Annotated in this window: 51 protein-coding genes (1 of these 51 running past the window's edge); 9 read left to right on the forward strand and 42 right to left on the reverse strand. The window is 44.0% G+C overall.

Annotated elements, in window-relative coordinates:
* The 7 genes from FS736_RS24455 to FS736_RS19285 form a co-directional block, all read right to left on the reverse strand.
* Nucleotides 1–1,785: CsxC family protein (locus FS736_RS24455; RefSeq protein ID WP_186326854.1), on the reverse strand; the 1,785-nt coding region annotated here is incomplete at its 3' end.
* Nucleotides 1,786–2,229: 444 nt separating this feature from the next.
* Nucleotides 2,230–3,675, reverse strand: coding sequence for an anti-sigma factor (locus FS736_RS19260; protein WP_144480342.1), 1,446 nt, complete (start codon nt 3,673–3,675; stop codon nt 2,230–2,232).
* Nucleotides 3,641–4,198: an RNA polymerase sigma factor gene (locus tag FS736_RS19265; protein ID WP_144480344.1), complete on the reverse strand. Its 558-nt coding sequence runs from the start codon at nt 4,196–4,198 to the stop codon at nt 3,641–3,643. Before FS736_RS19265 ends, FS736_RS19260 begins: the two co-directional genes overlap by 35 nt.
* Before the next feature lie 298 nt (nt 4,199–4,496).
* Entirely contained in the window at nt 4,497–5,258 is a 762-nt protein-coding gene (locus tag FS736_RS19270) for a Nif3-like dinuclear metal center hexameric protein (RefSeq protein ID WP_144480346.1), read from the reverse strand.
* Between the two features lie 156 nt (nt 5,259–5,414).
* Nucleotides 5,415–6,074, reverse strand: a complete 660-nt coding sequence (locus tag FS736_RS19275; RefSeq protein ID WP_144480348.1) for a DUF429 domain-containing protein — start codon at nt 6,072–6,074, stop codon at nt 5,415–5,417.
* Nucleotides 6,075–6,104: 30 nt separating this feature from the next.
* Nucleotides 6,105–6,722 carry an HAD family hydrolase gene (locus tag FS736_RS19280; RefSeq protein ID WP_144480350.1) on the reverse strand — a complete coding sequence of 206 codons (618 nt, stop codon included), beginning with the start codon at nt 6,720–6,722 and terminating at the stop codon, nt 6,105–6,107.
* Nucleotides 6,723–7,179: 457 nt separating this feature from the next.
* On the reverse strand, nt 7,180–8,286 hold the full coding sequence (locus FS736_RS19285) for a glycerophosphodiester phosphodiesterase (protein WP_144480352.1): 1,107 nt from the start codon (nt 8,284–8,286) through the stop codon (nt 7,180–7,182).
* Between the two features lie 394 nt (nt 8,287–8,680).
* On the opposite strand from FS736_RS19285, the gene FS736_RS19290 reads away from it, so the two are divergent.
* The gene (locus FS736_RS19290; RefSeq protein ID WP_144480355.1) at nt 8,681–9,628 is read left to right on the forward strand and encodes a metallophosphoesterase; all 948 of its coding nucleotides are present in this window, start codon (nt 8,681–8,683) and stop codon (nt 9,626–9,628) included.
* Between the two features lie 442 nt (nt 9,629–10,070).
* Here FS736_RS19290 and FS736_RS19295 read toward each other — a convergent pair whose 3' ends face one another.
* The 4 genes from FS736_RS19295 to FS736_RS19315 form a co-directional block, all read right to left on the reverse strand.
* Entirely contained in the window at nt 10,071–10,544 is a 474-nt protein-coding gene (locus FS736_RS19295) for a DUF1203 domain-containing protein (RefSeq protein WP_144480357.1), read from the reverse strand.
* Nucleotides 10,545–10,589: 45 nt separating this feature from the next.
* Nucleotides 10,590–11,141, reverse strand: a complete 552-nt coding sequence (locus tag FS736_RS19300) for a bifunctional transcriptional activator/DNA repair enzyme AdaA (protein WP_260983663.1) — start codon at nt 11,139–11,141, stop codon at nt 10,590–10,592.
* A 355-nt stretch (nt 11,142–11,496) separates the two neighbouring features.
* Nucleotides 11,497–12,411 (reverse strand): EamA family transporter, encoded by a 915-nt coding sequence (locus tag FS736_RS19305; protein ID WP_144480361.1) that lies wholly within the window; start codon nt 12,409–12,411, stop codon nt 11,497–11,499.
* A gap of 658 nt (nt 12,412–13,069) precedes the next feature.
* Nucleotides 13,070–13,738 (reverse strand): Type 1 glutamine amidotransferase-like domain-containing protein, encoded by a 669-nt coding sequence (locus FS736_RS19315; RefSeq protein WP_144480363.1) that lies wholly within the window; start codon nt 13,736–13,738, stop codon nt 13,070–13,072.
* A 329-nt stretch (nt 13,739–14,067) separates the two neighbouring features.
* On the opposite strand from FS736_RS19315, the gene FS736_RS19320 reads away from it, so the two are divergent.
* On the forward strand, nt 14,068–15,810 hold the full coding sequence (locus FS736_RS19320) for an ABC transporter ATP-binding protein (protein WP_144480365.1): 1,743 nt from the start codon (nt 14,068–14,070) through the stop codon (nt 15,808–15,810).
* Nucleotides 15,811–15,937: 127 nt separating this feature from the next.
* Here the strand turns inward: FS736_RS19320 and rlmD are convergent, their stop codons facing one another.
* Nucleotides 15,938–17,317: a 23S rRNA (uracil(1939)-C(5))-methyltransferase RlmD gene (rlmD, locus tag FS736_RS19325; RefSeq protein WP_144480491.1), complete on the reverse strand. Its 1,380-nt coding sequence runs from the start codon at nt 17,315–17,317 to the stop codon at nt 15,938–15,940.
* Between the two features lie 228 nt (nt 17,318–17,545).
* Nucleotides 17,546–17,872 (reverse strand): spore coat protein, encoded by a 327-nt coding sequence (locus tag FS736_RS19330; RefSeq protein WP_144480367.1) that lies wholly within the window; start codon nt 17,870–17,872, stop codon nt 17,546–17,548.
* A 241-nt stretch (nt 17,873–18,113) separates the two neighbouring features.
* Between FS736_RS19330 and FS736_RS19335 the strand changes: the two genes are divergently transcribed.
* On the forward strand, nt 18,114–18,494 hold the full coding sequence (locus tag FS736_RS19335; RefSeq protein ID WP_144480371.1) for a hypothetical protein: 381 nt from the start codon (nt 18,114–18,116) through the stop codon (nt 18,492–18,494).
* 42 nt (nt 18,495–18,536) lie between these two features.
* Here the strand turns inward: FS736_RS19335 and FS736_RS19340 are convergent, their stop codons facing one another.
* Nucleotides 18,537–18,872, reverse strand: coding sequence for a DUF3221 domain-containing protein (locus FS736_RS19340; RefSeq protein WP_144480372.1), 336 nt, complete (start codon nt 18,870–18,872; stop codon nt 18,537–18,539).
* 123 nt (nt 18,873–18,995) lie between these two features.
* Here FS736_RS19340 and FS736_RS19345 point away from each other — a divergent pair, with 123 nt between their 5' ends.
* Nucleotides 18,996–19,271 carry a hypothetical protein gene (locus tag FS736_RS19345; protein ID WP_144480374.1) on the forward strand — a complete coding sequence of 92 codons (276 nt, stop codon included), beginning with the start codon at nt 18,996–18,998 and terminating at the stop codon, nt 19,269–19,271.
* 12 nt (nt 19,272–19,283) lie between these two features.
* Here FS736_RS19345 and FS736_RS19350 read toward each other — a convergent pair whose 3' ends face one another.
* From FS736_RS19350 to FS736_RS19390, 9 genes are all read right to left on the reverse strand, one after another.
* Complete coding sequence (locus FS736_RS19350) at nt 19,284–19,736, reverse strand: BsuPI-related putative proteinase inhibitor (protein WP_144480376.1); 453 nt, start codon at nt 19,734–19,736, stop codon at nt 19,284–19,286.
* A gap of 323 nt (nt 19,737–20,059) precedes the next feature.
* Entirely contained in the window at nt 20,060–20,950 is an 891-nt protein-coding gene (locus FS736_RS19355) for an ABC transporter permease subunit (RefSeq protein WP_283904543.1), read from the reverse strand.
* Entirely contained in the window at nt 20,943–21,896 is a 954-nt protein-coding gene (locus tag FS736_RS19360; RefSeq protein ID WP_144480380.1) for an ABC transporter permease subunit, read from the reverse strand. Before FS736_RS19360 ends, FS736_RS19355 begins: the two co-directional genes overlap by 8 nt.
* A gap of 47 nt (nt 21,897–21,943) precedes the next feature.
* Nucleotides 21,944–22,366: a hypothetical protein gene (locus FS736_RS19365; protein ID WP_144480382.1), complete on the reverse strand. Its 423-nt coding sequence runs from the start codon at nt 22,364–22,366 to the stop codon at nt 21,944–21,946.
* Between the two features lie 538 nt (nt 22,367–22,904).
* Nucleotides 22,905–25,037 carry a DNA helicase RecQ gene (gene recQ / locus FS736_RS19370; protein WP_144480384.1) on the reverse strand — a complete coding sequence of 711 codons (2,133 nt, stop codon included), beginning with the start codon at nt 25,035–25,037 and terminating at the stop codon, nt 22,905–22,907.
* A 116-nt stretch (nt 25,038–25,153) separates the two neighbouring features.
* The gene (locus FS736_RS19375) at nt 25,154–26,212 is read right to left on the reverse strand and encodes an ATP-binding protein (RefSeq protein ID WP_144480386.1); all 1,059 of its coding nucleotides are present in this window, start codon (nt 26,210–26,212) and stop codon (nt 25,154–25,156) included.
* 120 nt (nt 26,213–26,332) lie between these two features.
* Nucleotides 26,333–27,808, reverse strand: a complete 1,476-nt coding sequence (locus FS736_RS19380) for a nicotinate phosphoribosyltransferase (protein WP_144480388.1) — start codon at nt 27,806–27,808, stop codon at nt 26,333–26,335.
* Between the two features lie 122 nt (nt 27,809–27,930).
* Nucleotides 27,931–28,482: a cysteine hydrolase family protein gene (locus FS736_RS19385; RefSeq protein WP_144480390.1), complete on the reverse strand. Its 552-nt coding sequence runs from the start codon at nt 28,480–28,482 to the stop codon at nt 27,931–27,933.
* A 363-nt stretch (nt 28,483–28,845) separates the two neighbouring features.
* The gene (locus FS736_RS19390) at nt 28,846–29,787 is read right to left on the reverse strand and encodes a diacylglycerol kinase (RefSeq protein WP_144480392.1); all 942 of its coding nucleotides are present in this window, start codon (nt 29,785–29,787) and stop codon (nt 28,846–28,848) included.
* Between the two features lie 279 nt (nt 29,788–30,066).
* Between FS736_RS19390 and plsY the strand changes: the two genes are divergently transcribed.
* From plsY to FS736_RS19405, 3 genes are all read left to right on the forward strand, one after another.
* Nucleotides 30,067–30,681, forward strand: coding sequence for a glycerol-3-phosphate 1-O-acyltransferase PlsY (gene plsY / locus FS736_RS19395; protein ID WP_144480395.1), 615 nt, complete (start codon nt 30,067–30,069; stop codon nt 30,679–30,681).
* A 190-nt stretch (nt 30,682–30,871) separates the two neighbouring features.
* A complete protein-coding gene (gene putP / locus FS736_RS19400) occupies nt 30,872–32,347 on the forward strand; it encodes a sodium/proline symporter PutP (RefSeq protein WP_144480493.1) in 1,476 nt (491 codons plus the stop codon).
* Between the two features lie 116 nt (nt 32,348–32,463).
* Nucleotides 32,464–33,204, forward strand: coding sequence for a hypothetical protein (locus tag FS736_RS19405; RefSeq protein ID WP_144480397.1), 741 nt, complete (start codon nt 32,464–32,466; stop codon nt 33,202–33,204).
* A gap of 37 nt (nt 33,205–33,241) precedes the next feature.
* Here FS736_RS19405 and FS736_RS19410 read toward each other — a convergent pair whose 3' ends face one another.
* The 4 genes from FS736_RS19410 to gatC all read right to left on the reverse strand — a co-directional run bounded on the left by FS736_RS19410 (nt 33,242) and on the right by gatC (nt 37,473).
* The gene (locus FS736_RS19410; RefSeq protein WP_144480399.1) at nt 33,242–33,784 is read right to left on the reverse strand and encodes an SMI1/KNR4 family protein; all 543 of its coding nucleotides are present in this window, start codon (nt 33,782–33,784) and stop codon (nt 33,242–33,244) included.
* A gap of 488 nt (nt 33,785–34,272) precedes the next feature.
* Nucleotides 34,273–35,700, reverse strand: coding sequence for an Asp-tRNA(Asn)/Glu-tRNA(Gln) amidotransferase subunit GatB (gene gatB / locus FS736_RS19415; RefSeq protein WP_144480495.1), 1,428 nt, complete (start codon nt 35,698–35,700; stop codon nt 34,273–34,275).
* A 13-nt stretch (nt 35,701–35,713) separates the two neighbouring features.
* The gene (gene gatA, locus FS736_RS19420; protein WP_144480401.1) at nt 35,714–37,171 is read right to left on the reverse strand and encodes an Asp-tRNA(Asn)/Glu-tRNA(Gln) amidotransferase subunit GatA; all 1,458 of its coding nucleotides are present in this window, start codon (nt 37,169–37,171) and stop codon (nt 35,714–35,716) included.
* Between the two features lie 11 nt (nt 37,172–37,182).
* Nucleotides 37,183–37,473 carry an Asp-tRNA(Asn)/Glu-tRNA(Gln) amidotransferase subunit GatC gene (gatC, locus tag FS736_RS19425; RefSeq protein ID WP_144480403.1) on the reverse strand — a complete coding sequence of 97 codons (291 nt, stop codon included), beginning with the start codon at nt 37,471–37,473 and terminating at the stop codon, nt 37,183–37,185.
* A 214-nt stretch (nt 37,474–37,687) separates the two neighbouring features.
* On the opposite strand from gatC, the gene FS736_RS19430 reads away from it, so the two are divergent.
* Entirely contained in the window at nt 37,688–38,386 is a 699-nt protein-coding gene (locus FS736_RS19430) for a hypothetical protein (protein WP_144480405.1), read from the forward strand.
* A 154-nt stretch (nt 38,387–38,540) separates the two neighbouring features.
* Here FS736_RS19430 and FS736_RS19435 read toward each other — a convergent pair whose 3' ends face one another.
* The 6 genes from FS736_RS19435 to pruA all read right to left on the reverse strand — a co-directional run bounded on the left by FS736_RS19435 (nt 38,541) and on the right by pruA (nt 46,591).
* Nucleotides 38,541–39,143 carry a TetR family transcriptional regulator gene (locus FS736_RS19435; protein WP_251544508.1) on the reverse strand — a complete coding sequence of 201 codons (603 nt, stop codon included), beginning with the start codon at nt 39,141–39,143 and terminating at the stop codon, nt 38,541–38,543.
* Complete coding sequence (locus FS736_RS19440) at nt 39,124–40,386, reverse strand: MFS transporter (protein ID WP_144480409.1); 1,263 nt, start codon at nt 40,384–40,386, stop codon at nt 39,124–39,126. Before FS736_RS19440 ends, FS736_RS19435 begins: the two co-directional genes overlap by 20 nt.
* Nucleotides 40,387–40,532: 146 nt before the next feature.
* Nucleotides 40,533–40,985 carry a YueI family protein gene (locus FS736_RS19445; RefSeq protein WP_313959738.1) on the reverse strand — a complete coding sequence of 151 codons (453 nt, stop codon included), beginning with the start codon at nt 40,983–40,985 and terminating at the stop codon, nt 40,533–40,535.
* An 813-nt stretch (nt 40,986–41,798) separates the two neighbouring features.
* Nucleotides 41,799–43,079 (reverse strand): isocitrate lyase, encoded by a 1,281-nt coding sequence (gene aceA, locus FS736_RS19450; protein WP_144480410.1) that lies wholly within the window; start codon nt 43,077–43,079, stop codon nt 41,799–41,801.
* Between the two features lie 46 nt (nt 43,080–43,125).
* The gene (gene aceB, locus FS736_RS19455; protein WP_144480412.1) at nt 43,126–44,721 is read right to left on the reverse strand and encodes a malate synthase A; all 1,596 of its coding nucleotides are present in this window, start codon (nt 44,719–44,721) and stop codon (nt 43,126–43,128) included.
* Nucleotides 44,722–45,043: 322 nt separating this feature from the next.
* Nucleotides 45,044–46,591 carry an L-glutamate gamma-semialdehyde dehydrogenase gene (gene pruA, locus FS736_RS19460; RefSeq protein WP_144480414.1) on the reverse strand — a complete coding sequence of 516 codons (1,548 nt, stop codon included), beginning with the start codon at nt 46,589–46,591 and terminating at the stop codon, nt 45,044–45,046.
* Between the two features lie 356 nt (nt 46,592–46,947).
* Here pruA and FS736_RS19465 point away from each other — a divergent pair, with 356 nt between their 5' ends.
* Nucleotides 46,948–47,406 (forward strand): DinB family protein, encoded by a 459-nt coding sequence (locus FS736_RS19465; RefSeq protein ID WP_144480416.1) that lies wholly within the window; start codon nt 46,948–46,950, stop codon nt 47,404–47,406.
* Between the two features lie 30 nt (nt 47,407–47,436).
* On the opposite strand, the gene FS736_RS19470 is transcribed toward FS736_RS19465, so the two are convergent.
* From FS736_RS19470 to FS736_RS19510, 9 genes are all read right to left on the reverse strand, one after another.
* Nucleotides 47,437–47,622, reverse strand: coding sequence for a hypothetical protein (locus FS736_RS19470; protein WP_144480418.1), 186 nt, complete (start codon nt 47,620–47,622; stop codon nt 47,437–47,439).
* Nucleotides 47,623–47,916, reverse strand: coding sequence for a hypothetical protein (locus FS736_RS19475; RefSeq protein ID WP_144480420.1), 294 nt, complete (start codon nt 47,914–47,916; stop codon nt 47,623–47,625). It lies immediately after the preceding gene.
* A 180-nt stretch (nt 47,917–48,096) separates the two neighbouring features.
* Nucleotides 48,097–49,314: a CamS family sex pheromone protein gene (locus tag FS736_RS19480; RefSeq protein ID WP_144480423.1), complete on the reverse strand. Its 1,218-nt coding sequence runs from the start codon at nt 49,312–49,314 to the stop codon at nt 48,097–48,099.
* Nucleotides 49,315–49,328: 14 nt separating this feature from the next.
* Entirely contained in the window at nt 49,329–51,335 is a 2,007-nt protein-coding gene (ligA, locus tag FS736_RS19485; RefSeq protein ID WP_144480425.1) for an NAD-dependent DNA ligase LigA, read from the reverse strand.
* Between the two features lie 168 nt (nt 51,336–51,503).
* Nucleotides 51,504–53,756, reverse strand: coding sequence for a DNA helicase PcrA (gene pcrA / locus FS736_RS19490; protein WP_144480427.1), 2,253 nt, complete (start codon nt 53,754–53,756; stop codon nt 51,504–51,506).
* A 65-nt stretch (nt 53,757–53,821) separates the two neighbouring features.
* Nucleotides 53,822–54,508: a heptaprenylglyceryl phosphate synthase gene (gene pcrB / locus FS736_RS19495; RefSeq protein WP_144480429.1), complete on the reverse strand. Its 687-nt coding sequence runs from the start codon at nt 54,506–54,508 to the stop codon at nt 53,822–53,824.
* 198 nt (nt 54,509–54,706) lie between these two features.
* Complete coding sequence (locus FS736_RS19500; protein WP_144480431.1) at nt 54,707–56,134, reverse strand: sodium:solute symporter family protein; 1,428 nt, start codon at nt 56,132–56,134, stop codon at nt 54,707–54,709.
* A 402-nt stretch (nt 56,135–56,536) separates the two neighbouring features.
* Nucleotides 56,537–56,851 (reverse strand): YerC/YecD family TrpR-related protein, encoded by a 315-nt coding sequence (locus FS736_RS19505; protein WP_144480433.1) that lies wholly within the window; start codon nt 56,849–56,851, stop codon nt 56,537–56,539.
* Nucleotides 56,852–56,880: 29 nt separating this feature from the next.
* A protein-coding gene (locus FS736_RS19510; RefSeq protein ID WP_144480435.1) for a DUF3048 domain-containing protein crosses the window boundary here: on the reverse strand, nt 56,881–57,671 show its 3' portion. The gene runs 250 nt beyond the window's last position; 791 of the gene's 1,041 nt are visible here — the last part of the coding sequence; its start codon lies beyond the right edge, outside the window — the gene reads right to left on this strand; its stop codon occupies nt 56,881–56,883.

The raw sequence follows: 57,671 nt of genomic DNA on the forward strand, positions 1-57,671 counted from the left end.
GTCCGGTCCCGTTGGCCCTGTTGGTCCTGTTGGTCCTGTTGGTCCGGTCGGTCCAGTTGGCCCCGTTGGTCCTGTTGGTCCAGTCGGCCCTGTTGGCCCTGTTGGTCCAGTTGGTCCTGTTGGTCCCGTCGGTCCTGTCGGTCCCGTCGGTCCAGTTGGCCCTGTTGGTCCTGTTGGTCCTGTCGGCCCGGTTGGCCCTGTTGGTCCTGTTGGTCCGGTCGGTCCAGTTGGCCCCGTTGGTCCTGTTGGTCCGGTCGGCCCGGTTGGTCCCGTCGGCCCGGTTGGTCCCGTCGGCCCTGTTGGCCCTGTTGGCCCTGTCGGCCCGGTTGGCCCTGTTGGTCCCGTTGGCCCCGTTGGTCCCGTCGGTCCTGTTGGTCCTGTTGGTCCCGTTGGTCCTGTTGGTCCTGTTGGTCCTGTTGGTCCTGTTGGTCCCGTTGGTCCTGTTGGTCCCGTCGGCCCTGTTGGTCCGGTCGGTCCAGTCGGCCCCGTTGGTCCTGTTAGTCCGGTCGGCCCGGTTGGTCCCGTCGGCCCGGTTGGTCCTGTTGGTCCCGTCGGCCCGGTTGGTCCTGTTGGTCCCGTCGGCCCGGTTGGTCCTGTTGGTCCCGTTGGCCCCGTTGGCCCCGTTGGTCCCGTTGGTCCTGTTGGTCCTGTTGGTCCTGTTGGTCCCGTTGGTCCCGTTGGTCCCGTTGGTCCCGTCGGTCCTGTTGGTCCAGTCGGTCCGGTCGGTCCGGTCGGTCCTGTTGGTCCTGTTGGTCCCGTTGGTCCCGTTGGTCCCGTCGGCCCGGTTGGTCCCGTCGGTCCTGTTGGCCCTGTTGGTCCCGTCGGTCCGGTTGGTCCTGTTGCACCTGTTTCTCCAGTCGGTCCTGTTGGTCCTGTTGGTCCCGTTGGCCCGGTTGGCCCAGTTGGTCCTGTTGGCCCGGTTGGCCCAGTCGGTCCCGTTGGCCCCGTTGGTCCTGTTGGTCCCGTTGGTCCTGTTGGTCCCGTCGGTCCGGTTGCTCCGGTTGCACCTGTTTCTCCAGTCGGTCCTGTTGGTCCTGTTGGTCCCGTTGGCCCGGTTGGCCCCGTCGCACCTCCGCCAATTGGGACTTGTTGTTTCTGAAGCAGTTTGATTGTAAACCTGACGATCATCTTTTCAACGATGTTCCTAAAGGTTCCTTCGAATATTGCTCCCTCTTGTAACGTTACCCTGTCTGTAGCTTCATCCCATTCTATAATACGGCTGGACACCAAGTCACAGTATGGAAGTTCATTATAGTGCTGAGTACTATCTTGGTGAAATTGTGAAAGGTCGCTCGTTAGCAGTTCATCTTTTTCAGGAAACCCTTCCAGTAATGGTTTCTTAATCAAAAAATCAAATTCACTGCGCTGGTTGAATTGGACGTTTACTGGACGAGTAATGAACTCCCTAATTGGAGTTGAACACTCAAAAGGAACTTTCACGGTAAGTGATCGGATATTTGAATCAATAGACTTCCGCTTCCATCCCGTTGGTGCTGCAGCGTATCTAATATTTTTTTCCACATATCCTTTTATGAATAGCTGATTCGTTGGCACCAGAAGACGACATTGAACAAGGACTACTCGTTTTTTGATATCCTTGATTTCCAAGACATCCTCCGGAAAGGTAATATCAGCTGTAACCGAGGTACTAACTTCAATCTCAGCTAAGACTACAGGTACCTTGCTTATCCTGGCATCAAAATTTACGTCTGGTTCTACGTTTCTGTTTGAGCAGCTGTTGATATTTGCTGAAAAATCCTTCTTGTGATTCTCTTTATCTCCCAATAATCTCACTCCTTTATTTTTTATTGAGAACACAATATATTATGGGAATTTATTCATAGGGGATTGGACTATTTATGCAAAAACAGGAAGCGTTGGGGAAATTCCACTTATGCCTTAGTTGGAATCTTTAAGGGAGGAAAAGTTTTATAAACAATCTTCAAATAAATTTATTTAGAAATATCGTTATTTCACATAACATGAAAAAACGTAAAAAATAACCCGTTCCTTTTTTCCTTGGGATATAAATGATATCTTTATTCACATTACAGTTTTATAAATTTTTTAAAAAGTAAAAAAGGCAACTCCCACACTGGGTCAGTTGCCTTTTTTGTATAATGTTTTGCTACATATTTCACCTGTGCTGATATAATATGACAATACATGGAATGCAAATGAAGTTTACATGCTCTAGAATGGCCATTCTTGTTTGTATGGTGTCGGCTGCTATTGACGAAGATCAATCCACCAACGATCTTTCGCATTCATATTTTCAGTACTGCCAACTCCACTATAATGGAAAGCATCAAGGAAGATTGAATCCAGTTTATCCTTATCAACAAAATACCCTAAATTTATCTTCTTCGTTTGGCCTGGTTGGATAATGCCAATATTGTAAAAGCTTTTTCCTCTTCCGTGAGGTTCCAAATAATCAACTTCGCCCGTCATAATACTTTCTTCGTTAATTCCAGTTTTTCCATCATAGTTCCATGCATTGTTTTCAGATCGAAGTATTCGTAAAGACGGGTGCATGTAGATTTCTTCGGTTGCCTGTTTACCGGTATTTTTCACTGTTGTGGTCAAGTAAACAAATTTAGGGTTAACTAATTTTGACTCTATTATTTCGTCAATTGAATCTTTACCATCTCCAACTTTATAAACATCCCGCTTGTAAGGCAAGAATGTCTTAGTTTCATCAATAGCCTTATTCTTACTCAGAACTTGTAGTCCTACCTCATTAAAGTTACCTTGTTTTAAATCCTTAATTGAATCAAAGACTTCAACTTTTTCTATAACATATTCAATCCTGTCTTTCTTGCTTGTGGAACCAGTAACTATCTGTTCTATTGTTACCGGAACCTTTTGTCCTACACGAAACAGTTGCTTGCTGTCCTTTTTCAAAGGAATTACCCTAGGTTCGGTTGAATCCTCCAATTTGTTTAAATGCGAACTATCATAATCTGCTATATATGATGCCAATTCTTTTGAAGTTGTCTCAAGAGAAATATTCTCAATGACCTTCACCATCTGTTCTTCGCTTACATCTTTTCCTATATAACTTTCTAACATGATTCCCTCTTTCTTAAATAAGAGAAATACCTGCCTGTTAAAGGCTAAATTGTCGTTTCCAGTGTCCTTATTAACAATCACAATTTTCCTGCCATTGATCTCTTTTTCTTCGTAGTTGTTTGAGTACAAAGTTTGAAAATCTGACTTTTCTCCCAACCTCCAAAGGATGAATGAAAACCCACCTTTGGCATAGTTATCTTTAAAAGAGTATTTCATTGCAGTCTCATCGATTGCCTCCATATTTTCCGGCAAATAATTGAGTTTTAATTTGTACCAATTGTTATTCTTTGAGGCATTATTTGTTACTGATAAATTTACTTCATAATTTTGTTTTTGCACAATCATATCATAGACTTTAACTGCCCCAAATGCGGTAGTTGGAATGCCAATCAATAAGCAGGCTACGGTGATTAAAATACGATTCCTTTTGCGCCTGGCCTGCGGCTGTTCACCTTTCATCTTGATTTCCTGCATAAACAACCTTTTCCTGCGCAGGTATGTATGTGAAAATTCATGATGTTCTTCCAGTTGTTTTTCAAAATCGTCCATAGCAATTTTTTCAGCTACTTCATCCATTCTTTTTAAGTTTTTTGAATTCATCACTCTGTCTACCTCCTAAAATAGTCAGTATACTTTTTCGAGCCCGTTCAAATTGCTTGCGGACATTCGCTTCAGTGATTCCTATTAACTCGGAAATTTCATGATAACTCAGGTCATAGAAGACTTTGTATTTAAAAACAAGTTTGTAAGGATTCTTTAAAGTTGTTAACAACGTATCAATTTGGGCTTCAGAGATTACACCCTGTTCCCAATCTTTAATATTCTCATTTGCTGCTTCTGTCGTCTCTTTTTGATATTCATCCAAGATTATTCCAAGCCGTTTGTTTTTCCTATAGCTATCAATTGCCTTGTTTTTTGCAATTCTCAATATATAACGTTTAAGCTCTAGCTTGTTCAAACAGTGGACTTTATCTATATGCTGATAGAGAGTAATGAACGTTTCTTGAACGGTGTCTTCCGCCTGCTGAATATTATTCAAAACCGAATATGCCAAATAATAAATTTTCTGTTCATAGAGGTCGTATAACTCTTCCATCTTTTCATAATCCTTGTTGGGATCATTCATGTTACTGCTCCCTCCTTTCACTCTTTATAACGAATGCACCTAAGCTTTTGTGACACTCTATAATAAGAAAAGAAAAAAACGGTTCTTCCCTCCAACCCAGGGGCAGAAGTATCAGATCAAATAGCGGAATTTCTTGCTGCTGAAAGAGCCTTATCCCACCAAAGGATAAGGCTCTTCTATTATTCCAGACTATTTTCGCCACCGCTTACAATGAAGGTAGATGGTATATGTGCACGTATATACGATGACAAAATCACTTTAGGCTCCCTTTGGATATAGGTCGGGGATGGCTTTTGTTTTATTCTATATTCGCTTCATAATGCTCTTCATTAAGTCTAACTGCTTCAAGCCCTTTTACGTTTTCAATCAATTTCATGGCCAGGCTTTCAATTCCAAAAAGTTCTGTAAAAGTATGACTTCCAATGACAAGATTGATCCCTTTAAACTGAGCATATTGAATCGTATACAAATTACACTCACCTGTAATGTAGACATCGCACTTATCTTCAACTGCTTCCTTAAGGCAGGCAGTTGGCGCTCCGTTACCACAGACTAAGCCCACTCGCTTTACCTTATTGTCATTAAAGCGCCAGTATTTAACTGGCTCTTCAAGCAGATTCTCCATATTTTTCACTAAATCATTTAATTCGATTTCTTCTGCGTACTCTGCGACTCTGCCAAAGAATAACCCTTCCCATTCGTGGGTTCTTTTTACAATTTCTAAATTTAATTTTTCTAATAAACTATCATTTGTTCCAAAGTTACTGTCATCAAGCGGCAAGTGATTATAGTAGTGACTGATACCATATTCCGCTAGTTTTTCGATGCATGCCACTTTTAATCCATATATTTCATCCCAGGCATCGTGGTGTGTCACCATCATATCAACACCATGAAGTCTTGCTTCCTCTATGGTTTCAAGGGTGAGGTTCACACAGTAGCCTACCTTTTCAACTTTTTTATCTGCATGATATGTAAGCCCGGATTCCATTGAATAAATTTCATTATTTGTTATATTGAACAGGGCATTAATTCTTTCAGCAACATTTGCAGCATCCATTTACTTTTCCTCCTCAATTCCATCATATTTTTTCTTCATTTTTTATTAATACCTTGGTTGTAATCTAAGATGGATAAGTTGAAGCAACTGATGAATAAGGAATACCAACTAACAAACCTGGCGTATTTCCAATACATACAGCCAACTACGCTGAATTTAACAGCAATAGTCATAAGGATGCAGCGGAGGAGAAGCCCGGTAAATCCATTTTGGATTATGGGCAGGATCCTTCCAATGCCATGCACCTAACGCAGCTGCACATGCATCGATGGAATGGCTTTCTCTTTCGATTTCAATAGGTAATTGAGCAAGTCCCTGCTCCATAAGCCAATTTCGGATATAACTTCTAGCTGATTGTTCTTGTTTGTAAGCCAACACAAATTCAATATTTTGTTTGGACAGTCTTGATCCAATTACGGCCCCTGGATGGACTTCTACTAAAGAAATGGGATTCGCAGTATTTAAATTCTCTATTTCTCTACTAAGCTTTATTCCTCTTAAAGTTAAATACACCATTCTATTAAAGGTTGGCGGCATGATGGACCCTGATCTCATCCCTAAATTCACAATAAACTTTCTTAGTTCCCGGTCACTTTTTCTATCTCCGCCACCGTCTTCATAGGATAATGGTGCATCAATTCCGATTGTTACCTCATCTAATTGACTTTGCTCAAAAATCTCGTTCAATATGTCCTGATCACTCATATTATTTGCCCACTTAACCAATTGCAGGTGGTTTCCCTTTTGGTTAAAAATAGTGAGGACTGTATCCTTATGATTTCTTGGACCTGATAAGTCAATTCCGATTACTCTCATACAAAACCCTCACTTTCGTCATTACAACTGCTAGCATAATCTTAAAAGTTCTTCAAAGCTTTTAACTTTCATATCATATTCACTTACTTGGCCAAATCCGTATTCAGCATATATAAAGGGAATGTTAGCAAATCTGGCTGCATCTAAATCACCTTGAGTGTCGCCCACATAAACTGGATTTGATAAGTTGTTTCTCTCAATAATTAATTTAATATTTTCACCTTTTGACAAACCAGTTCTGCCTGGGTTTTCAAAGTCCAAAAAATACTGATCAAGCCTATGATACTTATAAAACGCTTCTATGTAACCATCCTGGCAGTTACTGACGATGAATAGTTTGTATTTTCGAGAAAGCTCTTTTAAGACATTCTCTACATTGTCAAAAAGAACCCCTCCGCTTTTTTCTATGACAGAATGTTCTACTTCGCAACAATCTTTTATTATTTCTTGACGCTCATTATCATTAAGGGTAGGGAAGAACTTCCTGGTTATTTCATTCATCTGTAAACCCATCGTACCTTCAAAGTCTTTCCGGGTTAATTCACTATTTAAGTGATTACTTTTTCTTATAACGCTGTTCCAGGCACTAAGGACCGTATCTATTGGATCCCAAATAGTTCCATCCAGATCAAAAATAATGCTATCCAATTCAGATCACTCCCATTTATGTTAACCCTCTCCTTCAAGGGCTTCCAAAGACTCATACCAATATATCACACCAAAAGATGGAAATAAAACATACTGCTAAAAGAGCCTTATCCTCCAAGGGATAAGACTCTCTAATTTCGAAACAGCTTCACAGTAAGTTGATTGTATATGCCAATACAAAAGGTGCTTGGTGAGTTTACACCTTCATCAAAATAGCACCCTTGCCTTCAGCTAATGGTTTGTATATCCTAACTCCCATAGCGGACTCTTACCGCCAAGTTAATGAACCTGCCTGGCATACAAAAAACGACGGGAGCATTTCCCGTCGTGAGTAACAAGAGATTAAAAGTAAAAGATAAATAGATTCAAAACTTTCTAGCTAGGAGCTCAAATCGCCTTGAATTAAGATATTCAGCACAGGCGCTTTTAAGTAATGGGTTTAGCTAAGATTTTATTTTTACTCAAAGTCCTTGGGAGCCAAGTAGTTCTTAGGCAGTTCCATGCTATGCTGCTCCATGACCTTACGAAGCATGTCCGGGTAGTCGGTGATGATCCCGTCAACGCCGTCATTGATAAGCTTATTCATCGTCGGCTCGTCGTCTACTGTCCACGGTATAACCTTCATACCGTAATTATGCGCTTCCTGCACCATACTCTTAGTTACATAGGGTTCATAGTTCTCATCTGTGACTTTGCCATTCTGCGGAAAACCGTGTACAGGGGAGATGGCATCTGCACCGAATGAGTGGGCAGCGGCAACAAGGTCGCCACTAAAGTCGTCAATATCAATTCCACCCAACCAAGGAGAGGCACCAGGCTGTCCAGGCTGGAGGAACTGCGGACCGTTAGTCAAAGCGACGATAGGCAGGCGAGGCTCAACCTCACGCATTCGCATAAGTGCGCCCCAGTCAAAGCTTTGAATTGACACCCGGTTAATCATCCCTGCCTCGCGAACCTCCCGGGCAACAATCTGTACGAATTCTTCACGTGGAGCAGTCTCCTCAGGTGCCCCGGCCTCCACTTTCGTCTCGATGTTCATCCACACTTTGTTTGCGTGGTAGAACTTGACAAGATCAAACACCTCGCTAAGCAGAGGCATCTTTGCTCCAGGACTCAGCTCCTGCCCCGGGAATTGCTGCAGTTTAAGAGAGCCACAGTCCAATGTACGCACCTGGTCAAGGGTAAGGTCCTTTATGTATTTTCCTACGTAAGGATATTCAGGATCTCCTTCGATGGCCGGTCCTGTGTCCTGGCACTTGGCACCTGATATCTTACGGTCGTGCGTGACAACAGCTTGATGATCCTCGGTGATCTGCACGTCGAGCTCAAGGGTACTCACACCGACTTCAAGTGCTTTGGAAAACGAGGCAATCGTTGACTCAACAGTTAGTCCAATTCCTCCGCGGTGGGCCTGCAGGTCGAACTCCTTTGGACCAAAGCTCTTTGAGTTATGTGACCAAGTCGGGTTCTCAGCCGCCGAAACAGACTGTGTTGATACCTGGCTGGCACCTGTACTCACCATCAGAGCAGCCAATGTTGCTAATATGAACTTTTTTTTCTTCATTCTCTCAACTCCCTTAATCTTGTAAAATAAATAACTATTATAAGTTTAGATAGGAGTTGTAAAATTTCATCTAGTATTATGATAATAAACCGTAAATAAAAACCAGTAAAATCCTCATAGGTATTTGGTCAATCAAAGAGGAACATAAAATCTCCCAGCACTGATTACTTCGACTTCTTGCACTTTCGAGAATCCTATAAAGCTATCTGTCATTTTACTCAGCAAAAAAGTAAAGATATAAAAGTACGGTTTTTTTTTAAGATTTTCACTGGATTTCTTTAATAAATCAAAATTTGGTAAAGAGATTGTTAATATAGCTTTTTCAAAATTTAAATAGTCTATTATTAGAAAGAATCACACATACTTCTTGCAGGAAAAGGAAAGGGGAATTTTTATGTTAAATGGACAAACAACAAAGAAGAAACTAGGAATAAACCTAAAAGGCCTGGTAACCGCTTCTGCACTTGCGATTTCCCTTGCTGCAGTCAGCCCCACAACTTCAGCGTTCGCAAAAACGGAAGAAAAGCCAAAATTTACATTTGGTATTGTACCGGATATTCAGTACTGTGACTGTACCGATAACAGAACCCGCTTTTACCGCAATTCGATCGACAAGTTAATGGAGGCTTCACAAACATTTAATAAGCAAGATGTAGATTTCACTGTACAAACAGGTGATTTGATTGACCGCAATATATCCAGCTTTTCAACCATTCTTCCATACTTCAACACAATTGAGGGTCCGAAATATCATCTTCTTGGCAATCATGACTTTCCTGTAACAACAGATCAAGTCGTTGATATCCTCGGCATGCCGAATCAATATTATGATTTCAAATACAAGAACTGGCGATTTATCGCACTAGACACCAATGACCTTAGCCTTTACGCAAATTCAGCAGGATCTGAGAAATATCAGCAGGCTGAAAAAATGTATACCGAATTAAAAGAAAAGAATGCCATCAACGCTCAAACCTGGAACGGCGGGGTAAGCGAAGAACAGCTAAAATGGCTTCACGATGTGCTTGAAAAGGCTGCGAAATCACATGAAAAAGTCGTTGTCTTCTCCCATATGCCTGTTTACCCTGAAAATGAGCATAATGTGTGGAATTCCGAAGCAGTAATGGCAGAACTCGAGGCAGCCGGCAATGTTGTTGCATTCTTTAATGGACATAACCATGCGGGAAATTATGAATATAAAAATGGAATTCATTATTTAAACCTTAAGGGAATGGTAGAAACCGCTGATACAAATGCATATTCCATATTAAAGGTTTATAAAGACCGTCTGGAAGTAGATGGTTTTGGACGTGAAACTGATCGCACTCTAACAATCCGATAAGACAGTAAACCTTTTTATGATTCAACCTTCCCGATTCTTTTTACTTGAGTGGGCATTAACAGTTCTTTCCTTTCCATAAAACACTGCGCTAAAGAAATAGAGATGGTCTTACGTCTCATTCGGGAAGCGAAATATCATTCCAATTAGTAAAGTATCGCTTCTTAAAGAGCCCTATCCGCCAAATGGATAGGGCTCTCTTATTTATGCTAATACAATTTCTACCACAGCTTCACAGTGCACTAAGAGTATATGACAACACAGGATGCTGGTAAGTTACTATCTCGTTTTGTCAAAATCCCCCCTCAACTCCAGGTCATCTCCACTCCCACCTGTCGTCTTTTTGCACCTCCTACATTGCCTTCTAAGCTCTTATTTACCTGTTCTCATATGGCAAGGTATAATAATGCTTATAGGATAATAGATATTTGCATTTCCAACTTTATTACACCCTATTAACAAGGCAGTTATAGCAGCCTGGTTTAGCATTAAGAATGTGAATATATTCTACTTCTTTATTATCAAAAATCCCATCTATATTTTCTCTCAAATTTACCCCTTCTATAACCCTTGCTTCTACAATCATTGAGTCAGTATTGTAGCCGCGTACGGAAAGATACCTATGGTGTAACATATCCGGAATTTCATTTACATCCAGCTTAGCGGTAGTTGCACCTTTTCGTATAAATATAGGCCCACTTGCTTTATAAGGCGAATTAACAGAATGATATTGGTAATTCAGTAAGATTACCTCTTCTCCTACCTCTGCATCCTTCAAACTTACCCTGCAGGGATATCCGGGCTTTTTTTTTGCGATCATTTTGACTGCCCCGATCCTTTTTAATGCTTCATCATTCAACAAAAATAGGTTATTAAATTCCTTCTCTGGTAACGCAATAATTTGAAAATTATTTCTCATATTATCCCTCCCTAGTTTTATGAAGCACTTCTTGAAATAACTATGTTACAGGCTCTTCATTCTGTATTCTTTTGGGGTCAACCCAGTTCTTTCTTTAAAACTTTTATAAAAGTTAGACATGCTTTTAACTCCTACTTTAAGCGCAACTTCAGTAATTTCTATGTCAGCATGTGTCAAAAGTCTGGTTGCTTCTTCCATTCTTAACTCAATAATATATTCAGATATGGTCATACCATAATAATGTTTAAATAATCTAGCTAGATGATTATTGCTTACACCAAGCTTTTCGGCTATTTTTTTACGATTAAGAGGCTCGTTATAGCTGCTAATAATTATTTCTTTTGCCCTTTCTATTAATTCTTTATTAGGTTCATACGTTGTTCCATTAAGATCAGGCCTGCACATTTTGCATGGCCTAAATCCATCTTTCAGTGCATCCTCTATATAATCAAAGAAAATAATGTTCTTTTTCAAAGGTGTCTTGGCCCTACAGGATGGTCTGCAAAAGATTCCAGTTGTTATGACTGCATAATAAAACAATCCATCATATAAATGATTACAGGCACTAACTGCTTTCCATTTTTCTTCGCTTGTAATAGACCCTCACCTCTCTATCTCACTTCTATTGTAATTATATATCTACATGTTCAAAAATTTCTTCCTGTTTTTCACCAACATATTCTCTCTCGAGCATGGCTGTTCTTAATTCGAATTTTATTGAAATGCCATCGCAAATATCCTAGTTTCTTCCTCATAGCAAGATTCTACAAAACAAAATCCCCCAAACCAACAGTCTGAGGGAACATAAAACATACTTTAATTTTTTAATTTAAAGGCTTAAAACCTTTGATACCAAACTATTTTAACTCTATTTGCGCAACACACTCTACAATCATTGATTGAATGGCAACACTTTAAGTTTTTAAAACCCCTTTATAGGAATATGTGATGTCTACATTTCATGGGCTAGTATTTCTTTATTAAAAGATTTACACTTCCCTTTGTCACTCTTAATATTTCCACTTACAATCCCAATTAAAATGAGTAATACTCCCACCCACTGAGTCCAGCTTATATGCTCCAGCAAAACGAATGAAGACAATGTAACGGCTACCGGAAGTTCAGAAGCTACTAATATGGTGCCAAGTCCTGGTCCAATATGCGGCATTCCAATTGAAAATAAAAGTGGCGGAAGAGCTACTCCAAACAAACCAAGCAGCAGCCCATATGGTGCCAAGTTCGATAACACAGAAACGTCGAATAGAAATGTTGGCGGATACAATGCAAAAACAACTATTAATGCACCAGTTGAAAGAAGAGCACTTTTTTGCACTGGCGGAATATCCTTCTCGACTGAACCACTCAAAAAAACCGAAGCAGTAAATGAAACAGCAGCAAGCAATCCCCAAATTCCCCCTTGCCATGAGGGAACACTTCCCTCTTGTAAAACAATATTTGCTGCTAAAACTGAACCAATTAAGAGAATGGTTATAGAAACAAGCTTTTCTTTGGAAGGCCTTTTCTTATTAAATATCCAATCAAAAACTGTACCAATCCAGACAAACTGAAATAAAAAAACGATGGCTAATGCAGCATCAAGTCTTTGAAGAGACTGGTAATAAAATAAAGATGTTAAGCCAAATGGAATTCCGGATAATAGCAATTTAGATGTTTGAGTAAAAGTAAATTTTATCTTTTTAGTAAATAGGAAAATGATCCAAATCAATACTGCTCCAAAAAAATATTGTCCACCTGTAACCTCAGGTGTTGAAAGGTTAGCTGAGTATGCAAATTTGACAAATGTTGATAATACTCCATAACAACTTCCTCCTATAAAAACAATTAATGCATAATGCCAATGTTTCAAAATCGTCCCCTCCTTTTTTACAAATAAAAAGCCACACAACTCCCAAAAAGGCAATTGTGTGGCGAAAATAGAGTTTCTCTAGAAAAATCCACAAACTAAAAAAAGTTTTATTATTCAATTCAGTAAAAGTATATAATCAGCCAAGTAAAATTGTCAACAAGTATAATGATGGTAGGATTCTCCGTAACATTTCATAAAAAAACACACACTCGGCAGCCCAGTTCAGAATACTTTCTAGTCAGCGAAGCACCTAGCCCGCTGCCTGCACCTGAAATAACGACAATAATAACTTCCAATAAAGACGGCGATATTCATATCCATTAAAGCCTCGTTAATCCTTTACAGGACATGTAAAGGCAACTCCAGTAAGGGTTAGTTGCCTTCTTTTAAAATGAGTTGTGCCACACACTCCACATGCGTTGAGTGTATGTGGCAACAGTTGAGGTGCCTGGTGAGTTTTTTAATATTTTACGAATATGATCTCCGAATACATCACTGCTAGGTTGTCACCATTCAAGTCGATCAAGTATCAACAAAAACCGAAGTCTTCTATTCTCCGCAACTGTACTTGCACGGAATCTCGATGAATACCTCATTATTGAACTGTAGTACTCGGTGAATTTGGGGGTGCATCCCAGATGCTAGCAGCGTAGTAAGATTATGGCGTAAAAAGTATCCAATTCCCTTCAGTGACAACTTCGACCTCTCCGTCAATCACTTTGATGGCGGTTTGATCATCAATTGCATATGCCGGCCCCTGCATCCCAGCGGCCCATCTCTCTGCAGCAGCCATCGTGTTATACGGCAGCATCTCGTGATCCAGATGCGGGAACATTGCAAAATCGACCATACTCAGCGTTTCATCGCCACCGCTCGGCGAAGTCCAGCTAACGAAGAAGTCCCCAATTCTAGGTGCCATCACCATGCTACCGGCGCTCATCCCCACATAGACTGCGTTGAGTGACGGCAAGAGGTCCGCCAATCCGGACTGCTTCATCCAGTAACCCAGGTAGAGGGCGTCGCCTCCCGCGACCAGCAGGACGTCCGTCTCCTGTAACAACGGCACCCAGCGGTCTTCACTAATACTTGGTAGTGCTGTGAGTTCCAGAATGCCGACAGATTTCCAGCCCAGGTCGACCATAGGATTATCTTCTTTCCCGCTGATGAACTCCCAAGCTTTGACGCCGGGGCCAACCCAGGGGTGTCCGTACATCGCGGTGGGGATGCACAGGGCGTTAGAGTCGGCGATCGGCTTGTCCAGCATGTCAACCAACGCTTCATGTATACTTTTGTTATTAATGCCTGCAGATGTAAGCAAAAATTTCACAATTCAACTCCTCCTCTTTGGGTGTGTCTGACCTTTATTTGTTCTGACTTCTAAAATGTGGCTGCAGACTCTATTAAAACAGTTTTGCCTGGTCAAGAGCCAATCTGAGATTAGGTGACATAGGGACATTTCATCAATAATTTCAAGAATATTCTGTACTTATTTCAAATAATTAGATTATAATTTTCTTATCAACCATTAAGGAGGAATTTCAATGAGAAACATCATGAACAAAACCGTACAAACATATAAGGGGGAAACACTTCTTTAATTGTTACGGTGTACTCCCTTATATGTGTTTATTTAAATAACACATAAAGGGGTAACTCATGGATTCTTCAGTCAAAAAATTTTTCTCTTATTATAAACCTTATCAAAAATTGTTTTTGTCCGTATTGGCATGTGCCTTTATCGTCTCCGCCTTGTCTTTGTTGTTTCCACTTCTCGTAAGGTATATTACAAAGGACGTCCTTGAAGGGAACCTATCAATCGCATTAAATAAAGTGTTTTGGATTGGCGGGCTGATGCTTGTTCTAACCGCAATCCAAAATCTTGCGAATTACTTTGTTGACTTTAAAGGACATGAATTAGGCGCTCGCATGGAAAGCGACCTGCGCAGCGAACTGTTTGAGCACATGCAAAAACTCTCTTTCAGTTTTTACGATAAAGAAAAAATCGGCAAGCTCATGTCGAGGATTACGAACGACCTGTTGATGCTTTCAGAGCTATACCATCATGCACCTGAAGATTATCTAAAATACCTGGTTCGTTTAGTCGGGGCGTTTGTCATCTTGTTCTTCATTAATGCCCCCTTGACGATTATTGTATTTTGCTTTTTGCCGTTCTTGGGTTTTTTTATTTTTCAGCTCAACAAGATTGAAAACAGGATATTAAGAAGAAACAAAGAAAGGATTGCCGACGTAAACGCTCAGGTGGAGGATAGTCTGGCTGGCATCCGCGTTGTAAAATCGTTCACCAATGAAAAGGTGGAAATTAAGAAGTTTACTCGTGAAAATAACCTCTTCCTTGAAAGCAGGATAGCCTTCTATAAAGCAGAAGCGATTTTTTACAATGGGGTACAAACATTTATCCAGCTGATTACGATTGCAGTTATTATTTTCGGCAGTGCCAGTATTGTAAAAAACACACTTGATTTAGCAGATTTACTTACTTTTTTGTTGTATATAAATTTTATGCTGGAACCGATTCAAAAAATGGTTCATATGAGCACACAACTCCAGGAAGGCATCACCGGCTTTCAGCGCTTTATGGAAATTATGAATCTAAAGCCCGCGATCGAAAGCAAACCGAATGCCGTGAGCCTCCAGAAAGTCCTTGGTGAAATTGAATTCAGGCATGTTCAATTCCGTTATGAAGACCATTTGGATCATGTTTTGGAAAATATGTCGCTTAAAATAAAACCGGGAGAATATGTTGCCTTGGTCGGCCCTTCGGGTGCAGGAAAAACGACTTTCTGCTCTCTTATCCCCCGCTTTTATGATGTCACTGACGGCAAGGTAATGCTGGACGGAATTGATATCCGTGAAATCGATCTTTATTCATTAAGAAAAAACATCGGTATCGTTCAACAGGATATGTACCTGTTTGCAGGAACGGTAATGGAAAATATCCGATACGGGAATCCCAATGCAAGTGATGAGGAAATTATCTTTGCGGCCCAGTCCGCTAATGCACATGACTTTATCATGAAGCTGCCGAACGGTTACCAATCTGAAATTGGTCAGCGGGGGGTCAGGCTTTCGGGCGGACAAAAGCAGCGGCTTAGCATTGCCCGCGTGTTCCTTAAGAATCCCCCAATCCTTATCTTGGATGAAGCAACGAGTGCACTAGATAACGAAAGCGAAAGCATCATTAAGGACTCACTGGAATTGCTCGCAAAAGGGCGAACAACCCTCGTTATTGCTCATCGCCTTTCAACAATTCGGAACGCACAGCGGATTATCGTTTTGACTGAGGAGGGTATTGTCGAAGAAGGAACACATGATGTGCTGCTTGAAAAGCATGGAGCATATTCAAACCTCTACTCCAAACAGTTTGAATCGATATGGTAATTTTCTTGTTAACTCGGCTCTATAAAAAACGGCCGAGTTTTTTCCAGCTTATAAAGCCTAAGATCTAAAAACGAAAATTTCTTAGTCGGAATTCCATTCAACAAACAAAAAGACAACGCCCAGAGGGTTAGTTGCCTTCTTTCAAAATTATTTTCGCAACAGCTTCACAGTGCGTCGTCTGTGGAAACATATCAACTGGCTGGACTTCAACCGTCATGTACCCGCCATCTTCGAGGATTCGCAAGTCTCTCGCGAGGGTGGCTGGGTTACATGACACATAAACTACTTTCTTCGGTTTCATGTCGATGATGGTCTGCAGCAGTGCTTCATCGCAGCCTTTGCGTGGCGGGTCAACTACTAATACATCTGCAGAGTTGCCTTCTTCGTACCATGCCGGGATGACTTTTTCGGCTTCTCCGACTGCGAATTCAGCGTTTGTGATGCCGTTCAGCTGGGCATTGCGTTTTGCGTCTTCGATGGCTTCGGGAACGATTTCCACGCCGAATACTTTTTTTGCTTTTTGCGCTAAAAATAACGAAATTGTGCCAATGCCGCAGTAGGCGTCGATGACAGATTCTTCCCCTGTCAACTCGGCGTATTCGAGCGCTTTGTCGTAAAGCACCTTTGTCTGCTCAGGGTTCACCTGATAGAATGATCGCGCTGAGATCGCGAATTTTATGTCACCGATATAGTCGTAGATAACTTCACTGCCCCATAATAAGTTCGTTTGATCTCCCATAATTACATTCGTTTTCTTCGAGTTGATGTTATGGACGATTGATTTTACCTTAGGCAGCTTTGCGATAATCTTTTCAATTAGCTGGTTTTTATGCGGGATTTCATTGGTCCTCGTCACAATAACGACCATCAGCTCCCCAGTTTGGCGTCCATAACGCGCCATGATGTGGCGAAGCACCCCTTTATGATTTTCTTCATTATATGGCTGGATTCCCAAATCGCTGGCGATTTCTTTTACTGCCTGGACAGCTTCGTTAATTTCATGGAGATGCAGCAGGCTTTCATTCGTATCGACAATTTCATGGCTGCGCGGCTTGAAGAAGCCTGCGATCAGCTTGCCATCTTTCTCGCCAACCGGAACCTGTGCTTTATTCCGATAATGCCACGGGTTGTCCATTCCAAGAATCGGATGCACTACAACATTCTCAAGCTTGCCGATCCGCGTCAGTACCTGTTTCACCTGGTTTTCCTTATACTTCAGCTGGCCTTCATAGCTGATATGCTGCAGCTGGCAGCCTCCATATTTATGGGCATCCTCTGCCGGACACTCAACACGGAAGGTGCTTATTTCAAGAATCTCCATCAGGCGTCCAAAACCGTAGCCCTTGTTCACCTTGGTCACTTTAATTGTTGCCTTTTCGCCAGGGAGTCCGCCCTGGACGAAAATAGGGTAGCCATCAATTTTGGCCACACCCGCACCGTCATGCGTTAAATCCTCAAATTCTACATCTATATAATCATTCTTTTTAACAGGGATTGTTTTGCTCATCATTTCAAGTCCTTTGCTGTGAATTAGCTAAGTCAGATTTTATCATATTGAAGGAGTGATTGCGAAACGCCGGCCCACAACTTTCATACTTTGCATTCAGACCAAGACCCATTCGTCACTCATTGATATCAAATTTAACACCTAAGTAAAAAAGCACAACGAATGGGAATAGATTCGCTGTGCTTTTCTTCAGGGTTTACACCTAATCTCTATTGGAAAGTTTTTAAATCAATATCGACCATGCCAATGGCCGCCAAACCACGGCTGATCCCCATGCCATGGTCCTCCAGGGTAACCGGGACCTCCTCCATGCCAAGGTCCTCCATGCCAATGGTGGTGGTGTCCAAATCCGCCGTGCCACGGCATTCCATGGTATGGACCCCATCCTCCATATTGGCCATATCCCGGATAGCCGAATCCGCCACCATAGCCTGGTCCTCCTTGGTAACCGTATCCTCCAGGCTGCATTAACCCAGTTAACGATCCCAGTCCACCACCAGCTCCGAAGGTTCTCACCTCTGGTACAAAATGGGCATTCATTGTATCTGTATACATGCAAGCACTCCTCTCAGTGGGTCTTAAATATGTTCCCTTTACACCTTATGTAGATTTAGGCAAATCACATAGTGCAATCGCCTAAATTTGTTGGAATTGGGCACTATGTTGTAATTATGAATTTGCTTTCTTCCTGCTCCTTACTGAACACGCATTACCTTTTAGGCACTTCCCTATATAGCCGATTTCCTTCATATGAATATAATTGAGTATCCGCACGATGGACTGGAGGAAATGCAAAATGGATTACTTTTATAAAGAGAAGAGCGATTTGAGCAAAGAGGAGTTGATTGCCCAAATTGAAAAGCAGATTTCTATCTCCCTCTGCATTCAGGCAGCAGCCCAAATTACAGAAGCGGTTTTATTATCCAGGTTATATGCCCTGAAAGCCGACAGAGATGGAGAAAGCGAAATTGTTGCTGGTGTATGGATCCAATCAATCGGCCAGACAATCGAAGCTTTAGCTGTCAGCAAAGAACTGTCTACCTTCAATCAGGATGAACTGAGAGAATTGCAGAAAATCATCATCTCTTCGGACTTTATACAATCCATCGGTGCAGCAATAGAAGGAGCGGGCGGAATCAAAGTCCTGACAAAAACAACTGAATCTTTCATCCCATAAAAAAAGAAAGCCAACTTTTTGATCAGCTTTCGATTTCACATCTTATTTATGTTCTTTTTTCTTTGCAATGGCTTGCTCTGGATAGCTTTCCCTGATATTGCCTTTAATCCAGAACTCAATATGGTCGCCTTTTTGTAACCTATCCGCTGCCTCATATTCCAGCCAGATTAACTCCAATCCTCCTTGGTCGATTAATGAGTCACCGGGAACATCTTTGATTTCATTATATCTTTCCTGATTTATGTTTTTTACGACTAGAATTGCCTCATCGCTTACCTCTAAAATAAAACCCTCGCCAGATATCAGCTCATTCGAGCAGGCTGCAAGGCTTAAAGCCAGCAGAAACAGCATTAGAATCCCCTTTTTTATTGTTCTCATTTCGATTCTCCCTTTTTATCTGAAGGCCGCAGTTTGGGCATTTCTAAAACGGTTCGATTAGGTACAAGCCCCGTCTTTATCTCTTTTTACGAATAGAATATGGAAAAAGCAAAGGATGATACTATGGATAATTTAAAGCTTAAAATAAAAGAACTAGAGTTAAAAATAGAGGAACTGGAAGCCTTGATCGATCATATTCAAGACTCCTCACAACCACAATTGAATCATGATGATGTTCGGGCCCTGGTAAACCAGATCCTGGCTGATAAAGAAGTCGTAGCCGCTGCAGACCTTGAAAAAAGACTGAGCCAAAACCAGATCCAATTGATCAAATGGATTGTTGGAACTGGAATTAGCATCATCTCCATCACATTCGCCATGATTCAATTTTTAATGTAACTTGGAGATTCATCACTCAACAGAAAATTCCTTTGTCACCCTGAACTTTTTTCTTTCCTTCGGCGTCATCCAGACAGAAAGGATATAGTCACCTTTATCCAGGGATAGCTCATGAAGGTCGATTTCATAGCTCAACGTCTCCCCCTGCTTTACTTTTTCTTCTCCTAAAGCCTGTAAGAAGTTGGCGACACTTGAGAATAGGAAGATTTCCTTTCCATCCTTTGTCTCGACCGAATAATCGTAACGTTGGGAACTCGTAAATTCCAGGGTCACTTCCTGTTCCGTCTGATTTTTCACTTCATATTGAAAAACCAGCGGACTATCCTCTTTTATACTTGCAGCCATTTCTCCTGCCACGATTCCGGCACCTCCTTTTTCTTCATTATTGTTATTCGATACCTGGTTTCCTGTACCACAGCCGGTCACCAGCAAACCCATCAGCAATATTATCCATAACTTTCTCATTGTCCGATCCTCCTGTTGATGAAACTCTTTATTTATTTGTCAGGAGAACGGTTAAAAAGGTTACACTTTTTGATTAACTTAATGAATCCTTTTTAAACAAGGCTCTTTTCTCAAACTTTGTTGTTTTTGGCAACAAAATTGGATTGAATGATATATATTTCTGCACAAAATTAAAGCCAATTAAGAGAAAAGAGCCTGCACACTTAATTCCGAACTATAAAATGACTTATTATCACGTTAAAATCGGCTTGAAGATTTTAACAACAATCATTACGAAAACAGACTTAAACAAAAAGAGAAGTGCATTTGCACCTCTCCCTCGTTTAACCTCTCTTATATTTTTTGTCAAAATACTTCTGGAGCCCGCTGCTGGTCATGGAGAATGCAAAAATGGTAATCCCAATGGCGACGGTTCCGGTAATCGGCAGCCATGGATGTGACCAGATATGGTTGGTAATGTTCACGAAGTAGGTTGGCCAGACATTGGACGTGTTCACCGCCTGATAGGCACCATCGAGCTGGGAAACGAATTTGACACTAAGAAAAATTCCGACGATGCCCAGCTGGCCGATGAGAAACAATGTTCTTCCAAGGTCAGAGAAAAACTGGACGATAAAAAAAGGTCTTAACGGCGGCCAGTAGTATTTTTTCAGCATCGTCAACGGTGAAGAGCCCGAGACGATCCCCGCTTCGACATAAGGTTTCTTCGAGATATCCACCATGCCCTGATAAAAAATATCAGCAACCCGCCCTACTTCAATTACCGCGAGAACGAGCAAGATCCAAAGATATCGATTACCTGAAAACACAATGAACGGAGTGCCGAGAATAAGAATCACAAAGAAAATCGGCGGCATGAAGGAGAATAACCGATTCCAAAGAATCAGGACCCTCCGGAAAAACCTCGAATAAAAACTCGCCATCGCCAGCGGAACCGCGATGATATAACGAATCAAGACAATCGCCAGGATCGTTAACAGCGTTTCTTTCGTACCCAGCAGCACCCTGCTCAATAAATCCACGCCATTCGCATCCGAGCCGATTGGATGATCCTCAGATGGCGCGAACGGAGGAAGCTCAAACCCTCCTCCTTCCTTCTGCCTCATCACTGTTTCCTTTAACGAGGTATCCACGAACGGAAGATATGGAGCGATAAATGAAATGACCACTAGAAAAGACAAAATGAATAAGCCAAAAAGTAATGATCTATTCATGGTCCACCTCTTGCGAAACCGGAGTGACCAGACTTTTAAAGAGCTGGGTGACCAGATTCGAGACCAAAATGATGGAGGCAAAAAAGACTGTGTAACCTGCGGCCGAGATCCCGTCCACCATGATTTCCATCCCGACCTTGAAGCCTGTGCCCCTCAGGACAGCATTAAACAGGCCATCCGCCGCCCCTTGAAAATTCATCAATTTTTCTACAATAAATAGATTCGATAATACATAGAGTGTAATTGTATTCGCATGCGCCAGAATCCTTGGAAACGAATTTTTCAGAATATGTATGAACAATATTTTCACGTCGGATGTCCCTTTGGATCTCGCAGTCCGGATATAATCATTCCCCGACTGCTCCTGTAGGCTCACATTCGTGATATTCGCAAGGTAGAATACAGGATAAATGAGCAAAAATAGAATGCCAACAATATAGGTTTCCAGCTTTTCACTTCCATATAACGTTACATGGAAAAACAGACCTTTTTCATATAAAAACATCAATCCAATCTGGATGATGATGATGAAAAAGAGATCCGGCATGGAGATGAACAGCCAAGTCGTCCCATTCCCAAGGAAGTTCAGCTTCTTTTTTTGCATCCGGAAATCAAAAATCCCTTTTAGGATGCCAAAAATATAAGCAAAAATCAAAGTCGGAACAATCAAAAGCAGGCTTTTCCAGGCCTTGCCCGCAATCCGGTGGCCATACGATTCGCCAGGGACAAACTCTCCAAGGTCAGGGTTTTCTTTTATATACGTAAAGAAACCTTTGATATTAGCAATGTGCTTGTCCAATTCATACTGATAGCTTGCGGATTCAAACTGTCCGCCCTGACCAGTCTGGTATTCCGTCGTAACCGGCATAAACAAAATCCCGATGAACAAAAATACACAGACAATCCACAATACAAACTGCTCGATTGCCTTTTTAAAATAAACCATGAAGCCTCCTGATGGACTTTATTTTTATATATTCCACTATCTTTCTCTCAATCTCCCAAATCCTCATAGTGATCGCCTTCTTCCGGCAGCTCCACATCGGGAACCCCAATATCCACCTGCTTGATTTCATCCTTATTGACAAAATAAGAGTAAATCCAGCCTGGCTCATTGGCGAACCTGACTTGCATCTGATATGGACTATAGCTCCTGCTGGTCGGATAACTGATCTCGAACTTTTCCCCCGGATACCTTTTGTTTAGATATTCAGACAGCTGCTCCGTCTTGATCTCACGATGATAGTCAATCCATAATGGACGGACTCCAAAAAAGGCCAGCTCTAGCACTATTACAATCAAGACAATCTTGATTACAGTTTTTCTCCTGTTCCGCGGCAAAAAATAACCTACACCTAAAATCAGCAAAAGCAGACCCAATGCCAACAAAATCTCAATAACCGTAATCGGATGCATTCTCACACCAGCCCTATATTAGTCATCAGTTATATTTTACCATTTTTAATTTTTCTGAAAAGTGTTATTTTCGTTTGACCTTGTTAGAGTAATAGGATTCTTGCTGTTGGAGAGTAGGTTTGACTGGAAATCAACTGTATTTTATTTGCATTATTTTGACCTGTTTTTCTTCACCTAAATGAACACATATCGTTTCTTTATGTGCCCCGTTTCTCCTTTCCACACCTAACCGGGCACATATCCAGCATTTATGTGCCCCGTTTTCCCTTTTCCTCCCCTGACCGAGCACATATCCGGCATTTATATGACCCGTTTCTCCCTTTCCTCCCCTGACCGGGCACATATCCGGCATTTATATGACCCGTTTCTCCCTTTCCTCCCCTGACCGGGCACATATCTGCTTTTTATGTGACCCGTTTCCTATTCTCCTCAATTAACGGGGAACATTTCACTTCTTTATGTTACCGAACTGACAACAAAACCCCTGGATAAAGTGGATAACATGAAAAAAGACGAAGCCCCCTGGCTTCGTCTCATCTTAATGTACCTTCTTTTTGGACATATACAAAAATGCCTTGATCATAAAATAACTGACCTCTTCTGGAAGCAGTTCCTTGATTGGCTTTAATCTGTCGCGGCCGGCTTCTGCCACGGCTTGCTCCAGGTCAGCTATAAACTCAGCAGGAATCAGCACGTCATAGTCGACTTCCATTCCCTGCTGGATGCATTGAATCAAGTGATTTTCGACCGTGCTTTCCACCAATTCACGCTTGGCGGCAATTTCAGCCACTGACAGTCTCTCCTGATGCAGCTTGTAGGTTTCAAGATGGGAATCGCCAACAGCTTTTTTCGCCGGTTTCTTCACCGGCTCAGCTACTGCATTCATCACGGGCTGACGCTCTGGGTGCTCCTCGCAGAACTCGATGATCCGCTGAATGAATGGTGCGCCATACTTCTGCAGCTTATGCTCTCCAACTCCAGCCACACTAAGGAATTCTCCATCCGTCAGCGGCAGCTTCAGGCACATATCCTTCAGTGAGGAATCTGAGAAAATCACAAATGGCGGCACTTTTTCAGCAGAAGCAATCTCTCGCCGCAATTCCCGCAGTTCTTCAAATAACGGATCATCATTTGAAACCTGCTTGACCCGGACGGCTTCCTTCCTGAACACCTTGGTCTTGCCGAGCAAAACATCCTTCCCCTTTTCCGGGACATAAATCGTCGGATAAGTTCCGTGCTCTACACCAATCAGTTCCTGCGAAATCAGGAACTCGATCAGGTCATTCACCTGCTTCGTGCTCTTATTCTTCATCAATCCGTACGTCGGCAGTTTATCTAGCCGGAATTCGAGCACCTTCTTATTTCGCGAACCGGTCAAAACATTCGCCGTCATTGCCTTGCCGTATTTCTGGCCCATCCGGATGATGCACGACAGCACCATTTGCGCATCCTTCGTGACATCCTCCGTTTCACGGGAGTCGGTACAATTGCCGCAGCGACCGCACGGCTCCGCATCACTCTCGCCAAAGTAATGGAGGATATAGGATTGCAGACATTCCTCCGTATGGCAGTAGCCGACCATTTGCTGCAGTTTTTCCAGTTCAGGCGCAATCCGTTCACGATCCGCAGACTGGTCAATCAAAAAGCGCTGCACCTGGACATCCTGGGACGAATACAGCACGACACATTCACTGTCCAGGCCATCACGACCGGCACGTCCAGCCTCCTGATAGTAGCTCTCCATATTTTTCGGAAGCTGAAAATGGAGGACATAGCGGATATTGCTTTTGTCGATGCCCATCCCGAATGCCGACGTCGCGACCATCACAGTGGCTTCATCCTGTAAAAAACGCTCCTGTTCTCGGTTCCGGTCTTCATCATTCATTCCTGCGTGATAGCGGGCGGCATTGAAGCCTTCCTTCTGCAGCCACTCATAAAGCTGGTCGACATTCTTCCGTGTCGCTGCATAGATGATGCCTGCTTCCTTCTCATTCTTTTTGATAAAATCCCTTAAATAGGCCTGTCGGTCCTGGCCCTTTACGACAGAAAAACTCAGGTTGCTGCGCTCGAACCCTGTAATCACTGTATTCTCAGGGTTTATTTTCAGCGAGGCGCAAATGTCTTCCCTTACCTTTGGTGTCGCGGTTGCCGTCAAGGCGAGCACAATCGGTTTTCTAGGCAGGCGGTCAGCCAGGCCAGAAATCTGCAGATAGCTCGGTCGGAAATCGTGTCCCCACTGGGAAATACAGTGCGCTTCGTCGACAGCGATCAGCGGGATTTCCATGTCCTGCAAGTCATCGATGAACTCCCAGGATCCAAGCCGCTCTGGCGCGATATATAACAGCTTGTACTTTCCGTTCCTGGCGTCATCCATCCGGCTGGCGGCTTCGCCGGCAGTCAGCGAACTGTTGATATACGTCGCCGGAATTCCGTGCTGGATGAGTGTGTCCACCTGGTCCTTCATCAAAGAAATCAACGGAGAGATGACAATGGTCGTCCCTGGCAGCACGAGTGCCGGGATTTGATAGACGATCGACTTGCCTCCACCGGTCGGCATGACGCAGACCGTATTCTTCCCTTCCAGCACCGAGGTGATTGCCTGGTCCTGTCCTCGGCGGAATGAGGAATAGCCAAAATGGTTTTGCAATAATTCATGGGCTTTTTGCAGCATTTTGCGGACTCCTTTCAGTGAGAAAAAGTGGGGGAGTGATGAGGAAATACTCTTTCATTGTAACAGATATACAGCAAAAATGCCCTGCCCCAAAAAGGAGCAAAGCACTTTTTATTTTACGATTTTCCATCCAGTGACCTTGGTAAACAAATCCTGATGGTTGTGCCTTCGCCAAGCTTGCTCTTGATATCAATACGGCCCTGGTGGAGGTCGATGATTCTCTTGCAGGTGATCAGCCCTAGCCCAGTCCCTTTTTCTTTTGTTGAATAAAACGGTTCGAATAACCGGTTGAACCTTGAATCTTCAATTCCGCAGCCCTTATCGATGATTGTTACCGAAACAGAATCCGTGCCCATTTCTTCGAGCCTTACTTCGATAAAATGTCCGTTGTCCTCTGTCGCCTCGATCGAGTTTTGCAGCAAATTAATCAGCACCTGTTTCATTTGCTTGCGGTCGCAATTCAAGAAAACTTCGGAATCGGAATTCAGCTCTATTTCAATACTTTTAAGGTTGGCCTGAGGTGCCATAAAGTGAATGCATTCCTGTAATAGCTTATTAAAATTTGTTTGCTGAAAATTGACATGTTCACTTGGTTTCGCAATGAACATGAACTCATTGACGATTTCATTGATCCTGTCCATCTCATCCAGCATGATGTCCAGGTACGGCAATAAAGTTTGGTCCGACACACTTTCTTTGATGATTTTCGTAAAACCTTTCAGTGATGTGAGAGGATTCCGGATTTCATGAGCGATGCCTGCCGCCAATTCACCAACTACGGAAAGCTTCTCCATCTGCTGGACCTGCTTTTCTCTCGTTTTTTCCTTGGTAATGTCGATCGACGTCCCGATTACCTCCACCGTCACTCCGTTTTGCAGGACAGGATTCAAGACAGCCAAGTAGTGGATTCCTCCTATGCTCCCTTCATAGTTGACATGCTCCCCGTTCCAAGCTTTTTCATAAAAAGCTGCCTTACGGAGAGCATGTTCAGCCGGAAGGAACTCAAATAAAGTTTTTCCCTCAATTAATTCTGGGCAAAGACCCATTTTTCCGAGAAGTTTGCCTTCAATAAACGTATGGATGAAGGTATTGTCTTTCTTTTCGAACTTGAAAATAAAGCCCGTTTCTCTTGGAATGAACTGTTCGTAATCCACCTTGCACTTCTGGTCATTCACACGGCAACACCCTTAGCAGAAGATTCGTTCTCTAATAATTCTTTATTCCTAGGGGAAATCCTTCATATTCGCAGGATATATTTAAAAAGCTGCCTCCCCCTCAGGAAGCAGCCCTCACCATTACATTTTCTCTCCAGTCATCTCCATGACCTTTTCTCTCACTTCTTCTATATTGCGCATCTTGTTGTCCCAGCATTTCTGGCTGAGGTCCACTGGGTATTCTTCAGGATTAAGCATGCGTGTGTATTCTTCCCAAAGAACGCCGAGGCAGTATGTTGAATGCTTGCGGACTTCATCCAGGCTTGGCTGTTCATACACAAGCTTGCCCTCCTTAAAAATATCATGATGCAAATCTCTTGCATCAAAATTGGTGACAAACTTACTGATGAACGTGTGGACCGGGTGGAACATCTTCAAGCGCTTTTCCTGCTGCGGATTTTCGCCTTCAAGTGTGATGTAGTCCCCCTCAGAACGATTATTGGCTTTGTTGATGATTCTGTACACATTTTTGATTCCAGGCGTTGTCACTTTTTCAGGATTTGAGGAAATCTTGATGGTGTCCTCCATTCTTCCATCAGACTGCTCGACTGAAACGATTTTATAAACAGCGCCGAGCGCAGCTTGTTCATAGGCGGTAATGAGCTTTGTGCCCACTCCCCAAATATCGATTTTTGCGCCCTGGGCTTTCAGGTTCATGATTGTGTATTCATCCAAATCGCTGGAGGCCACGATTTTTGCATCCTTAAATCCTGCTTCATCCAGCAATTTGCGTGCTTCCTTGGAAAGATACGCAAGGTCACCGCTGTCGAGGCGGATCCCGATAAAGTTGATTTTGTCGCCAAATTCCCTGGCAACCTTAATTGCGTTTGGCACACCGGACCTTAGAGTATCATACGTATCAACAAGGAATACGCAGTCCTTATGCGTTTCGGCGTATTTTTTAAAAGCGGTATAGTCATCCTTGTAAGCCTGAACCATGGAATGCGCATGAGTCCCAGCGGTTGGAATTCCAAACAGCTTGCCGGCACGTACGTTACTGGTCGAATCAAAACCTCCGATATAGGCAGCGCGAGTGCCCCAGAGCGCCGCATCCAGTTCATGCGCCCGGCGTGTACCGAACTCCATCGCCACTTCATCCTTCACCACCTGCTTGATACGGGAAGCCTTTGTCGCGATCAATGTCTGGTAGTTGACAATGTTCAGCAGCGCAGTTTCAATCAGCTGCGCTTCAGCAAGCGGAGCATCCACCCGAATCAGCGGCTCATTGGCAAAAACAATCTCCCCCTCCTGCATAGAACGGATCGAGCCAGTGAATTTCATATCTTGTAAAAAAGCAAGGAAATCTTCTCCGAACTTTCCTTCCTCTCTTAAATACTGAATATCATCCTCTGTGAAGCCAAAGTTCTCGATGTACTGGATGATTTTTTCTAGGCCTGCAAAAACGGCATATCCATTGCCGAAAGGAAGCTTGCGGAAAAACAAATCAAACACCGCGCGGCGATTATGGACGCCGTCACGCCAGTAAGTTTCCATCATATTTAACTGATATAAGTCCGTATGGAGCATTAAACTATCATCTGTGAATTTCGTACTCATCAAAAAACCTCCAAATTAACTGCATCTAATTCATCATGGACATTGCACGGATGCTTTTAAAAACACGGAAAACCGACTTACCTTTTTACCGTTTTCCCTGCCAAAACCACGTATTCAATATCCTACCTGACCTCTGCCCCAATCGTGTTCTCAAAATGACGAAGTGACCATTCATGCCCGACCTGGTCAAAAGAAGCCACCGCATTCTTATACACAATAACCTTAAATCCCTTATTGTAAGCATCGACCGCTGTATGCAGCACGCAAATATCCGTACATACCCCGACAAGATGGACTTCCGTGATGCCCCGCTCGCGCAGCTTTATTTCCAGGTCCGTACCGGCAAACGCAGAATACCTTGTCTTGTCGATATAATACACATGGTCCAGATGTTTGTTCTCGTCATAAACTTCTTGAAGGCTGCCGAACAAATCTCTGCCCTTTGTGCCGCGGATATTATGTGGCGGGTACAATTTTGTTTCCGGATGGAACTCGTCCCCCTCATCATGGACATCAATCGCGAAAACAACATAATCGCCATTTTTGATGAATTCCTGCGTCACGCCAACCAGATTCTCTTCAATTGCCTGGCCAGGCACACCGCAAGTCAGCCGCCCATCATCCGCCACGAAGTCATACGTATAGTCGATATTGATCAACGCTTTCTTCCCCATTATGTATCCACATCCTTTTATCTTATTATCTTTTATTTTCATCCAAATATGATTTTCAGGCAAATTTTTCATTTCGAATGGCGGGCTTTTGGTACATCTATATTAGCTTGCCTGATTTAGTTATCAGAGGTTGTCAGTAAAAATGGTTGATCACAGCTAAATATTGATCAGCATACATCGATTTATTTTGATATAGGAATAAAACCAAAATCTAAGGAATATATCCTGCTTTCTCAGGAATAAATCGATAGGTTTAAGGAATATATTTTCATTTTTAAGGAATATAATCATTTTCCAAGGAATATCCTCCTATACCCTACTCCAAACCACAAAAAAACCACTCCAACCAGGAGTGGTTTCCAATCATTCTGCTTTAAAGTTCAATTCCAGGTTCTCCGGACGGTCTTCTGGACGGATTTCGTCGAGCGGCACGTAGACTTCGATGTGCCTGAACAGGTTTTCGAATTCGGCTGGAAGGTTTCCGCCGTATTCTCCGTCGAGATTCAGCTGGACTGTTTCCTTCGAATGCACCTTGATCCGGTTGGCTTGTGTGTATATTACACCCGGGTCATTGATGTGCTCGCCACGGACTGCAAGTGAAGCAATCCTGATAAAATCAGCCAGGTTAGTCTTTTTCAAAATCAACAGCGAGAACATCCCGTCATTGATTGATGAGTTCGGTGCCAGGCGCTCAAATCCGCCGACAGAGTTCGTCAGCCCGACGAGGAACATCATGACCTCGCCTTCATACAGCTTGCCATCATACTCGATGGTCACTTCAGATGCTCTGATCGATGGCAGCATCTCGATTCCTTTTAAATAGTATGCGAGCTGGCCGAGCATCGTCTTGAGCTTGCTTGGAACTTCGTATGTCAGCTCAGTCAGCCTGCCGCCGCCTGCGATATTTATGAAATATTTATCGTTGATCCGGCCAACGTCGACCGGGATCGTTTCGCCTTTTATAATGATGTCGACCGCTGCCTCGATATCCCGCGGAATATGCAGTGCGCGGGCAAAGTCGTTCGTTGTGCCAACTGGAATGACGCCAATTTTCGGGCGGTATTCCTGCTCGGCGATTCCATTGACCACTTCATTGATCGTTCCATCGCCACCAGCCGCAATCACGAGGTCATATTTCCGCTCGACTGCAATCCTGGCAGCCTGCGTCGCATCACCCTCGCATGTCGTTGCATGGCATGATGTTTCATAGCCGGCATTCTCCAGCTTCACCAGAACTTCCGCAAGATGCTTTTTAAAAACTTCACGGCCAGAAGTCGGATTATAAATGATTCTTGCTCTTTTCATACCCATCATCCTACTTAATATGGTTTTTGATTCCATCATTTTACATCATAGCTCATATTTCTCATCCAGGCAATCTCCCGGATACTACCGGATATATCATAAACTACTTTACACCTATTTGCCAAAAAGAAACTCAGTATTTAATCAAAGTGTTAACTATCGTATTTTTCAGAAAAACTCTTTCAATCATACCATTTATTTTTTACAATACAGAAAGGATGGTTACATAATTTTACAATACACCAGAACCTCTAATCTTGACTAAAAGGGTGACTTTTTATGATCTGGCTGATTCTCCTGGCTGCTTATTTAATTGGCTCGATTCCGACCGCATTATTGGTCGGCAAATACTTTTTCCATGTGGATATCAGGGATCACGGCAGCAAAAATCCCGGCGCCACCAATACACTGCGGGTAATGGGCAAAAGAGCTGCTATCATTGTCCTGCTGATTGATGTGGCAAAAGGAATGCTGGCGGCCTCACTTCCGCTGACTTTCAATGTACCGATTGAACCTTTGTATGCGGGATTGATTGCGGTAGTTGGCCACTGTTTCCCCATCTTCGCCGGATTCCGCGGCGGCAAGGCAATCGCCACGACAGCTGGTGCCCTGCTGATTGTTAATATCGGGATGTTCCTGGCCGTCTATGTGACATTTTTTGCCGTTATTTTCCTTACCAAATATGTATTTATGGGCTCTATTTCAGTTGGAATCGCGATGCTGATTTATTCGTTCTTCTCTCCCGATATCAATGAGCCGCTTCTTTTCACTGCTTTTATTATTTTATTAATTTTCCTGCACCGTTCAAACTTGCAGAACTTCTTTAACGGCATAGAACCAAAGATCAATGATAAAAAAGTGAAGGGAGACCGCATTACCCCTAAGAACTTTTGACGAAAGGCCATGGTTGTCCAACCATGGTCTCTTATTTTTTAAATATATTAATAAAGTAAATTACTATTTATGGAATAACTTTTTTAGCGAAAAAATAGATTGTTAATCATTTACGTAAAATGATAGAATATTAATTGTATTAGCAATATTTTTTTAATATTTTCTCAAAATAACAAAGGGGGAAAAGATGATGTCCAACGATATGTATCAAATCATTTCTATCGGGATTTACATGGCCGCGATGCTTTATATCGGCTGGTATTCCTACAAAAAGACAAGCAATCTGACTGATTACATGCTTGGCGGCAGATCGCTCGGTCCGGCAGTCACAGCGCTAAGCGCCGGTGCGGCTGATATGAGCGGCTGGCTTTTGATGGGCCTTCCTGGGGGAATTTATGTAAGCGGTTTAGCAAGTGCATGGATTGCCATCGGATTGACCGTAGGCGCGTATCTCAACTGGCTTTATGTAGCACCTCGACTCCGCTCATACACACATGTTGCGAATGACTCCATCACGATTCCAAGCTTCCTTGAAAACCGTTTTAAAGATGATACAAAGCTTTTAAGAATCGTATCCGGTATTGTTATTCTTCTATTCTTTACTTTCTACGTTTCCTCCGGAATGGTCGCCGGGGCTGTTTTCTTCGAGAGTTCGTTCGGCCTTAATTATCATACCGGCTTATTGCTTGTTTCTGCGGTAGTTGTGGCGTACACACTATTCGGCGGATTCCTGGCTGTAAGTTACACAGATTTCATCCAGGGTATGATGATGCTTCTCGCCCTGCTGCTAGTGCCGATTATCGGTTTCACGAAAACAGGGGGACCTGCAGAAACGTTCGATACAATCCGATCGATCGACCCTGCATTGCTTGATTTATTTAAAGGTACAACTCTGCTGGGCATCATTTCAACGGCAGCATGGGGGCTTGGCTATTTTGGTCAGCCACATATCATCACCCGTTTCATGGCAATCACATCAATAAAAGAAACAACAAGTGCAAGAAGGATCGGAATGAGCTGGATGATCTTCTCCTTAATCGGAGCAATACTGACAGCTTTAATCGGTCTTGCATATTTCACCCAGAATCCTGATGTCAAACTTGATAACCCTGAGGCAGTCTTCATCGTGCTCGGGCAAATCTTCTTCCATCCATTGTTTGCCGGACTTATGCTCGCAGCCGTCCTTGCCGCAATCATGAGCACGATCTCGTCCCAGCTGATCGTTACGTCCAGCGCACTGACGGAGGATTTATACAAGATCTTATTCAAAAAAGAAAAATCTGATAAACAATACGTATTTTTCGGACGTATCGCGGTACTGGTTGTAGCGATTATCGCTGCTGCCCTTGCCTGGGTTCAGAACGATACAATCCTTGGGCTTGTTGCATACGCATGGGCAGGCTTCGGTGCAGCGTTTGGACCGATTATCCTGCTAAGCCTCTACTGGAGAAAGATGACCAACTGGGGCGCAATCTTCGGTATGGTTGCCGGTGCAGCAACAGTAGTTATCTGGAGTAATCTCGGCCTGAGCGATGTCATGTACGAAATCGTACCGGGCTTTATCATCAACCTGGTTATTTCCGTAGTCATCAGCCTTGTTACTTATAGACCAAACCCTGAAATCGAAAAAGAATTCGATATGAGTGTTGAAAATTTAAAGTCGTAAAATCTGGTACCACAGAGATCTTTCTCTGTGGTTTTTTTACATTCCGATAAAATCTTACAGGAAATTACATATTCTTAATAGAATTCATATAGTGACCACTTAAGCTTGAGGGGAAAATGATGAAGAGAAAGCTGCTATTCTATGGAACATCAACCATATTGCTTTTGACCGTATTGATCGCCATGGACCGCTACAAATTATATAAAGAGGAAAAGCCGCCTGTACCAATCGTAACGGTGAATGGACAGGAGATTCCACAAATTCTCGGCCAATATGATTGGCATGGCACCAAGACGGAGAAAATGGATCCGCTCAAAGCCATGGCTGGCATGAATCCATCAAAGGTCAAGGAAAGAGAAACACTCGAAGTCTCATTTCCTCCAGAAATAGAGCCTGATTCTATTTTAATCAGCCAGATAAATACATTACCAGGCATGGAAAAGAAGATTGTTAAAGGGACCAGCATTCCCATTCCAAAAAACCCGTACATGGAAAGAACCTATTTTAAGATAAAAGCAATATGGAGAAAGGAATTTAGTACTTACTATGTGAAGCTAGATATCGAAGAACTTCCACCCCTATATGATTTTTTATCAAAGGATCCTGAAAAACTTGCTGTCCTTGCAATTGTTCCACGTGGAGAGTCAGAAAAGTTCGACATTCCTGAAGAGGTAAAGGAAAAGCTTGATTCCTTTCAGATATCAGATAATATGGAGGAATTGAAGAAGACACATTATCAAGAGCTTCGAATATATACAGCACCAATATACTTGATCTTTAATACAGAATTTCTTCAGCAGACAGTCGAGGATAAGGAATCTTTGATCAGAATATTGACGCATGGTGACCGGCAATAATCTAAATCAGGCCCTGATTGAAGGGCCTTATGTTTTCTTATTCAAAATCCAGATATTCTTTGTTAATAACCAGCCTCTCGCCTGCCTCGTATACTGCTTCAAGCAATTCCATCAGAGTTTGATAGGTATTAATAGGCTTAAAGGTCCTTAATTCTAATTGAAGTATCTGACCTTCTTCGTTATATGCGAAAAATGTGCCTGTGAGCATCGAATCCGCAAATACAAATAAGCCATCCAGGTGTTTTGTATTGCGTGAGTAAGGCGAAATATTCCGAAATGAGATTGGCTGATGAATCTGTTCCTCAATGGTCATACCTCTATAACCATTCTGTTTACCAGCGACCCTTAAAATATCAAACAAGTAGCATCCATTCGACGTTAACAGGAATTCTTTAAAGTCATTCGGCATATTGCCTATTTCGTCTTCGAGTGAATGTAATTCTTCAAGATTCAAAGGCTTTTGGATATTTGTTTGCCACCGGTCTTCATACAGATTTCCATACAGAATCGTGCCAGTCCATAGTTTTTTCCGGTCATCATTATAAAGCTTGTCTATTTTTTGCAGAAATACCTTATACATGAGCACAACTCCTGAACTTTAATCAACGTTATTGAACCGGCCCAATGACTTTTCCAGACTGCTTTTCTTAAAATATTCCATAGACCACTTCATTCGGAACCTCTTCAACCAAAATCTTCTGTAATATCATCGTCAAGCACCAGACCGGCTTCCCACGTTTTATCATCAATGAACTCGAATAATTCTTCACGTTCCAGTGTTTCTATGAAATGATCGTATTCGTCGTTGAGCCTGTTAAATTCGATTACGACTTCTTTTACCTTCTTCAGGATGGTCTTTGATCCAGCTCAACATTAGTAATCTTTTCTTTTTTTATGTAAGGCAGATCAAGGTCAATATCTCTTAATAAAATAACGGCCAGCACCTGTTGCGTTCTTATACTAATATTAGCATCAGTGTATTTATAGGACTATTTTTCGGTGTACATTTCCCTTTTTCCCGGGAAATATCGACAAAAAAGCTGGCGATTGGTTCGCCAGCTTTCGCTATTATCTCTTATTCAATTCCTCAACAAGCAATTTGTTTACTAACGGCGGATTCGCCTGGCCTTTGGTTGCTTTCATGATCTGGCCGACAAGGAAGCCCTTTGCCTTGTCCTTCCCGCCCTTGAAGTCTTCGACGGATTGCGGGTTGGCGTCGATAATTTCGGTGATGATTTTTAGCAGTGCACCTTCGTCGGAAATTTGGACGAGTCCCTTTTCCTTGACGATTTTCTCAGGGTCGCCGCCTTTTTCAACCAATTCCTTGAATACCTGCTTGGCGATCTTGGAAGAGATTGTGCCGTTCTCAATCAGCTTGATCAACCCGGCAAGCCCTTCAGGAGTCAATGCTGTTTCATGCAGCTCTTTCGATTCAGCCTTCAGGTAGGCAGAGAATTCACCCATAAGCCAGTTTGACGCCTGTTTAGGGTCTGCTCCTGCCTTCACAGCCGATTCAAAGAAATCAGCCATTTCCTTAGAAACAGTTAACACTTCAGCATCATAAGCTGGCAGTCCCATCTCTTCAACATATCGCTTCTTGCGCTCGTCCGGTAGTTCTGGAATCTCCGCACGGACTCTTGCTTTCCACTCTTCATCAATGTAAAGGTCAGGCAGGTCCGGTTCAGGGAAATAACGATAGTCATCCGACCCTTCTTTTACACGCATTAAGATCGTAGTGTTTGTTGACTCATCATATCGCCTTGTTTCCTGCTGAATTTCACGTCCAGCAAGGATTTCCTCTTCCTGACGCTTTTCTTCATACTCGAGGCCCCTGCGAACGAAGTTGAAGGAGTTCAGGTTCTTCAGCTCGGTTTTCGTGCCGAATTCCTCCTGGCCAACCGGCCTGATGGAAATATTCGCATCACAGCGGAGTGAACCTTCTTCCATCTTGCAATCCGATACGCCCGTATACTGGATGATGGACTTAAGCTTTTCAAGATAAGCATATGCCTCATCCGGAGTGCGTATATCGGGCTCCGATACGATCTCCACGAGCGGCGTTCCCTGGCGGTTGTAGTCCACTAGTGAATAGCCATTGCCGTGTGTCAATTTGCCGGCATCCTCTTCCATATGGATGCGGGTGATGCCGATTTTCTTTTTATAGCCATTTACCTCAATCTCAATCCAGCCGTTCTCACCGATTGGCTTATCGAACTGGGAAATCTGGTAGGCCTTCGGGTTATCCGGGTAAAAATAGTTTTTGCGGTCGAATTTCGTGTGCTCTGCAATTTCACAATTCAGAGCCATAGCGGCTTTCATAGCGTAATCGACTGCTTTCTTATTCACAACCGGCAGTACTCCAGGATAGCCAAGGTCGATCACGGTTGTATTTGTATTCGGCTCGGCACCAAAATGGTTCGGACTCGCCGAAAAGATTTTCGAATCTGTTTTTAATTCAACATGGACCTCAAGCCCAATTACCGTTTCAAACTTCATCATTTTCACCCCTTTACAATTCAGGTTGTTGTTTATGGAATTCTGTTGCCTGCTCGAACGCATGGGCAACCTTATATACTGTGCTTTCATCAAAATGGCGTCCGATGATTTGCAAACCTAGCGGGAGCCCTTTATCAAGTCCGCATGGAACCGAAATGGCCGGCACACCTGCCAGGTTGACCGGGATCGTTAAAATATCATTTACGTACATTGTCATCGGGTCTCTTGTATTCTCGCCAAGTTTGAAGGCTGGAGTTGGTGTTGTCGGTCCAACAATGACATCATATTGTTCGAATACTTTTTCAAAGTCCTGCTTGATCAGTGTACGGACCTTTTGGGCCTTTTTATAGTAAGCATCATAATAACCAGAGCTTAGCGCAAAAGTACCAAGCATAATCCGGCGTTTTACTTCCTCACCGAAGCCTTCTGCACGAGTCTTTTTATACATTTCAATCAGATTCTCAGCATTTGGTGTACGATAGCCATAGCGGACACCATCAAAGCGCGCCAGGTTAGCGGACGCTTCGGATGAAGATAAAAGATAATAAGTAGCCAGAGCATACTTGGAGTGCGGCAGGGATACCTCTTCCCATGTAGCTCCAAGGCGCTCAAGTACTTCAAGTGCGTCCATGACAGATTTGCGCACCTCTTCATTTACGCCCTCGCCGAGATATTCCTTTGGAACGGCGATCCTTAACCCTTTTATATCGCCAGTCAGGGAACCGATATAATCCGGGATATCCACTTTTGCAGAAGTTGAATCCATCTGGTCGTGGCCCGCGATCGCTTTTAACAGAAAGGCATTGTCTTCAACATTTCGTGTGATTGGGCCAATTTGGTCCAAAGATGACGCGAAGGCAATCAATCCGAAACGGGAAACAAGTCCGTATGTTGGCTTCATGCCGACCACACCACAGAATGATGCCGGCTGCCGGATTGATCCGCCTGTATCAGAACCCAAAGAGAACAGCACTTCACCTGCTGCAACCGAAGCAGCGGAAGCGCCCGAAGATCCACCTGGAACACGCTCAAGATCCCAAGGGTTGAGCGTTTTTTGGAAGCCAGAGTTTTCATTCGATGATCCCATCGCGAACTCGTCCATGTTCAGCTTGCCGATAGTCACCGTTTCAGCCTGCTTCAGCTTCTGGATGACAGTTGCATCGTAAATAGGATTGAAGTTTTCGAGAATCTTGCTCGCTGCCGTCGTGCGCAATCCGTTCGTGACGATATTATCTTTAATGCCGATTGGCAAGCCGTATAATTTATTGGCTGGAGCGTTTTTCACGGCTTTCTCATCCAATGCCTTCGCTGTTGCCCTTGCATTGTCTTCATCCAATGTCAAGAACGACTGTACCTTGCCTTCAACCTCGCCAATCCGCTTGAATGATTCATCGACCAGGTCGGAAACACTCAGGTCTCTCTTATGTAAAAGCTCATGAAGCTCCGAAATCTTATGTTCAAATAAACTCATCGCCGATCCTCCTACTCCATAATTCCAGGTACTTTGATCTGCCCACCCTGGTGTTCAGGCGCATTCTTTAAAACTTCTTCGCGCGGAAGGCCCTTTTCGGCACGGTCCTCGCGCATAACATTCTTTATTTCAAGCACATGAGCAGTCGGCTCAACATTATCCGTATTCAGTTCATTCAACTGTTCTGCATATGTAATGATTTTATCCAGCTGGTCTGTCAGCATTTGCGCCTCTTCCTCAGTAATCGCCAGTCTCGCCAGGTGTGCGACATGCTTCACCTGATCTTCTGAAATCCTTGACATAATAGCACCTCCATTTTTAAATCGTCAGACAATAATAATGATCATAGCAAAGTTTTCCGCGTTAAAGCAATACAAGCCTTGCTTTTTGTACTATTTTAACAGAAGTGAAGGAAGATCGCAGATATATAATGTCATTTTGCAAATGTGTTCTTCTTTTCATAGTTTGCGGCTGATTTACAGAGGGAAGGAAAAGCCTAAGGAGGGTAAAAAAAACTTGGCTATTTTGACTTTTTTTCTGGTAATCCTGTTAGCAGGAGTCCATCTATCTGTAAAATACTACTCCAAATTGATGGAGCAGCCGCGAAAACCAATTCTAAGCTTTGCCGGCGGTGCATCCGTTGCCTATGTCATCATTCATCTTTTACCTGAATTCCAAAAGATCCAGAAGGAGTTCAATATCCTTATCCCCATCCCAAAAAAATTTGAAGATTATAGTTTGTACTTAGTTGCGACTGTTGGCTTTATTGCCTTTTATTCTATAAATCATTTTGTGAAATCATCAAAACCGGATACAACCGTCTTTACTTTTCATATAGGAGCCTTCGTTCTCTATAACTCATTTATAGGCTATTACCTGATTAAAGGGTTGAAGCAGGAGCCTAAATCCTTAATCATTTTCACGGTCGCTTTCATTCTACACCTGATGGTTAATGATGTGGGGCTTCGGCTGGACCATCAAAAGCGATATGACCCATGGGGTTCGCTGCTACTGGCTCTTTCTGTTTTTGCGGGTTGGCTGCTCGGCTTCTTCGTCACACTCCCTACCACCTTGTTTGCTCTTTGGTTCAGTTGGCTCGCAGGAGGCATCTTATTAAACACCGTTAAGGAAGAACTGCCAAAAGAACGCAAAAGCAAGCTGCTTCCGTTTATTTTAGGAGTTGGCATTTCTACATTATTGTTCATTTTTATTTAAAACTTTTTGATTATTGCTGCCGCATCATCCAGCGTCCACACAACAAACGGGATGGAATCCATCTCCACCCCGTTTATCTTTTATAATTCCATAAAGCCAGAAGCCCTCTAAAATACATTATAATTCCATAAAGCCAGAAGCCCTCTAAAATACATTATTTTCTATCCTCGGCAATTCCAAGTGCCATTTTTAAATAGTCCACAAACAATATCGATTGCTCCTTGATTTTCAGGTCTGCCCTCGATAACATGGCATCGTCTACAGCTAAGCCGTCGATAAACGTAATGATTGAACGCGCAATAATTTCATGACCAAACCTCGAGCTGAATTCACCGCTTTTTTGGCCATGTTCAATGATATGCGCAAATATCTTCAAACCATTTTCATATCGAGCGGCCCCGTATTCTCTCCTGTGTTCATCATTTCTTCCAATAATAAAATACTCAAGTTTTGCCGGCGCTAAAGGATCCATTTCATCATCAGGTTCCCCATCGTTCCCAAACATGGTTTTCATCAGCATATTCCAATAAGAGGTAGCATGTTGTTTTACCATATCCAGCGTTACCTCTAATTCTATATCTAAAGCTTCTTCAAGGATTGTTTCAAACACATCTTCTTTACTAGAAAAATATTGATACAGACCGCCTCTGCTGACACTCGCAGCATCCATGATGTGCTTCATCGTGGCCCGCTCGTAACCATGCTCAATGAACACCTCCTTGGCCGCCTGCAGTATCTCAGCTCGACGCTGTTTCATGTGCTCCTGACTTACTTTCGGAGACATTCGTTCTCCCCCGTTCTATGCTGCTTTTAAAGATTAACCCAACGATTGAGACTGCAATCAGCAAAAGGCCGGTAATCACAAATGTCGGGACAACTCCGAGCACCGTTGCAAGCAAGCCTCCAGCCAATGGGCCAATGATCGTTGCCGTTGTGGTCACGCTATTCATAACGCCGAATACCCTGCCTGTCATGTGGACAGGAGTTTCAGTCTGGACAGCAGCCTGAAACGGAATAAAGACGAAACCGGCTGAAAACCCCGCTAACAACCCCAGCCCTGATCCCCATAAAGCTGGCAGTGCTAAATCAAATCGTGTCAATACAGCCATCATACTAAAACTGACGCCAATTCCGCAAACCCCAATAAACAACAGGATTAGCGCATTATAGTCCGTTTTTTTAGCCAAAAGCAGTCCGGTTAAAAACATCCCGACCCCAGATGCTGTAACAATATAACCAAACAAATCGGGAGAGGCATTCGGTAATTCCCTCAATAAAACGATGATTTGAGAGTCAGACAGTTGCAAAATCAAGAGGCTGACCCCTAAAACAATCATACCAACGATTAAGTAACGACTTCCTTTGATGAACCTGATTCCTTCCATGAAATCCTCTTTAAATGTAGAAGCTTCCTTAGTTTCCGATTCAGTCGGCTTTGCGATTGACTTTGGCAAAGCAAACAGCAGCAGCGCCGAAATGATAAAGGTACCTGAATCGATAAAAAACACTAGCTGTGTTCCAAAAGCCGAGACCAGCAGGCCGCTTAACAATGGGCCCAACACCTTCGTCCCGGAATCAATCATGGAGGTGATGGACATTGCGCTTTTCATATTTTCCTGGTCGACCAGTTCTTTAAGCTTGCCATTCTTTGCCGGTACAAATACCGCCGAGAGCATGCCGACGATGAACAAGCATGTATAAACAGTCCATAAAGACTCAGCAAAGGCAAGCGCAAGAATAAGTCCGGCCCTAATCAAATCCGAAAATATCATTAATGACTTTCTGTTAAACCTATCAGCAATCGTTCCAGTAAATGGCCCAAGAAGCGCCATCGGGACTGCCAAACACAGAATGATAAGAGAAACCTCCATCGGCGATGCTTCCCACTTCAATCCAACCATCGTGATGATCGCCACAACACTTAACCAGTCACCAATGCTAGAAATTAACTGTGTCACCATTAATGTGATAAAGCCTTTATTTTTTAAAAGACCGTCCATTGTCATCCCTCCTAATTAAAACGACATCGGTGTCGTTTTACTTGTTTTTATTATAACGACAACATTGTCGTTTTTCAATGTTATTTTTGTGAATTTTTTGAAAAGTATGATGGTCATAAAAAAATGAGCTAACCCTGCAGGGCTGCTCATTTCCTAAATAACTTACCAAATCCAGATAAGAAACCCTTTTTCTTGGCCGGTGCCGCTTGGATAACAGGTTTCTTTTTACCGAGATAAATTTCCTCCTTATCGATTGCATGGTCATGCGCTAAAACAAGTCCCAACTCGGAATCATAATCTTTATTGGTCACGATTGTAAACTCGATACCCCGTTTTTCTGCTGCTTTAATGTATTCTGATAAATATCGATATGATATATTGCCATTTAAAAAAAGATGGGCATTGCGATTTTCATCCATCAGCTGCTCAACTTCCGGTTCAACGCCTTTCCTCATGACCTCTCCCTGTGTAAGCGCGATAACAACCCTTTCACGCAAAGTCGTCAGGAACCTTCTTCTTTCATCAGGCTTCGTCTGCTTCGCACCATGGATCCCCTGCTGCAAATAATCGTCCAACTTGCTGTTGCTCAATCGGTTCACCCCTAACTTATTGTAACTTCCGTTTAACTTTTCATGGTATCCTTTATATTACTCCTTCGTCCTCACTTGGGCTAACCTTCTACCTTCCCAAGCATCGATGATGGACAGTTCTTTCGCTTTTCCCTCAATTTTTGTCCATCATAGGCTCGATGACGGACACTTTTTTCGTATTTCCTTCGATTTTTGTCCGCATAGCCTTGTTGACGGACACTTTTTTCGATTTTCCTTCGATTTTTGTCCATCATAGCCTCGGTGACGGACACTTTTTTCGATTTTCCTTCGATTTTTGTCCGTCATAACCTTGATGACGGACACTTTTTTCGTGTTTCCTTGGATTTTTGTCCATCATAGCCTTGTTGACGGACACTTTTTTCGTATTCCCTTCGATTTTTGTCCATCATTGCCTTGATGACGGACAGTTCTTTCGTGTTCAGCACTATTTTTGTCCCTCATTGCCTTGATGACGGACAGTTATTTCTTTTTCCACAGTTTTTTTGTCCGTCATTACCTCAATGACACTCAAAAACCATAAAACCATGCTGATCCTTCATTTTCTGTCTATGATGGCAAAAAACAGCGGCATCTTTCCACTAATACTATGTATGTTCCCGCCCATTTGTCTGTGCTAGTTTAAGGTTAACCTATTTTGAGCAAAAAAAACCTTCTCTTCGCAGCGAAGAGAAGGACACAAATAGGAGAATGCAAGGTAAAAAAAATCAAAAACTAATATGGTAAATCCACGCCTGAGTTGGAGGGCCCAGGCATGGAGAAAACCCGTTAAGCTCAGCCGATGGACCTGGCTGACAGACTAGTTTAAGAAGCGGTGAACTGTGCTTCTTCCGTAGATCCTTTCAGGGCAGTAGTTGAGGAAGTTCCTCCGGAAATGACCATTGATACATCATCGAAATAGCCTGTTCCGACTTCACGCTGGTGTCTTGTTGCTGTGTAGCCGTGCTGCTCGCTTGCGAACTCAGCTTGCTGAAGCTCGGAGTATGCAGCCATGCCGCGCTCTTTGTAGCCGCGAGCCAGTTCGAACATGCTGTGGTTCAGTGCATGGAAGCCTGCAAGTGTAACGAATTGGAACTTGTAGCCCATTTTGCCAAGCTCGACCTGGAACTTTGCGATGGTTTCGTCATCCAGCTTCTTTTTCCAGTTGAATGATGGTGAGCAGTTGTATGCAAGCAGCTTGCCAGGGAACTTTTCATGGATAGCTTCTGCAAAGCGGCGAGCTTCTTCTAGATCAGGCTCGGACGTTTCACACCAGACAAGGTCAGCATATGGAGCATAAGCAAGGCCGCGGGCGATTGCCTGGTCAAGGCCAGCCTTCACGCGGAAGAAACCTTCAGGCGTCCGGTCACCTGTGATGAACGGTGCATCATATGGATCGACATCGCTTGTGATCAAATCTGCTGCATTCGCATCAGTACGGGCAACTATCAGGGTTGGCGTACCCATGACATCTGCCGCAAGTCGGGCGGCAATCAGGTTACGTACAGCTGTCTGTGTCGGAAGAAGTACTTTTCCGCCAAGGTGTCCGCATTTCTTTTCAGAAGAAAGCTGGTCCTCAAAGTGTACGCCTGCTGCTCCGGCTTCAATCATGCCCTTCATTAGTTCGAACACGTTCAGCTGGCCGCCGAAGCCTGCTTCTGCATCTGCCACGATCGGTGCGAACCAGTCGATTGAATCGTCTCCCTCACCATGAGTGATCTGGTCAGCACGCTGCAAAGCTTGGTTGATGCGCTTAACTACCGCCGGAACACTATTCGCAGGGTACAAGCTCTGGTCAGGATACATATTCCCGGAAAGGTTCGCGTCCGCTGCAACCTGCCATCCACTCAGGTAGATTGCCTTCAAGCCTGCTTTTACCTGCTGGACTGCCTGATTCCCAGTTAACGCGCCAAGTGCATTGACGAAGTCTTCTTCATTTACAAGCTTCCAAAGCTTCTCTGCGCCGCGGCGTGCCAGTGTATATTCAATATCAATCGAACCGCGAAGCTTAATTACATCCTCCGCAGAATACGTTCTCTCTACTCCAGCCCATCTGTTATCCATTTCCCAGCTTTCCTGTAATTGCTTTACACGATCTTGAGTCATTTTTTGTTCCTCCTTATGGTTGTTTTATATGAAATCTATCAATCTATTAAGCTAAAGCCTGATAGCCAGGCAATGTTAAAAACTCAACAAAATCATCATTTAATATCAGCTGATCAAACAGCTCTGCTGCCTGCTCGAATTTTCCGTTTGCAAATACCGCTTCGCCGACTTCCAGCTTAATTTTTTCAAGTTCTTCTCCCTTTAGTTCATGGTACATTTCAACTGTCACTTTGCGCCCATCGTCGAGAACGCCTTTTGGATGACGGATCCATTGCCATAGCTGGGCCCTGGAGATTTCTGCTGTAGCTGCGTCCTCCATGAGGTTATGGATTGGAGCTGCGCCTCTTCCATTCAGCCAGGAGGCTACATATTGGATGCCGACATTGATATTCATGCGCACGCCCGCTTCTGTTATAGTGCCTTCTGGTACAGCAAGCAGGTCAGCTCCTTTTACCTCAATATCCATTTGCTTTCCAGAATAAATCTGGTTCGGCTGCGGCATCTCTTTATTGAAAGCCTCCATGGCTACAGGTACCAGCCCTGGATGTGCGACCCATGTGCCATCATGACCGTCGCGGGCTTCGCGTTCTTTGTCGGCCTGTACCTTTGCGAATGCTTCAGCATTTGCTTCCTCATCGTTTTTAATCGGGATTTGCGCCGCCATGCCGCCCATTGCCGGTGCCTTGCGGCGGTGGCAAGTCTGGATGGTCAGCAAGGAATACGACCTCATGAATGGTACTGTCATCGTGACCTGTGAGCGGTCCGGTAAAATCACATCATCTTGTGAACGCAGTTTTTTCAGATAGCTGAAAATATAATCCCATCGTCCGCAGTTCAAACCAGCGGAGTGCTCTTTCAGTTCATATAAAATCTCATTCATTTCGAATGAAGCCAAGATCGTTTCGATCAAAACAGTTGCTTTAATCGTTCCCTGTGGAATGCCGAGGTGATTCTGTGCATAAACGAACACATCATTCCATAGGCGCGCTTCAAGGTGGCTCTCCATCTTAGGAAGGTAAAAGTATGGGCCTGTGCCCTGCTTCACCAGCATTTTCGCATTATGGAAAAAGTACATCGCGAAATCGAATAATCCGCCGGAAATCGGGTTGCCATCGAGCAATACATGTTTTTCCTCCAGGTGCCAACCTCTTGGGCGAACCATTAAAACAGCTGTTTTTTCGTTCAGTTGATACTTTTTTCCGTTGGGATTTTCAAAAGAGATTGTCCGGTTGACTGCATCTCTTAGATTGATCTGGCCTTCCACAATCGCTTCCCATGTCGGCGAAGTTGAATCTTCACAGTCTGCCATGAAAATTTTTGCTCCGGAATTAAGTGCGTTGATGACCATCTTTCTGTCAGTTGGGCCTGTGATTTCTACCCGCCGGTCCTGCAGGTCTTTCGGCAGCGGCGCGATTGTCCACCCGCTTTCCCGAATATGCTTTGTTTCTGGCAGGAAATCCGGAAGCTTGCCGGAAATGATTTCTACCTGGCGCTTTTGCCGTGCCGCCAGAAGGTCCACCCGACGTTCACCGAAGTGCCGTTCAAGCCGCTCTGCAAAATCAAGAGCCTCTGGTGTCAAAATTTCTTCGTATCCGCTTTTCATGGTGCCAACAATTTCAATCCCTGTAGTTTGTGTCGGCATTTACTGTCTTCACCCCTTTTTGTTATAGTACAGTATCAATAACTCTAATATGTATTATATAACAGACTTTTAAGATTGCAACTATTTTGCGGGATTTTTCTGAAAAATTTTTAAAATAGGTCTATAGTCCTTATCCATAAATAGGTAAACAGTGCAATTTTGCTTATGAAGCGTGCGATTATGTAGTCTTATCGTGCAATTCGTCCTCTTTTCGGTGCAATTAATAGCGGGGATAGTGCAATTCCTGGTCTTTACCGTGCAATTAATGTTTCCAACACAAAAAATCCCCCTCTCTCAACGAGAAGGGGATTCCAAATCTGTATTAGTACATCTCAGAAGTAGTCTTTGCTTGCATGTGAAGCGTTAGATAGTCAGGTCCGCCAGCTTTTGAATCTGTTCCTGACATGTTGAAGCCGCCGAATGGCTGGTAGCCGACGATTGCGCCTGTGCAGCCGCGGTTGAAGTAAAGGTTTCCGACATGGAAATCTTCGCGTGCCTTCTGGATGTTTTCACGGTTGCGCGTGATAACAGCTCCAGTCAGGCCGTATTCAGTGTTGTTTGCGATTTCAAGCGCATGGTCGAAGTCCTTCGCTTTTGCGAATGCGACAACTGGTCCGAAGATTTCTTCCTGCATGATGCGAGCCTTTGGATCGACATCAGCGAAGATGGTCGGCTTGATGAAGTAGCCTTTAGAGCTGTCTCCTTCGCCGCCAGTCATCAAACGGCCTTCTTCCTTGCCGATTTCGATGTAGCTCATGATCTTGTCGAAAGCACCCTGGTCATTAACAGGACCCATGAATGTGCTCTGATCTGTAGGATCATCAAGCTTAAGCTCATTTGTAAGTTCAACGACACGGTTAAGAACTTGATCATAAACATCTTCAACGATTACTGCACGTGAACATGCAGAGCATTTTTGTCCAGAGAAACCGAAAGCTGAAGCAGTGATCGCTTGGGCTGCTAACTCAAGATCAGCATCTTTGTCGACAACCATAGTATCTTTTCCGCCCATTTCAGCGATTACACGCTTTAGCCAGATTTGGCCTTCGCTCAATTTTGAAGCGCGCTCGTAAATGCGCAGACCCACGTCACGTGAACCTGTGAAGCTTACGAAGCGAGTGTCCTTGTGGTCAACAAGGTAGTCGCCCACTTCTGCGCCGCTTCCTGGCACGAAGTTAAGAACACCTGCAGGAAGACCTGCTTCTTCCATAACTTCGACGAACTTAGCTGCAACTACTGGAGTAGTTGAAGCTGGCTTCAATAGAACTGTGTTCCCTGTTACGATTGCTGCTACCGTTGTACCAGCCATGATTGCTAACGGGAAGTTCCATGGAGAGATGATGATACCAACTCCAAGAGGAATATAGTCATAACGGTTATATTCATTTGGACGGCTTTCTACTGGTACACCGTCTTTGATTCGCAGCATTTGGCGAGCATAGAACTCAAGGAAGTCGATTGCTTCTGCTGTATCAGCATCTGCTTCGTTCCAAGGCTTGCCTGCTTCTTTGGTTAAGAGTGCTGAGAACTCATGCTTGCGGCGGCGAATGATCGCTGCAGCTTTGAATAATACATCTGCACGTGTTTCAGGCTTTACTTTCTTCCAAGTTTTGAACGCTTCAACAGCAGCCTGCATCGCTTTTTCAGCTAAATCGCGGTTTGCCTTTGAAACGCGACCAATAACTTCTTCTTTATTGGATGGGTTATAAGATACAATCTTGTCTTCAGTTGAGATCCTCTCTCCGCCAATTACCAAATCGTAATCCTGGCCAAGATAGCCCTCTACAGTTTTCAGTCCTGTTAAGTATCCTTCACGGTTTTCATCAACTTTAAAATTCGTGAAAGGCTCGTGTTTGTATGCCTGAACCATTCTATCCCCTCCTATGTATTAAAACGTTTTCATTCCTTTCCCATTCTATCATGAGAATCTCATAGTGTTCAATGCCAACGTACTAGCAAGTATTGGATTGCGAATTTTCTTGATATTTATTATGGCAATATTGTAATTTGGGTAGATTTACGGACTTGGTCGATATATTTTGGAAAGTGGTCGATATAATCGTAAATGTGGTCGATATATCTCATTTTCCGCTGATATATTCAAAAATGCGGTCGATATAATCTGATTTCCGCCAATAAAAAGGATTAACTACACTAACTCCCAGCAGGGAATCCCCAAAATCTAGCGAATAATTATCTATCTTTCAAAAAAGGGGTCTATTTTACATAAAAAAACGTCATGAAGTGTTGTTCAATCAACTCGAATCCTATCGCAGCGAGATTTTAAGCGTGGTGGATGCCGTTTCTATAGAAGATGCGGAGAAAATTCCCGCTGGATTCAAAAATAATATCCGCTGGAACCTCGGACATATCTACCTTGACCAATATTTATGGATTCAGGCAGTGACAAAGGAGACAGCTGATGTTCCGGAAAACTTCAATAAGTGGTTCGGCTATGGCACCTCACCAGCCAATTTTACCGAAGAGACACCTTCCGTCACTGAGCTGAAAAAATTGCTCAGAATACAGCCTGCAAGCATTAAAGAAACATATGGCGAGCGTCTTGAAGAGGAATTCCCGCAAACCGAGATGGGCATGCACACCATCGAACAGGTACTCATCCGGACGATTTTCCATGAAGGAATGCATCTTCAAACGATACTTGATCTAAAGAAATACATGTAAAAAGCAAAGAGCTGCCTCTTTGCTTTTTCCTCACCACTCTCCAGCTACCTCTGCTTCAATTTTCTTAATCAATTTATCTACATAGATTGAGGGATAATCAAGGGCTTTTATCTCAGCAAAGTAAGGAAACATGTCTTTTATATCATTCGCATAATAGCTTCCATCCCTTGGAATTGAGTGGCTGATGACTTGCAGGGAATCTTCTGTCTGATCCACCTAGAGAACCATCGGAACTGACATACCTGTGCCCTGCTCTATTTTGGAATCTTCCTTATAGTACTCCTCGATTAACGCCCAGATGTATAATTCACCTTTCTTCTCGTTAGATCCCAGTATCTCATGTGCACTAAAAATCTCACCCCTGAAGTTTGGCGACATCACTTCTTCCCGGATGTACTTTTCAATCTCCTGTTGACTTTCCGCAGTGAAAGAGATTGAACCGGACGACCTCGCATAGCCCGCCAATACTAAAATAAGGAGCAGTCCTCCCACAACCCATAGCCTCACCATGTATTTCCTCCCCAAAGTGTTTCTCATTAAGACGATAATCAGAGACTGATAGATACAACTTTTTTTTCGGTAATTTTTGAAACACCTAGGTTTCACGAAACTGCAAGGCACTTTAATAACTCCACACAGCTGATGAAGAATGCAAAAAAGCAAAGAGCCAGTATGCTCTTTGCTTCGCTTTTACTCATAAATATGGACAAATGGTTCATCCTGATCCGGCTTCTTGACAATCAGCGCTTCCTGGCCAAGAACGGAGGAGACGCTGACCTGCACGGAGATATAGTTAGGGAAATGCTCCATGACGAGACCGGTTACATACTGGGTGAACCCGATTGCTTCTGCTTTTCCGTAAAATTGGATAGGGATCTCAATGTTCAGTTCCTGCAGCTGGCCATCGACATAAAAGCCTTTGCCGATGACGCCGTTGAAGTTAGGGAAATATTCTTCGACATCCTGTTTGAAGTTCTCGAAGAATGTCAGGTCATCCCTGTGTTCCTTCTCGGCTTTGCCGGATGGGAATAGAATATACTCTTCTTTAACATCTTTCCAGCTGCCGATATCGTTGCTGCCCTGGGAAACTTCGGTATATGCGAAGAAATTCCCTGGTACAACCGAAGAACGGCTTTCCTGCTCAAACAATCCGACGGTGATCGGCACATTCTTCAACTCGTCAATGTTCCGGAGCCTGCTTACGACTTGCTTGGCGATTTTCTTCCCTTCTGCCTCCAGGACGGAACGGGGAATATTTTTCTCGAACACAGCCCCAAATGCTTCTTCACGATAATAGTGGACGGAATTCAACGCCAGGCCAATGGCAATGCCGCCAAGCTGGTACGTATCCTTTTTCCCGGATTGGACCAGATAATCATGCTCGATAATATGAGCCAGATAAATAGGATTCTTTTCGTTCCGTTTGTGGACATCTCCCTTGCCTGTGTCGATTGGGTTCAGTCCAAGATTCTTTACTGTGACCTTCTTATTGCTTTTTTCTTTTTTAGCCTTTGCCTGCAGCTCTTCTTCCTTTGCCTTTACCTGCGCCGGAGTCATTTCACGTTCCAGCCAGGCTGACACAGTGCCTCCATCAAGGTACTGGCCTTCCTTGAACACATACTTGTCGGTTGGAAAAGAATTTTGCGCAATCCGCATCAGTCCAGTTTCGAACTCTGTGATGTCGTAGCGCGTATTCAAATTATTGACGACCATGCCTCTGGCTTCCCCTGGCTCAAATGGCATGATGGTACGGTAATATTTTTCCGAAATTTTATATTTCGGGATAATCGCTTTTTCTTTTGTATCATCATCCTTTTTCTGGACGACCTCTTCCTGTTTTTGAAAATTAGGGGCACAGGCCGTCAGCAAAAGGACAAGAGAGAGAGCGACCATTGAGAGTTTTCTCATGGCGTGTACACCTCTTATTTATTTAATTCTTCAAGCATTTTCTCCTCATTCCACACTTCAATCCCAAGGCTTTCTGCTTTTGTCAGTTTTGAACCGGCATCTTCTCCGGCAATGACCAGGTCGGTTTTCTTGCTGACGCTGCCGGCTACATTGCCGCCAAGCGCTTCGATCTTTTCTTTCGCTTCGTTTCGGCCCATTTGCTCTAGTTTTCCAGTCAATACAATCGTTTTACCGGCAAAAAATGAATCCGATTCTTCCGCGGTCACTTTTTTAGGTCCTTTGTATTCCATATTGACGCCAACAGCCTTCAGTTCGGAGATCAGTTCCTTCACTTCATCATTGTCAAAATACGTGACGATGGAGTCGGCCATTTTGTCGCCGATTTCGTTGATGGCAGTCAGTTCTTCCTTCGATGCTTCCATAAGATGATCCATCGTTCCAAATTCCTGGGCTAACGTCTTCGCAGCTTTTGCGCCAACGAGGCGGATCCCGAGTCCGAACAATAGCTTCTCCAATGAATTATCCTTTGTGGCTTCAATAGCGGACAGCAGATTATTGACGGATTTCTCGCCCATCCGTTCAAGAGCCAGCAGCTGCTCGCGTGTCAGCTTGTAAATGTCGGCAACATCCTTGATCAGCTCCTGGGCAAACAACTGGCTGACCACTCTTTCACCAAGCCCGTCGATGTTCATCGCATCACGGGAAACGAAATGGATCAAGCCTTCCCTGATTTGGGCAGGACATTTCGGATTGATGCAGCGAAGCGCGACCTCACCCTCTATCCTGACAAGCTCGCTTTCACATTCAGGGCAATGAGTTGGCATATGGAACTCGACTTCCTCACCAGTCCGCTGCTCAACAAGAACATTCACGACTTCAGGAATGATGTCGCCCGCTTTTTTGACAACGACCTTATCACCAATTTTGATATCTTTCTCACGAATCAAGTCTTCATTGTGCAAGGAAGCACGGCCAACGGTTGTACCTGCTACCTGTACAGGCTCAAGGATGGCTGTCGGTGTAACAACTCCCGTCCGGCCAACACTCAGCTCGATATCCTTCAGAGTCGTCACAACTTCTTCGGCAGGGAACTTATAAGCGATTGCCCAGCGAGGGCTTTTCGCCGTCGTGCCCAGCTCTGCCTGCTGGTCAAGTGAATCGACCTTGATGACGATGCCATCAATATCATACGGAAGGTCCGGGCGTTTTTCTACCCAACCGTTCACATACTCGATAACACCTTCGATACTGTCAACCTTGCGGCGTTCTTTATTTGTTTTAAACCCAAGCTGTTGCAGATAGTCCAGTCCCTCACTATGCGCCCGGATTCCTGTATCACCGACATTCGCAATTCCATAGAGGAAAACATCAAGATTCCTTGAAGCGGCAATCTTCGGATCAAGCTGACGCAAAGAACCTGCCGCCGCATTGCGGGGATTGGCAAATGGCTCTTCTTCCTTTTCTTCTCGCTTCCTGTTCAAAGCTTCAAATGATTTCTTCGGCATGAACGCTTCGCCTCGGACTTCCAGCGAAACCGGCTCCTTCAGGCGGATTGGCAGGGAACGGATTGTCCTCAGATTAGACGTAATATCCTCCCCTGTCGTTCCATCTCCGCGAGTCGCACCGCGCACGAGCATGCCATCCTCATAAATCAGGGCGACGGCTAGTCCATCGATCTTCAGCTCGCAAACATAGGAAACATTGTCGCCCACACCCTGGCGCACCCGACGGTCAAAATCGCGAAGATCCTGGTCGTCAAATGCATTCCCGAGGCTTAGCATCGGAATCGTATGCTGCACCTTATTGAACATCGTTAATATTTCGCCGCCGACACGCTGTGTAGGGGAATCAGGAGTCTGCAATTCAGGGAATTGCTCCTCGATTTCAATCAGTTCCCGAAGCAGCCTGTCGTATTCCGCATCCGGAACCGATGGTTGGTCAAGAACATGATATTCATAAGAATATTGATTCAGCAGGTTTTGCAAATCCTTGGCTTTTTTCTCAGCACTTTGAAAATCCATAAATCCAACCCTTTCATAACTGAAAAGCGGAAGCGCCTTGGTCAGCCCCGACAAGCGGTGGAGGGCCTGACAGTGAAGTCGTTCTTTGACTTCATTGGCAGGACCGAAGCGTCTCGAGGGGCTAGGCGCTGGAGCTAGACAGAAATTTAATTGTAAGAATGGTATAGATTAAGCCTTAGTAATCGGCGCGAACTTGGCCAGCAATCGCTTGATTCCTGTTGGGCTTGGGAAGGCTATATCCAGCTCGGTTCCTTCACCGGAGCCTTTCACGCTGACTACCGTTCCTGTTCCCCACTTGCCATGCTGCGCTTTGTCTCCAACCTTCCAGTCAATGCCTTCACCGCCGCTTGCAGCTGCGACTGGACGGGTAACAGCGCCGCGGGCTGGCATGGACGGTCTTGCAGAAGCGCCTGGTCTGCCGCCGCTGGCTGATGCTGGTCTGCCGCCGCTTGTTGGAGCAGGCCTTCTGACTTTCGGCACGGCATCTTCAATTAAATCACCAGGAATTTCTTTGATAAAACGTGATTCCGGGTTCATATTCGTGCGGCCGAAAAGCGTACGCATCTGTGCATTCGTGATGAATAACTCTTCTTCAGCACGGGTGATTCCCACGTAGGCAAGACGGCGCTCTTCCTCCATCTCATCCTCTTCCATCAAGGAGCGGCTATGCGGGAAGACTCCTTCTTCCATACCGATCAGGAAGACAACCGGGAACTCAAGTCCCTTGGCTGAGTGCAGGGTCATCAGTGTGACAAAATCGGTTTTTTGTTCGCCATCATCGTCAAGACGGTCGATATCGGCAACAAGTGCCAAATCCGTCAGGAATGCAACGAGGCTCTTATCTTCACTGCTTTCTTCAAAGCTTTTTGTTACGGTTAAAAATTCATCTATGTTTTCAAGTCTGCTTTGTGATTCCAGCGATTTTTCCGCCTTAAGCATATCGCGGTAGCCTGTCTTATCCAGGACTTCCTCCACCAGCTCAGTGACCGACAGGTATTCCTGCTGGTGTGTGTAATTGCTGATCAGATTGCGGAACTCGGCCGCAGCTTTTTCTGCCTTCGGGCTGAGTCCGATCATTTCAATCGTCTCGAGCGCCTGGAACATCGATAGATCATGCATCGTCGCGAAGTTGGCGATTTTATCTATCGATGTTGAACCGATCGCGCGCTTCGGAACATTGATGATCCTCTGCAAGCTGATATCATCATCCGGATTCGAAATCAGGCGCAGATAGGCCAGGATGTCCTTGATTTCTTTTCTGTCATAGAACTTGATGCCGCCGACAATCGAGTAATCAATGTTCGATTTCAGGAATGATTCCTCGATCACACGCGACTGGGCGTTCGTCCGATACAGGATTGCGATATCGGACAGCTTGCGGCCCTGGCGCATAAGCTCCTGGATTTTGCCGATCACGAACTGAGCTTCGCCCTGCTCACTATCGGCACGATAATACATTATTTTGTTGCCGTCGGCATTTTCCGTCCAGAGATTTTTCGGCTTCCGGTTCATATTGTTCTGGATGACCATATTCGCTGCCAGCAAAATCTTCTTTGTTGAGCGGTAATTCTGCTCCAGCAAAATCACACTCGCTCTTGGGTAGTCCTTTTCAAAAGAAAGGATATTCGCTATGTCAGCACCGCGCCAGCGATAGATCGACTGGTCGGAGTCCCCGACGACACAAAGGTTCTGGAAGCGCTGCGCAAGCAGTTTTACCAGCATGTATTGTGCCCTGTTCGTATCCTGGTACTCATCGACGTGGATGTACTGGAACTTGCGCTGATAGTACTCAAGCACTTCAGGCACGCGGATGAACAGCGTGATTGTCGACATGATCAGGTCATCGAAATCAAGCGCGTTATTTTTGCGAAGCCTGCGCTGATACTCTTCGTACACATCGCTTACCTTCTGTGAAAAATAATCCCCGGCTGTTTTTGCATACTCTTCCGGCGTGATCAATTCGTTCTTCGCCGAGCTGATCGTTCCTAAAATCGCACGAGGGTCGAACTTTTTCGGATCCATATTCTTGTCCTTCAAAATCGACTTAATGACCGATTGCTGGTCTGTTGAATCAAGGATCGTGAAGTTCCGGTTATAACCGAGACGGTCAATGTCTCTGCGCAAAATCCGCACACACATCGAGTGGAACGTTGAAATCCAGATATCATCTGCCGCTCCGCCCATCATTTTCTGAATCCTTTCGCGCATCTCGCGTGCCGCTTTATTCGTAAATGTGATCGCCAGGATGTTATAAGGATTTACCCCTTTTTCCACCATTAAATACGCAATCCTGTGTGTCAAAACTCTTGTTTTACCAGAGCCTGCCCCTGCCATCAGAAGCAGCGGTCCGTCGACTGTCTTGACAGCCTTCTGCTGCTCCGGATTTAGGCCGTTCAATAATTTATCCGTTAAAAATTGCACACTCTTCACCACCATACAAACATTTGTTCTTATTTTATCTTATAATATATTTCCATACAACTGGATTATTGCTTTACTGAAGCAACTGTCTTCAATGCCTCGTCCAGGTTGCTGTAGATTACATTCCCAACAACGATGACATCGGCATGTGCAGCCATTTCCGCTGACTGCTGCGCCGTTTCGATCCCACCACCGTAAAAGAGGACGGTTTGATCGAGAACTTCTTTTGCAGCTTTTACATATTCAGGATTGCCGTACGTGCCGCTGTATTCCAAATAGAAAATTGGCAGGTTGAACATTTTTTCCGCCATCATCGCGTAGGCTTGTACATCTTCGACTGAAAGCTCGGTCTTCGCCTCGGTCAATCTGGCTGCCTTGCAATCCGGATTGAGGATGCAATAGCCTTCCATTTTTAGCTCGTCCCAATCCATCAGATCGCCATATTCCTTGACTGCTTTATGATGCAGCCCGATAATCCACTCCGGATTGCCGCTGTTCAGCACCGTCGGGATAAAATAAAAATCAAAACCCGGCGTAATCGAGTCGATTGTCGAAACCTCGAGAATGCACGGAACCGTATAGCGGCGGACGCGGGCCATTAAATCGAGGACGCCTTCTAGCGTGACTCCATCCGTTCCCCCAACCAGGATTGCGTCGGTTCCAGACTCGCAAATTCTTTCTAATTCTTCATCAGTGATCTCTTTATTTGGATCGAGTTTGAACACATGTCTCCACTCGCGAACATCGTACATCCCAGAATTGCCCCCATTCTATCTATCCATTCCACCATTATAGCATTTGTTGCCGGTATATAAAAAAGGAAACATAAGGTTGTTTGCGAGAAATCCGCAAGCGCTGACGCCAGGCTTTTTTCAAAGCGAAAAATAGATGAATGCTCCTAAATATGCGCAAAAAAGCGTCCCGCCTTCCGGAACGCTTTCAGCAATTTTTTACAAATCACGGTGTTCGTATTGCTCTTTGAACAATTTTGAAAAAACATAGAAACTGATTCCGCTCACAACCAATGCGAGATAAATAGGATCAAGCCCGAAGAAGCTGATGAACTCCTTTTCGCCAAGATAGACTGCGAGACTCCCAAGGAACAAGGACGCCAGGCTGCCTGCCGGGGTCGCTTTTTCCCAGACATGCCCGAGCACATAAGGAATGAACGCGCCTCCCGCTCTCAATGTAAAAGAGAACATTAATAGCGTGATAATATCCGAAACATTCCAGATTGCTGTCAGCAAGGCGAAGCCGGAAACCACATACATCGTGTAGCGGACCATTTTTAACAGCTTACCATCCGCTGCATCCTTGTTGATATATTGATGGTAAATATCATTTGTGAAAATGGATCCAGCCGCCAATAGATTACTAGATGCGCTCGACATCGTCGCCGAAATCAGTGCGGCGAACAGGATACCGGTCACGACATCCGGCAGCACCTCCATCGCCAACACTGGCAATGCGTACTGCGCACCTCTTTCCATCAGCATCGCCCCGTCAATCTGGCCGTTCTCGACCATTCCGTACATGAATAGACCGATCATCGCAGGGATGAATGCGAACAGCACGTAGACGAAAGAAGTAATATAGGAAGCTTGCTTCGCTGCCTTGCCGTCCTTGGCGGAATAATAGCGCTGGACCGCCTCCTGGCCAACCGTGAAGGAAGCGATATACATAACGACCAGTGCAAGAATCGTCCCCCAGCCAGCACCATCCACGAGACTCCACTTCGCATCCGGTATATTGGCCGTCACTTGCTCGAAACCACCGCCTGCCTGAAGCGTGAATGGAATGATCAGCCCCATCCCGACGATGATGAAGATCCACTGGACCACATCGGTGTAAACAACACTGTACATGCCGCCCATCACACTATATAACGTAACAACAACGGTGACGATGATGACAGAAACAGTGTAGCTCCAGCCGGTCATGACTGACAGGATCGTCGCCGATGCGATGAACTGAACCGCCGTCAGACCGACCATCGGCAGCAGCATGATAATGGATGTTACCAGTGAAATCGCTTTCCCGTACCGCCTGCGAAAGTATTCAGGTACCGTTTTTACAGCAGCTTCCCGCAGCATAGGCGCGAGGAACGCCAGCACGACGAAGGCAATCGCCATTGTGATGACATACCAGACTGCCGACAGCCCCCAATCTCCATAAGCTTTTTCAACCACCCCGAGTGACGACCCGCCGCCAACCTCAGTCGCTGCAAGGCTTCCCGCCAGCAGCCACGGACCCATCTTACGGCCCGCAACCAAAAAGTCCTCATTATCATTGATTTTTTTCGAAGATATGTACCCAATCATGATCATAATACCTAAATAAATAATCACAATCGCAATGACCGTCAAGCTTGCCCCCATCAACTCACTCCAAAGTTTATATTTTACCTACCCCCTACCCTTTTAAAATAACTGGTAACCTGGTTTATTGGCGATTTTAGATTTTTATTGGCGATTTCACCCTGTTTTTTGGCGATTTTTCATTTTTTTGGCGAAAATACCTGCTTTTTTGGCGATAATCAGATTTTATTGGCGAACTGGAAAATAACCTGGTTTTTTTCCATCTTATTTAGCGACAATTTCTTTATATAGCGAAAAATCCATTTTTATAGCGACTTTCTGATTTTTATAGCGAAAAGTTCATTTATATAGCGACTTTTTCATTTTTATAGCGAATTGGGAATTATCCGTAGTTTTTACCAATTTACCAGCCAGCCCCAAAAAAAGAACAGAACCAGATCTGGTTCCGTCCCATGTCATAAACTAATTCGCTTTTTCAGCATTTTCCTGTTCTTTCAATCTTTCGAGCGCCATTTCGTAGGCGTCGTTTCCATAGTTCAGGCAGCGCTTGACACGGGAAATCGTTGCCGTGCTTGCGCCTGTTTCTGTTTCGATTTTATGGTAGGTCTTGCCTTCGCGAAGCATGCGGGCTACTTCAAGACGCTGTGCGAGTGACTGGATTTCATTCACCGTTGCCAGGTCATCGAAGAATCGGTACGCTTCATCAAGGTCCTTCAGCGATAAAATCGCCTTGAACAATTGGTCTAGTTCCTTGCCTCTTAATTTATCAATTTGCATATATTCTACCCCTTAATTCACTCAGAATTTTATTGTTGAGAGTCGAATGAGACATCGCTGATTGATGGGACAATGTTGATCCATGTTTTCCCGGGAACGAAACCAGCTTTTGCTCCATCCTTATAAGGGACGATCCTGCCAGCTTCATTTTTCCATTGTATCTCATTCACTTTGCCTTTTTGGAACAAATATCCCTTGCCGCCGGAATTCATGTCGATTACCCTGCGCCCGGCATCATCAACGATCTTGTGGTTCATTTGCACGACAAGGACGTTGTCGAGCAGAACAGATTCCTTCGATTCAAGGTCAACTGTTTCTTCGCTTCCATTGAAACGGTGATATTTCTGCTTGTCAGCATCATACTCGTAAATTACATCGAACGACGGCGAACCATAGGATACCATGAAATCTTCCGCCGAAGTTCCCTCCAGCCGATCGGCTTCCTCACCGCTCAAGAATACAGCAGGTTCAGGAGCTTTGTCCATTCCGTAGCCTTTCATTTCCGCACCCTTCACGATATTCTTATAAGTGATATACGAATTATGAGGTGCCTTACGGAAATCAGCACGCTTGAACAATGTTCCGTCATATTGCATTCCGTTGATGTTATCAATTTCGCCGTGTTCAAGCATTTCCTTTGCGTCAGGACTATATCCATGGGCGACGAAGAAGCTGTTAAACCCGGATGCCAGCCCGATGAAGTATTCACGCGCACTGCGGACCGGTCCAATCTTTTCAGGCTTCTCGCTCTGGAAAATCGCCACGAATCTTGTTACGTCGCCTTCAGCCAGAACTTCGTGAACAACGTCTGCTTTATTAA

This window comes from Cytobacillus oceanisediminis 2691, assembly GCF_007678455.1.
GTDB lineage: Bacteria > Bacillota > Bacilli > Bacillales > Cytobacillaceae > Mesobacillus > Mesobacillus oceanisediminis_A.

Bases quoted from the DNA above. Each gene is read 5' to 3' on its own strand.
- FS736_RS19265 (WP_144480344.1), bottom strand. From the start codon at position 4,198: ATGAATGATCCCAACAAGGATTATGAAAAGATGGAAGAGTTATACGAC.
- FS736_RS19270 (WP_144480346.1), bottom strand. From the start codon at position 5,258: ATGGATGCTGCAAATGTTGCTGAAAGAATTAATGCCCTGTTCAATATA.
- FS736_RS19275 (WP_144480348.1), bottom strand. From the start codon at position 6,074: ATGAGAGTAATCGGAATTGACTTATCAGGTCCAAGAAATCATAAGGAT.
- FS736_RS19285 (WP_144480352.1), bottom strand. From the start codon at position 8,286: ATGAAGAAAAAAAAGTTCATATTAGCAACATTGGCTGCTCTGATGGTG.
- FS736_RS19290 (WP_144480355.1), top strand. From the start codon at position 8,681: ATGTTAAATGGACAAACAACAAAGAAGAAACTAGGAATAAACCTAAAA.
- FS736_RS19295 (WP_144480357.1), bottom strand. From the start codon at position 10,544: ATGAGAAATAATTTTCAAATTATTGCGTTACCAGAGAAGGAATTTAAT.
- FS736_RS19320 (WP_144480365.1), top strand. From the start codon at position 14,068: ATGGATTCTTCAGTCAAAAAATTTTTCTCTTATTATAAACCTTATCAA.
- rlmD (WP_144480491.1), bottom strand. From the start codon at position 17,317: ATGAGCAAAACAATCCCTGTTAAAAAGAATGATTATATAGATGTAGAA.
- FS736_RS19330 (WP_144480367.1), bottom strand. From the start codon at position 17,872: ATGTATACAGATACAATGAATGCCCATTTTGTACCAGAGGTGAGAACC.
- FS736_RS19335 (WP_144480371.1), top strand. From the start codon at position 18,114: ATGGATTACTTTTATAAAGAGAAGAGCGATTTGAGCAAAGAGGAGTTG.
- FS736_RS19340 (WP_144480372.1), bottom strand. From the start codon at position 18,872: ATGAGAACAATAAAAAAGGGGATTCTAATGCTGTTTCTGCTGGCTTTA.
- FS736_RS19345 (WP_144480374.1), top strand. From the start codon at position 18,996: ATGGATAATTTAAAGCTTAAAATAAAAGAACTAGAGTTAAAAATAGAG.
- FS736_RS19350 (WP_144480376.1), bottom strand. From the start codon at position 19,736: ATGAGAAAGTTATGGATAATATTGCTGATGGGTTTGCTGGTGACCGGC.
- FS736_RS19355 (WP_283904543.1), bottom strand. From the start codon at position 20,950: ATGAATAGATCATTACTTTTTGGCTTATTCATTTTGTCTTTTCTAGTG.
- FS736_RS19360 (WP_144480380.1), bottom strand. From the start codon at position 21,896: ATGGTTTATTTTAAAAAGGCAATCGAGCAGTTTGTATTGTGGATTGTC.
- FS736_RS19365 (WP_144480382.1), bottom strand. From the start codon at position 22,366: ATGCATCCGATTACGGTTATTGAGATTTTGTTGGCATTGGGTCTGCTT.
- recQ (WP_144480384.1), bottom strand. From the start codon at position 25,037: ATGCTGCAAAAAGCCCATGAATTATTGCAAAACCATTTTGGCTATTCC.
- FS736_RS19380 (WP_144480388.1), bottom strand. From the start codon at position 27,808: ATGAGTACGAAATTCACAGATGATAGTTTAATGCTCCATACGGACTTA.
- FS736_RS19385 (WP_144480390.1), bottom strand. From the start codon at position 28,482: ATGGGGAAGAAAGCGTTGATCAATATCGACTATACGTATGACTTCGTG.
- FS736_RS19390 (WP_144480392.1), bottom strand. From the start codon at position 29,787: ATGAAAAGAGCAAGAATCATTTATAATCCGACTTCTGGCCGTGAAGTT.
- plsY (WP_144480395.1), top strand. From the start codon at position 30,067: ATGATCTGGCTGATTCTCCTGGCTGCTTATTTAATTGGCTCGATTCCG.
- putP (WP_144480493.1), top strand. From the start codon at position 30,872: ATGTCCAACGATATGTATCAAATCATTTCTATCGGGATTTACATGGCC.
- FS736_RS19405 (WP_144480397.1), top strand. From the start codon at position 32,464: ATGATGAAGAGAAAGCTGCTATTCTATGGAACATCAACCATATTGCTT.
- FS736_RS19410 (WP_144480399.1), bottom strand. From the start codon at position 33,784: ATGTATAAGGTATTTCTGCAAAAAATAGACAAGCTTTATAATGATGAC.
- gatB (WP_144480495.1), bottom strand. From the start codon at position 35,700: ATGAAGTTTGAAACGGTAATTGGGCTTGAGGTCCATGTTGAATTAAAA.
- gatA (WP_144480401.1), bottom strand. From the start codon at position 37,171: ATGAGTTTATTTGAACATAAGATTTCGGAGCTTCATGAGCTTTTACAT.
- gatC (WP_144480403.1), bottom strand. From the start codon at position 37,473: ATGTCAAGGATTTCAGAAGATCAGGTGAAGCATGTCGCACACCTGGCG.
- FS736_RS19435 (WP_251544508.1), bottom strand. From the start codon at position 39,143: ATGAAACAGCGTCGAGCTGAGATACTGCAGGCGGCCAAGGAGGTGTTC.
- FS736_RS19440 (WP_144480409.1), bottom strand. From the start codon at position 40,386: ATGGACGGTCTTTTAAAAAATAAAGGCTTTATCACATTAATGGTGACA.
- aceA (WP_144480410.1), bottom strand. From the start codon at position 43,079: ATGACTCAAGATCGTGTAAAGCAATTACAGGAAAGCTGGGAAATGGAT.
- aceB (WP_144480412.1), bottom strand. From the start codon at position 44,721: ATGCCGACACAAACTACAGGGATTGAAATTGTTGGCACCATGAAAAGC.
- pruA (WP_144480414.1), bottom strand. From the start codon at position 46,591: ATGGTTCAGGCATACAAACACGAGCCTTTCACGAATTTTAAAGTTGAT.
- FS736_RS19475 (WP_144480420.1), bottom strand. From the start codon at position 47,916: ATGGTGAGGCTATGGGTTGTGGGAGGACTGCTCCTTATTTTAGTATTG.
- FS736_RS19480 (WP_144480423.1), bottom strand. From the start codon at position 49,314: ATGAGAAAACTCTCAATGGTCGCTCTCTCTCTTGTCCTTTTGCTGACG.
- ligA (WP_144480425.1), bottom strand. From the start codon at position 51,335: ATGGATTTTCAAAGTGCTGAGAAAAAAGCCAAGGATTTGCAAAACCTG.
- pcrB (WP_144480429.1), bottom strand. From the start codon at position 54,508: ATGTACGATGTTCGCGAGTGGAGACATGTGTTCAAACTCGATCCAAAT.
- FS736_RS19500 (WP_144480431.1), bottom strand. From the start codon at position 56,134: ATGGGGGCAAGCTTGACGGTCATTGCGATTGTGATTATTTATTTAGGT.
- FS736_RS19505 (WP_144480433.1), bottom strand. From the start codon at position 56,851: ATGCAAATTGATAAATTAAGAGGCAAGGAACTAGACCAATTGTTCAAG.